The organism is Mesorhizobium sp. WSM3873 (assembly GCF_001672445.1).
GTDB lineage: Bacteria > Pseudomonadota > Alphaproteobacteria > Rhizobiales > Rhizobiaceae > Mesorhizobium.
Genome location: NZ_LYTM01000056.1, coordinates 56,708 through 113,431 on the forward strand (window position 1 = coordinate 56,708; position 56,724 = coordinate 113,431).

Sequence of the window (56,724 nt, forward strand, 5' to 3'; positions counted from 1 at the left end):
TGGCGCCGACCATCGTCATCACCGTCATGCTGCGCACCATCTGGATCGCGACCTTCGCCGACTTGATCTTCGTCATGACCGAGGGCGGACCGGCAGGCTCGACCAGCACGGTGCCGGTCTACATCTATGTCAGCGCCTTCAAGTCGCTGGACAAAGGCTATGCGTCCGCAGTCGCGGTGCTGCTGCTGGTGCTGCTCATTGCCTATGCGGTTGGCCTGATAGCCATCCGCCGCACACTTGTGAGGCATGTCTGATGATCGCCGGCCGTTCCACCTCTTCGCGCATCGCCGGCGGCATCGGCCTCTACGCCGCGATCGCCGCCTATGTCGTCTTCGCGCTGTTCCCGATCTTCTGGACGCTAAAGATCTCTGTGACGCCGGAGCGGCTGCTCTATTCCGAAGGCATAACCTTCTGGCCATCGGAAACGACGCTCAAGAACTTCGACACCGTGCTGGAGGCTTCCGACTTCCCGCGCTACTTCCTGAACAGCGTCATCGTCTCGGTGTCGACGGCGGCACTGGTCACGGTCATCGCCACGCTTGCCGGCTATGCGATGTCGCGCTTTACCTTCCGCGGCAAGGCGACTTTAGCGATCCTGCTTCTGCTGACCCAGACTTTCCCGCTGGTCATGGTCATCCCGCCGATCTACCGCATCATGGGCGATCTCGGCCTGACCAACAGCCTGACCGGGCTGATCATCATCTACACCGCCTTCAACACCGCCTTCGCCACCTTCCTCATGCAGTCCTTCTTCGACAGCATTCCAAAGGACTTGGAAGAGGCGGCGATGATCGACGGCTGCACGCGCGCCCAGGCCATGCGCCGGGTGATCGTGCCGCTCACCTTGCCCGGCATGGGGGCGACGCTCGGCTTCGTCTTCACCGCCGCTTGGAGCGAATTGCTGTTCGCGCTGATGCTGATCTCCAGCGACGAGCAGAAGACCTTTGCCGTCGGCCTGCTCACCTTCATCGGCAAGTTCGCCGTCGACTGGGGACAGATGATGGCGGCCTCCATCCTGGCGCTGATCCCGGTCTGCATCTTCTTCGCCTTCCTGCAACGCTATCTCGTCACCGGCCTTACCGCCGGCGCTGTCAAAGGATAATCGATGGCTTCCGTCACCCTCCAACATGTCGAGAAGGACTATGGCGCGCTGCGCATCCTGCACGGCGTCGATCTCGAGATCGCCGACGGCGAGTTCGTCGTGCTGGTCGGCCCGTCCGGCTGTGGCAAGTCAACGCTGCTGCGCATGATCGCCGGCCTGGAGGAGGTCACCGGCGGCGAGATCCGCATCGGCGAGCGGCTGGTCAACGATGTGGCGCCGAAGGACCGCGACATCGCCATGGTGTTTCAGTCCTATGCGCTCTACCCGCATATGGACGTCTCCTCGAACATGGGCTTCAGCCTGATGCTGAAGAAGGCCGAGAAGAAGACGATCGACGGCAGGGTGGGCGCCGCCGCCAAGCGCCTCGGTCTGGAGACGTTTCTCGGCCGCCTGCCGCGCCAGCTTTCCGGCGGTCAGCGCCAGCGCGTCGCCATGGGCCGCGCCATCGTGCGCGATCCCAAAGTCTTCCTGTTCGACGAGCCGCTGTCGAACCTCGACGCCAAGCTGCGCGTACACATGCGCGCCGAGATCAAGGCGCTGCACCAGCAGCTGAAGACGACCTCGGTCTATGTCACGCACGACCAGGTCGAGGCGATGACCATGGCCGACCGCATCGTCGTCATGCATGACGGCTATGTGCAGCAGGTCGGTCATCCGCTGGAGCTCTACGATCGTCCCGCCAACACTTTCGTCGCCGGGTTCATCGGCTCGCCCGGCATGAATTTTTTGCCGGCAAAGGTCGCCAAGGGCGGCAAGGTCGATGCCATGCTGGCCGACGGCCAGAAGCTGAGGCTGCCGGACGGATTGCCGCTGAAGGATGGCGATGCGCTGACCGTCGGGCTGCGGCCGGAACACATCCGGCTGGCCGACGACGGCCCGCTGAAAGGTCAGGTCGAGGTCGTCGAGCCGCTCGGCCTGTCGACGCAATTCTATGTCAGGCTGGCCAACCAGCAGATCTGCGTCTTCGTCATGGGCCGCAGCAATGTCAAACCGGGCGACGCGATCCGGCTCGCCGCCGACCCAGCGGCGCTGCATCTGTTCGATCCGGCAAGCGGCGCTCGCATCGGATAGGTCAGCGCCGGCGGAAGGCGTCCAGAGTGTAATCGGGCCACGCGCCAGGCTCTTGGAACAGTCCGGTCAGGTCACCTGATAGTCGGCCAATATCCCGGACAAGACCAGCCCGGTCGCCACGCCTGCACCGACCCCTGCCTGGGATGTCGTGCTCGACGCGAATCCTTCTCCTCCGAGATCGTCGGCGAGAACCTGTCGAAGAAGACGGCGATCTGGCGAATCTGTGGACCGACAACATGGAATTGGCCCGCCATGCGCGCCGCTTCATCGACGTCGGCCGGGAGACGGCCCGGCGCAAGGCCGAACTCGTCTCGGCCTCGCAGAAGCCCTGACGCTTCGATACTGCCGCGAGGTGAATTGCGGTTTTCTGCGGCCGCGCTCTGCTAGACTCCCGTGATTCGTCTCGACAGGGAACGGCATGAGCAAGGCTCTCGGCACATTCGCATTGGTCACGGTTCTGAGCGCCTTGCTGATGGCGCTGTCGCTGGCGGTCGCCAGGCACGGCTACCCCCAGGGCGCCTTCGGCGTTAAGCGTCTCGACGGCATTGCCGACGCGGGTTCGTTCCTTGCCATCGCCGCCATTTATTTCTTCAGCGCGCTGTTGATGATGATCCTGCCCATCCGCGCCGCCGGGGTTGTGCTTACGCATGCCGCCGACGCGATCTTCTGGGCGACGATCGTGCTGTTCGCCGCCATTGTCGGTTCGCTTCTCGCCCGATGGGCGCTCGGCCAGCGCGAGGTGCCTTGGACAATTCTCAACTGGCGCTTCCTGTTCGTCCCGGCGATCGTCGGCGCGCATCTCGCCATGAATGAGCTTCGCCGCAACATCCTGCTCAGAAGCCTGTTCTTCGTCATCTTCGCCGCGGCAACGCTCGCCTGCCTGTTCTGGTCGTTCTCTCTCTGAAGGAGGCCGTCAGGCCTTTGTCGTGAAGGACGAAGCCGGTGGACTTCCACCGCCGCGCGCCTACCTTTATCGAAAGCTCTCGGGTAGACGTTTGCGCCGACCATGGCTATATCATTTGTCTGACAAATGATCGGCGCTTTGCCACGCCAGCCAATCTCGAACACACTTGCCAATCTCGAAGGAATGAAGATGACCGTGCTCCGCAAGAACCTGATCGACGGCGAGTGGCTGGGCGAGGCCGGCTCGCGCAACATCAACCCGTCGAACACCAACGATGTGGTCGGCGAATACGCCTCGGCCGGGCCGGAGGAGGCCAAGCAGGCCATCGCGGCCGCCAAGGCGGCCTTCCCGGCCTGGTCGCGCTCCGGCCCGCTGGCGCGCCATGCCGTGCTGAAGAAGACTTCCGACGAGATCATGGCGCGCAAGGACGAGATCGGCCGGTCTCTCGCTCGCGAAGAAGGCAAGACCCTGGCCGAAGGCGTCGGCGAAACTATCCGCGCCGCGCAGATCTTCGACTTCTTCGCCGGCGAGACGCTGCGGCTGTCGGGTGAGATGGTGCCGAGCGTCAGGCCCGGCGTCGGCGTCGAGATGACTCGCGAAGGCGTGGGCGTCGTCGGCATCATCACGCCGTGGAACTTCCCGATCGCCATTCCCGCCTGGAAGATTGCGCCGGCGCTGGCCTACGGCAACACCATCGTCTTCAAGCCGGCGGAACTGGTTCCCGAAAGCGCCTGGACCATCGTCGACATCCTGCATCGTGCCGGGCTGCCGAAGGGCGTGCTCAACCTCGTCATGGGCAAGGGCTCTGTCGTCGGCCAGGCCATGCTCGACAGCCCGGACGTCAACGCCATCTCCTTCACCGGCTCGGTCGGCACGGGAAAACGCGTCGCGGCGGCAAGTGTGGAGCATATGCGCAAGTTCCAGCTCGAGATGGGCGGCAAGAACCCGCTCGTCGTGCTCGACGACGCGGACCTTGCGGTCGCGGTCGATTGCGCCGTCAACGGCGCCTATTTCTCGACCGGCCAGCGTTGCACCGCGTCCTCGCGCCTCATCGTCACCGCAGGCATCCACGACCGCTTCGTCGACGCCATGAAGGAGCGCCTGGACAAGCTGGTCATCGGCGACGCGCTGGACGCCAAGACCCAGATCGGCCCGGTCGTCGACCAGACCCAGCTCAAGCAGGATGAGGACTATATCGCCATCGGCCGCCAGGAAGGCGCCGAGCTCGCCTTCGGCGGCGAGCGGCTGGAGCGCGAGACTCCCGGCTTCTATCTCAGGCCGGCGCTGTTTACCGGCGCCACCAATGCCATGCGCATCTCGCGCGAAGAAATCTTCGGCCCGGTCGCCAATGTCATCCGCGTCAAGGATTATGATGAGGCGCTGACTGTGGCCAACGACACGCCGTTCGGCTTGACCTCCGGCATCTGCACGACAAGCCTGAAGCACGCGACGCATTTCAAGCGCAACTCCGAAGCCGGCATGGTAATGGTCAACCTGCCGACGGCGGGCGTCGACTTCCATGTGCCGTTCGGCGGCCGCAAGGGCTCGAGCTACGGCCCGCGCGAGCAGGGCCGCTACGCCATGGAGTTCTACACTACCGTCAAGACTGCCTATACGTTCGCCGGCTGACGGGCAGGCTTCATGACCTCTGACTTTGCCGGAATGGCCTGGCTCAACCCGCCGCCGCACCATGTGTTCGGCGACGGGACGCTGCATGTCCGCACCGGCAAGGAGACCGACTTCTGGCGCGAGACTTTCTACGGCTTCCGCCGCGACAACGGTCATTTCCTCTATCGTCCCGCGGCGGGCGACTTCAGCGCCGAGGTCAGCGTCAAGGGCAATTACGAGGTACTCTACGATCAGGCCGGGCTGATGCTGCGGCTCAGCGAAACGCACTGGATCAAGGCCGGCATCGAATACACGGACGGCCTCGCCTATTTTTCCGTTGTCGTCACCAACGACACCTCCGACTGGTCGCTGGTCAGCATTCCGACAGACCCCGACGGCGTACGGATCCGTCTGACCCGCCACGCCGAAGCCATTCGCGTTCAGTACCTCGAAGCCGCGGACGGCCGCTGGAAACCGGTGCGGCTGGCCCATTTCCCGGTCTCGCGGAGCGTCGACGTCGGCATGATGTGCTGCTCGCCGCAGCGCGAAGGCTTCGAGGTGATGTTCTCGGGCTTCAGCGTTGGCCCGCCAATCGCGAGAGAGTTGCACGATTGATGGTGGCGCGCGGCGCTGCCCGCGCGCACCTGCGACGCTGCCCTTCGCGGCCGGCTGTTTCTGGAGGGAAACTGGGAAAGGCGGGGCCTCACCAGGGGACGTGCTGTATCTCCAGCCGCGGCAGTCCGATCGGCCTGATGCCGAGATCGTTCGCCAGGGCGCCGAAACCCTCGGTCTCGATCAGGTCGCGATAGGGGATCTCCGGAAAGCGAAGGCCGCCGCGATGCAAGGCGGCATCGACCAAGAGCATGGTGCCGCCGACACCATCCAGGCCGATGCTGTCGAGGTGGCGGACGTCGCTCATATGCAGCCTTGCATGTGTGTGCCGCGGAGGCTGATAGAGACCGTCGTGAACATGGCGGAAGTAGTTATGATCTCTGTTGTGCCGCACCGTGACGAAACTGTTGAGGTCGAAGCTGTCGCCGCCTGGGACTTTCACGCAGTGCGGCGCGACGATGCGGTGCCCCCTTGCAATCAGCCGGGTCACGACGTCCGCTGGAAAACGCCAGACATCGATGTCGATCCACAGCGCCCAGTCGTCCTCGTCTCTCAGCCCATGATCGATCAGATGGTTACGCACCTTGGCGATGCCGCTGCGCCTGACGCGTTGCAGCTGCCGGTTCGCTCGCTTGTCGCGGTCAAGCTCGGTGCCGAGTTTTTTCCGCAGCAGCACGACTTCGCGATAGTCCTTGCCCAGGGCCGCAGTGGCGCCTTGCAACCGCTCCCAGCTGCCATCTGAACTGTCGCCTTCGCAAAAGACGAGCTTCATCTTGTCCTTTGGGAAGTCGAGCTGCCGCAACGCGGCGAGGAATGGCTCTATGTGTTGGGCCGCATCGCGCAGCGGCACCAGCACGGCGAGGTTGGATCCTAATGGCGGCGGCGCCGCGATGGCCGCTTGGCTGACGCTTTGCCGGGCGGCTTGCTCATCGGAAACAGTCCCGCGCGTCAGGCGGTTCCGGGCCTGGTAGATCAACTTGCGCAGCCTATGCCGCAACCGGGTGGGCCTCTCCGGCGTCCACCATGTGCCCGCCCAGTGGTGGATCGACAACGTCATGCCGCCGCTGCCCGCCCGCTTTCCCGACGAATCGAGAGGCGAGTACAATTCGGCCGGATGGATCGCAAACGCCGTCTGGTCAGGATAGCCGAGTTGCGCGGAGGTAAGCACGCACGGCCCGGTGGCGTCGATCGCCTGTTTTGCGCGGACGAGCCCGGGCAGGAACGACAGCAAATGAAGCCAGAACGGGTGTCCCGGCGGGCTGGCCATAGTCCCGTTGAACAGAAGGTAAGGCAATCCGCGAAAGTCCGCCTGCACGCGTGCGTGGGCGTCCGGCTCCGTGCAGAACACGATCCGATCCTCGCACAGGAGCGGATCGAACGGCGCCACGCATTCGCAATCGATATCGGCATAGACGCCGCCGAAATGGTGGAGAAGCAGATAGCGACCCGCGTCGGCGCGCAGGATACCATACTCGTAGCTGCAAAATGTCGGCAGGAAGCTGGGATAGTGTGCGGCCACGAACTCGAGCAAAGTCCGATCGTTCCAGAACATCATCGTCCAGTCCGGATGATGCCGCTTCCAGCTGTCGACATAGCCTTGGAAACGGGGTGGGACGATGTCGGTCTTCCACGTCTGGTGCAGGATTCTCGGGATCATCCGCGGCTCACGGCTTGAACTTGGTCACAGTCGGCGTCGACGCGGGTGCCATCCAGGCCCAGGCCCTGACCGACGGCCTCGCGGATCGCTTGCGGCCCGAACCGCGACCATGCGGCGTCATGGGCCCGGACGCGAAGGCTGGCCATGCGCGCATCGTCGGAACAAAGTCTGACCGCCATGTCGGCCAATCCCTCGTCGGTGTCCGACAGAAGCACCTCGTCGCCCTCAATCAGGTCGAGACCCTCGGCTGCCAGCGGCGTTGCAATGACCGGGACCCCGCAGGCCATTGCTTCGAGGATCTTGATCCGCGTGCCGCCGCCCATGGCGAGCGGGACGATGCTGAGATGGGCAACGGACAACAGAGGTCTGATATCGTCCGGATCCTCGACCAGACTGACCCCATCCAGTCCTGCCAGGGCGCGAACGCGCGACTCGGGCGAACGGCCGGCAAGAACGAGCTTCGCGGTCGGCAGCGTCTGGCGAATGCGGGGCAAGATGGTGTGCCCCAGCCGCTCGGCGGCGTCGACGTTCGGCTGATAGCCCAGATGCCCAACATAGAGGATAAGGGGAAACGCATCCGAGACGGCTCGCTGCAGCGGCAGTAGCCGCGGCAGCTCGTCCGCTCGCGGGATGCCGTTTGGCACGATGTGGACGGAGACTTGCGGCCGGACAAACGCCTCCAGCCGCTGGCGGTCCCGTTGCGAGCACACCCAGATCCGGTCGACGATGGCTGCCGCCTTTCTCTCGAGCGCCCTGAGGTCTGAGGAAAACGGCCGCCAACGCTTCTTGCGCGGCAACTGACCGGCGAGATCCGATTCGACATTGTGCATGTCCAGAACGAGTTGCCGGACCATCGGCCGCAACGGAGCGAGAAATCTGAACAGACCAACGCCTTCGACGACGATAGTATCCGGGCGAAAATCCGCTACGAGCGCCTTGAGCCGCGCCAGCGCCGGGAGCGGTATCCGGCTCTCGCCCTTGGCCCTCCAGCGGGCGAGCGAAGGCGCTCGCGGTTCGGACTTGTTCATGAGCTCAGTCACGCGAATGTCCAGCCCGGCAGGTTGGACGTCGCTGCTTGGCGGCAGGAGCGAGGCCAGGCAGACCGGGCCGAACGCGGCTGCCGCCGTGGCGTTGCCGAAATTCCGGAGATCGGCGCCGGACCTCGGCGGAAACGGCGGGTCGTGGCATATGATCAGCGTGCGGCGCGACGTCGCTGAATTGGGCATTGGCGACATCCTAGCCTCGGTCTCGGTCAGTCGCCCGATTCGGATCCTGGCCAGATATCGCATCGCCTTCCAACTGCGGCCCAGCTCCGTATGCGCTCGGACCGCGCGCATCATGCCGCCAGCATCGGCGAACTTGCGGTGCCTGATCAGCTGTCGGGCGATCCGCTGAGCTATCCAGGCCTTGCGCCACTGCACCGCCTCCCGTTCGACGCCGGCGGCAGCCAGCCCGTTCAGTTCCAGCGCTATGGCAAGGAAGGTCCTGCGCGGTGCCGTGATGAAGCGGCGCGCCATGCGTTCCTCGTCATGGTGGTAGAGCAGCACCGGGGTCTCGACGGTAACCACGTCGGCACGGGCCAGCACGGCGGTCCAGTAGCAGGTGTCCTCATCGAGGCCGATCGTTTCGGGAAAGCGGAGGTTTGCGGTCGCCCAGTCGGCGACCAGGGCGCTTCCCATCGCGATTGGCCACACTTCGTTGCGAAGGTAGCGCCGCACATTCTCTCGCCGGTCCGCGCCGTAGCCTTGCGGTGCCTTGAGCTTGTCCGGCCGGCTTTTTGTCCGCCGTATGCTGGCCCCGACGGCAAGGCCGGCGCGAGGCGGGCCTGCCAGCGCCGCGCTCAGCCGCGACAGGCTGCCGGGCATCACCTCGTCGTCGGCATCGAGAAAGAATATGGATGTGCCGCTTGCCCGCTCGAGTCCGACATTGCGCGCGGCGCCCGCTTTGCCCAGTCGAACGCCCACCACGTCCAGCGGCAAGCCGTGACGGTGCGCGCTTTGCCTCGCCATCGCAGCTGTCTGGTCGTTCGACCCGTCGTCGATCACGAGAATCTCGCGGATGACCGCTCTGTCGGAAGCCAGACTGCCGAGTGCCGCTTCGATGGTTGCAGCCGCGTTTCTTGCCGGGATAACGACGGTGATGTCAGCCGCCACAGGTGAGCCGCTCATTGCTGTTCGAAGAAGCCACGCTTGAGCAGCCGGTCATAGCAATGCTTGAGCATCGACACCGGGCGCAGCGAAAGACTGTCAAGATTGCCCACCACCTGAGGTTCCATGTCGAATGGCGACTGGCCTTCGATCCAGCTGTAGGAGGAGCCGTCCTTCAGCTCCGACGGGCAGCCCACGACATAACCGCCCAGCGCCTTCGCGTGACCCACCCGGCGCAAGCCGAAATGGAGGCTGGAAGAGACCACCGGTTCCCGCGTTCTTAGATAGACATGAAATCCGCTCGGCGATTTTGCTATTGGTGTGCCGTTCGCAATTGCCTTGTGACTGGACCGCCAGGCACGATAGCCGGCGTCGTCATCGAAATCGAGGATCATCAGGTTCGCAAATCCCCCCAATATGCCGACATTGCCGGCAAAGTCGCCAAACCAGCGTGCGACGTCGCTGCGGCCCGGCGGCTTCTGCGCCAGTTGGAAGGTGATGGAGGTGAACGCCAGTTCCTTCAAGTCCTTGCGCAACGTCCGCAGATGCAACGGATCATACTCCATGGCCGCGAGGTCGAGATGCTTGCCGCCGGCACGAAGCGGCAGGCAGATATAGCCGCGCTCGAACAGCCTTATGGCATAGTCGGTCAGTGCCCCAGCCTGCATCCGCCAAATGTTCCGGGATCGAGACGTTCCCGACAATCTGTTGGGCCGAACGGTCCGTTCGTCAAGCGCCGGCGCCTTCGCCGCGACCGCCCGCACTGTCGTCAGACATTCTTGATCGACTTCCAGTGACTTAGCCGTTCTGCGATCAACTCCACGCGCCGCTGATTGTCGTTCCCGTCCAGGATGGTTAAGTCCTGCGGATCGGCGCGCAGATAGACGCCGGACGTTCGTGCATTCACCTCCGGATTCGTGTCCGAACGTGTCGTAAAATATCCGGACGCGCGCCCGGCGGATTCCAGCCGGATTTCGCCTGTCCCGTGCAGCTGCGGCGCGTTGGCGTCCAACGGCCGTTCCCCGTTCCAGTAGTAGAAGATGCCCGAAGACTCTCCTTTCTCCTTCGACGCCTCGCTCCAGTATCTGGCTGACAGGCTGCCATTCTCCTGCCATGAGCGGCCGTTCAGTTCCAGCGCGCCGTTGCGGTCCCGCGAGATCCTGAGCAGACTGACCGCGGAAGGCTCCCTTGCTGTGCGCTCTGACAGGGAGAACTGCCACCAAAACCCCTCTATGCGGGCGACTCGCCCCTCATTTTCAATGGCATTCCGCAGTTTTTGATTGATCGCTCTGGTCTCCGCGGCGGTCGCTGCCTCGCCGTAGCGTACCGACGTCAGGCCGAGCAGATCGCTGGGAAGCTTGGCACCATTCGCATGCAGGATGAAGGTCCGGCGCATGCCGAGAACCCCGCCGAACAGGCCGGCCTCGAAAACCACATTGTCTCGCGGAGAAGCCTGGGCGGGAACTGTGGTCGATTCCGGCTGGCTCGCGCTCGTCCAGTCGTCCTGGGCGAACACGAAAGCGGCGAAGTCGACCTCGCGCGTCAGCTCGAGGAGACGCCCCAGCGTTGTCGTCCCGGGATTGAAGGATGTCGTCCAGGGTTCGACATTGGCAATATCTTCAAGGCCACGCTGCAGCGCCTGCAGCAGCTTCTTCTGTTTTCCTGACGAGCCCAGGAAGATTCGCGGCTTGGCCATTCGTTTTTCTCCGGCGCGATAAGAGTCCTCACAGCGTAGGCGGTTGTCCTATCTCATTGCAACGACTGCATTACCATGACACGCCTGCCGCTACACCTCGGCGCGGTGCTGGAAAAACTGCATGAACAGCTCGCGCTCGGTGGTGATGTCGAGCTTTTGCCACCTCCCGGTCGTCATCGACTGCACCGTACTCAGGACAACACTTCAAGATTGCAAAGTCGGCGACGACGCCGAAGAACAAAGGCCAACGCTCCTCCGCTCGGAAGAACGCGGCGGACGCTGGGCATCTTGCTCGGGGACCTGTTCTCGCATGAGCCGATAATCGAAATCGATTTTCGGAAGGGATCATCCGGCAACGAGCAACAGGCCGCCCCATTCCGGCCTTTTCGCTGTGTGATATGCCTGTGATAACGCCTCTTTGCCCGTGGCGACATTTCCGGTTGAGCGATCGGCGATAGGGCGATAGATTATGCTGCAGTGCACAATGAACCCGGTAGGGCCGAACGTCGGCTCGTGCCGGCTATCAGACACTGAACCGCGCTAACTGTTGTTTACGCAATTCCCGACGGAAGACGGTCACACACTTTTCCTGGAATTGCTCCAAGGCTGAACGGACGAAAAATCCGGCATGAAGATTCCAAAATCCATTCTGCTCGATCCGGAGGCAAACAAGGCCTATGGCGCCTTTGCCGTCGCGGTTTCCGTTCTTGCCTTTGCCTATTCCAGCAATTTCGGTCAGGTCCTAATCCTCGCCTATTACGCGGTCTGGCTGCCGCTGTTCTTCGTCGACTACCGGCGTTTCACCTGGAAGCTCTCGAACGCTTGGCTGCCGATACTCTTCGCGACTTATGTCTGCCTGTCGGTCTTCTGGTCGCAGGCTGCCGGCATCAGCGCGCGTGCGGCGGTGCAATATTCCTCGCATATCGTCTGTGCCTATATCGCGGCCCGCACCATCAGCGTGCGGACGCTGGTCCTGGGCTCGCTGATCGGGATATTCGTCGTTCTGCTCTACTCGCTGAAAGTCAACGCTTACGCGCTGGACATAATGGACGGCACCTTCAATTTCGTCGGCGCCTTCGCCTCCAAGAACCAGGTCGGGTTCTTCTCGTCGTTCGGCATCTTTTTGTCTTTCGTCTTCCTGATGTTTTACCGGCGCAACTGGCTGAGCTTCTTCTGGACCGCGCCGATCATCCTGATGTCGGCATACATGCTGGCAATCTCCCACTCGGCGACATCCGTCGCCTCGCTGCCGGCGGTGCTCGGCATCGTCATCTTGCTCACCATGAGCAGGGTCCTGTCGCGGCGCTACCGCCGCGTGCTGTTCGTGGTCGGCGGCGGCGCGTTGGTGGCCGGCGTTGTGGCCGCGCTGAACCTCGGCCTGCTGGACGTCGTGCTCGGCATCTTCGGCAAGGATTCGACGCTGACCGGCCGCACCTATCTCTGGCAGCAGGGCTGGGAGGCGGCGCAGCTGCACCCGCTGCTCGGCTACGGCTATGCCGCCTACTGGGTGCAAGGGTTCGCCGATCCGGAACGGTTGTGGGCCGAGTTCTACATCACGACCCGCACCGGCTTCCATTTCCACAACACCTATATCGAGACCCTGGTCGAGATCGGCTTCGTCGGCGTCACCATGCTGGCGCTGATCATCCTGCGCGCCTTCTACGGCCATATCTCGAAGGTGGTGTTCGGGGTCTGGAGCGCCGATTCGGTGGTGCTCGCCGGCGCCGTCGGGCTGATGCTGATCCGCTCCTTCTTCGAGGTCGAGATCCTCGGCCCTTACTTCATGGCCTCCTTCATCGTCTATTATGGCCTGTTCAAGCTGACCCCGCTGCCGGTTGCCCGGCGACGGCGGGTTGCCATTCCTGTCCAGGATGAAAAGCCTGCCAACGGCCACATGCCGGCGCCGGTCTGATCGCGCTTTTCGCCTCGGTCGCGTCGAGGAGTTAAAGCATGTCCCCCGAAAGCGAGAACCGGTTTCGGGTCAAAGACATGCGTAAGACCAAAAGCCTAAAGAGCACGGAGTAAATCTGAAGGATTGCGACGCGCTTTAGGCCACGGCTCGCGAGCGCTGCATTTGCCGCTGCAGGAAGCGGCGCACCGGCTCGTCATAGATGCGGGTGGCAATGTCGGCGATGACGATGACCGCAGCGGCCATCACGATTCCGAACCAGGGATGATGCGCGAACGGGTCGACCGACGCCGCCTTGCCGGCCCCGGCAATGATCATCAGCATCGGCGTGTGGATGATGTAGATCGGATAGGAAACCCGCCCCAGCCAACCATAGAAGCTAGCCAGTCGCGGCGCCGTCGGTGCCACCGCGCCGGTCACCACCATCAGCGGGAACACGACGGCGATAGAGGCGAGGTCGTAGGCGACACGCCCGGCAGCGCCCGCAGGCGCGATGGCGAAGACGATCAGCGTAAGCAGGATCGCGGCCTCGACCCACCAGCCGCGCCGCAGAAAGCCGAGGCCATCCTGGTAGCGCGCCATCGACCGGCAGAGCAGCACGCCGAGGAAGAAGGAGAACGACACGCGCGGCAGCCCGCTAATGATGGTCTTGCCGGTCATGCCGAAATCGAGCGTGCCGGCAAGTGCCGAGGCGACGATCAGCAGCACCAGGCTGACAGCCACCAGCACCGTCAGCACACGTTTCGACAGCAGGAAGAAGACGGCGGCATAGGCGATGTTGACGATCAGCTCGAAGAACAGCGACCACGAAGCGGGATTGAGCGGAAAGATCGTATGGTAGGCATCGCCGACCAGCGGAATGAAGAGTATGCCTGTCGTGAGCTGCGTGCCGATCTCCGACAACGGCATGTATTCCGTCGCAATCAGCCTGTTCTTGATCAGCAGATAGAAGCAGCCGAGCAACGTGCCGGCGAGGTAGAGCGGGTAGAGGCGTATCAGGCGGATGGCCAGGAAGGTGCCGAAGCCCATGCCGTTCTCGATCTTGCGGTCGTAAGCGTGGGCGATAACGAAGCCGCTGAGCAGGAAGAACAGGTCTACCGCAAGATAGCTCGACGGCAGCACTTTGCCATCGGCCAGAAAGGGCGAGAAGTGATAGAGCATCACGCTGATCGCCGCCACGCCGCGGATGGCGTCGAGGTTGAGGTAGACGTGACGCGGAGCGGCAGGCTGCATTCTATGCCTTCAAGCGGTCCAAACAGATTGCTCGCCCGCACCTTGGCGCGAACGAGCCTGACTTGTTCCTCCCGCAGACCGCGCTGAGCGAGGCCCGGGCGCCTGGCTACTGGCTGGCCATAGGTGGGCCGCCGGCACTCGGCGCCAGCTTCACCTTGATGACGTCGCCCGGCAGCACCGGCGTGTCTTCCTTGGCGTCGATCTCGCTGGTCTTGCCGTCGGCAACACGCACCAGCGAATACAGCAGGGCCGGTTCCTGGCCGCCTGTTATCGCAGCCGCCATTGCGGGATCCGAGGCCGCGGCGATCAGGCCCTTCTGCATGGCAGTCCTCAGCGTCGCCTCGTTCAGGTCGGCCTCGGCCTGCTGCCGGCTCGCGGCCAGGTTGGAATTGAGCGTGTTGCGGGCATCGATGGCGTCCTGATCAGCTTTGCTGATCGACTGCTTGGCGGTGAGGATGGCCGTCTCATAATCCAGGATCTTGCCCTGCAGGTCCGCCACCGACTGTTTCGAATCGAGCAGTCGCGCATTGGCGACAAGGCCCTTCTGGGCCAGCGGACCGATGCTGGTGAGCTGCTGCTGCGCCAGATCCACTTGCTGCTGCTGATTGGCGATTTTCTTCTGCAGCGATTCAATCTCGCCTTCGAGCACGCCTTTCAGGTCATCGAGCGCGTCCAGCTTCAGCTTCAGCGCCTTCTGGTCGGCCGTGAGGATCTGCATCTCGTCGGCAACGATGGCCTGCGTTCTCGGGTCGTCCGCAGCCTCCTTCGGAATCTCGAAGCTCGTCTTGCCGGCAAGGTCTGCGTCGATGCGGGCACGCTTTATGATCAGCCGCAGCCGCTGGTCGTCATAGATATCGAAACTGCCCTTGGCGGTGACCAGGTCCTTGCCGAGCTGAGGGCCGTAATCGGCGTTGCGCCGAATGCCGCCGGCGATGCTCACCGCCTTCAGTACCGTAAGGTCCGGCACGTAGGGGAACTGGCCAGGGTTCTGCACTTCGCCCGAAATGTAGAATGGCCGGAACTGCGCCATCTCGACCGAGGCTTCAGGCTTGTCGGGCAGTGCCAGCTTGCGCTGCAGCGCGAGACCGATCGCGGCAGCGATCTCCGAGGTCGTCTTGCCGGCCGCCTGCATCTCGCCGACGAACGGTACCGAGAGCGTGCCGGCGGGGCCGACCGAATAGTCGCCGTTGATGGATGACCAGTCGCGGAACGTGCCGTCGACCGTCTGCCACTCGGCGATGCGGATGTTGAGTTTGTCCTGCGGCCCGAGACGATAGTCTCCAGCCACCGCCATGGTGGGGATCGCAAGAGACAGGGCAAGCGCCACGGCCGCAAACCGGCTGGGCGCCTTGGAAAGGAGTCCGAGGGGGTGGTTTTTCAATGAGCGTTTCCGATCCGCGTTAGCCCCATCCGCCCGATGAGATTACTGCCGGACGCCTGTCCCGAGGTTGGCGGGACAGGCCTGGCGGTCAATAGCTGCCGCGCGCCATCCACACGGCAGGCACGGTTTTGACGATAATGCGAATGTCCTCGACCATCGACCAGTTCTCGACATAGTGGCGATCAAAGGCGACGCGCGTGTCGTAGGACACGTCGTTGCGCCCGCTCACTTGCCACAGCCCGGTGAGGCCTGGGCGCGACTTCAGATAATAGACTGCGGCGCTGCCGTAGATCTCGAGCTCGTCGCGTACGACAGGGCGGGGCCCGACCAGGCTCATGTCGCCCTGCAGGATGTTGATGATTTGCGGCAGCTCGTCAAGGCTGAGCTTCCGCAGCACCGCGCCGACACGCGTCACGCGCGGATCGTCCTTCAGCTTGCGCGTCGCCGCCCATTCGGCGGCGGCATCCGGATTGGCCGCCAGATGCGCGGCGAGCACCTTCTCGCCATCCTGCACCATGGTGCGGAATTTGAGGCAGGCAAAAATCCTTCCGCCGCGACCGATCCGCTTGTGGCCGTAGAAGATCGGGCCGCGGTCGGAAAGCTTGACCAGCAGGGCGACCATCAGGAAAAGCGGGCTGAGCAGGACCAGACCCGCCAGGGAACCGACGATATCGAAACTGCGTTTGAGCAGACCGCCGATGGGGGGTGGAAAATCAATGCCGGCCTGCGAAAAACCCGCATTAGCCGGCTTGGCGACGTCCCTCATGCAAAAGCTCCATACGTTGAACGGATGGTTTACGGCACGATACCAAAAAAATGCTGCAGCGCAACACACAATTTCCCATTCGCGTGAAATGTTCCCGTCATGAATTGATCAAATAATAAACCTGCCCTGCCCAAATTTTGGCCTTTGTGGCATGTTTATGACAAGGTGAGAGGCTTTTTGGGAGATGTAGTACAGCTTTCAGGCTGATTTTGGGCAATGCATTCTTTGCTGCAGACGAACGACGGTTGCACGTCGTAGGAATCACTCGCGCAGGTAAGTTCTTCGCATTAAATACTGGTTAATGTTTCGGGTTCTACTGTCGAGGATTTCGCTATAGTGAATAGGTGGCGATGCAGGGGTGTGCGCCGCAGCATGGCAGAGTCGATGCCGCGAAACCCTTGACTTGATGTGCATTTGGCCTTGCCGCAAAGGTCTCGCCTTAATAGAGTGGCAAACTGTTGCTGTCATAGTCTGGATGGGTCGGAAAGGCCGGAAGCAACCGGTCGGATTGGGCAGCCAGAAATAGCTCTCTGGCGGAACGGGGAGTTACGCGGGTGGGTAAGCCACAGCCTTTGCATGCGCGTGCCGGTTGACGGGCCGACGAGCATGTCTTTGCCAAAGTTCATCGTCGGGATGATATTCACGCTCGCTGTTGTAGTCGGCTGGTCCTGGCTCGACGGCGAATCGCTTGGCACCATCATCATGCGCGCCGTGATTTGCGCTGTCGTCATTCAGGTGGGGTACTTCGTTCTGGTGTTCGCCATGATCGCCAGGAGCGGGCCGATACCCGCCGACAAGGCGCGGCAGGCCGACCGTGGCATCAAGGTGCCCGATGGCGAAAAGCTAACCGCGCGGCGCGGCAGCCTCCGCTGATCGTTCAGCCGGCGCAGGGGGCGGCGCATTGTCGGCCCATGTTGCGGTTTCCCGTTCGGCCCGTTCGCCGGAGAGCATCCTGGCCAGCCGGCTGCCCGACTTTGCTTTCAGCCGCTGATATTGCCCGACCTCGACGATGCGGCCGCCCTCGATGGCCACGACCCAGTCGGCAAAGGCGATCATCGACGGCCGATGCGCGATGGTGAGGATAGTCATCTTGCCGCGCAGTTCCTCGATCGATTGAGCGATCAGCGACTGATTCTGCCAGTCGAGCGCGCTCGTCGCCTCGTCGAGGATGAGCAGCGAGGGTTCGCGCAGCAGCGCCCGTGCCAGCGCGATGCGCTGACGTTCGCCGCCGGAAAGCCTGACGCCGCGATCGCCCACCACCGTTTCGAGCCTCCGGTCGAGCCGCTCGACGAAGTCGGCCGCATGAGCCTTGCGCAGCGCAGCCCAAAGCTCCTCGTCGCCGGCCTGCGGCGCCGCCAGGCGCAGATTGGCGCCGATTGTGTCGTGCAGCAGAAACACGTCCTGCGGCACATAGGCCACCTGGCCGCGCCAGGCCCTGCGGTTTTGCGCGGTGATCTCGACACCGTCCGCCAGGATCCCGCCCTGGCTCGGCTCGAGCAGCCCAAGCAGCATGTCGGCGATCGTGCTCTTGCCCGAACCGGACGGGCCGATCAGCGCCGTCACCTCGCCAGCGGGAAGGCCGAAGCTAATGCCGCTCACCACCGGCCTTCCATCGCCGTCGCCATAGGCGAACGAGACGTCGCGGATATCCAGGCCCCTGTCGAGCGACAGCCTTGCGTTCGGCGCGGCATCGCCGGGCTCCATCTCGCGCTCGGCATCGAAGCGCGCCTGCAGGGCCTGCATGGCGGTGTAGGCCGGCAGGTTGATCAGCATCTGCTGCGCCTGCACCTGCATGTCCATGAAGCGGGGCGCGACCCGCATGAAGACCAGGAGCAACACGACGATTTCCGCAAGGGAGAGATGGAAGCGGACCAGCGCGATATAGATGAACAGGCTGAGCCCGATCACGCTCGCGACCTGGAACAGCGCGGTGCCGATGGTGCTGTTGCGGACATAGGCGACATTGTCCGTCTTCATCTTGTCCAGCGTCGCGCGGAGCTGCGCGAAATAGCTCGTCTCGACATTCAGGCTCTTGGCCACCTTGATGCCGCCGAGGAACTCCGAGACCGTGCGGTATTGGTCCTGGCGGCTGCCGGTCAGCACGCGACCGTAGGCGGTGGCGCGCGCACGGAAGGGCTGCAGCGCGATGAACAAGAGCACGCCGATCAGGATCGCGAAGCACGTCATCACCGGCGAGATGAACACCGACACCACGAGATAGCCGGCAAGCAGCAGCGCCGTCTGGGCGAGCATCAGCAGCGAGAAGGCTGCGGCCTGAACGCGGTCGATGTCGCCGGTCAGCGCGTGGTCGAGATCGGAGCTGCGCATGCGGGTGAAGACACCCCAGCGCGCCTTGCCGATGCTCTCGAACAGGTTCATGCGCACCCGGTTGACGAAGTCGTAGAGCAGCCGCGCCATGTAGAGCGACTTGAAGCGGTTGAACATCGCCTGCAGCGCCACCAGCGCGACGAGCAGGCAGAGCACCGTCGCCAGCGAGAGCGTCCCGTCCGGCACCAGCCAGCGCAAGGCGCCCGGTACGCGCACGGCGAAATCCTGGTCGGCACTGCCGATCAGATGCAAGAGCGGGATCAAAAGCAGGATCGAAAGGCCCTCGGTCAGACTCCCGAGGACCAGGAAAGCAAGCGCCGTCAGCGTGCGCTGCCCGCCGATATGCGCCATGACACCACCGAAGCCGGCCACGTCCCGCAAAAGTGTCAGGCGAAGTTTCGAGGACCAGGCCATGCCGCTGCTCACCTTGCCCGGGCCAGATCGCGTTCGATCGCGGCGACGGCATCATCGATCCGCTCCAGGCCTGCCGGCACGTCGAGCCGGCTGACGCCGATCCGGCCGGCAAGCTGCGCGCATTGTTCGAGATGGGTGGACGCGAAATCGCCGACCAGCGCCTGCCGGCCGAACCGCGTGACATAGGAAAATTTGATGATCGCCGGCAGGGCGGCGGCGCCCTTTAGCGGCGTGATCGCCGCCTGCCCGTCGCGCTCCAGCACATAGATCCGGGCCGCCGGCACGGCCTCGCCGGAGAATCCGTCTCGCAGGCGATGCTGCGCCTTCTCGATCTGCGGATGCACCTGCGGCCGCACTTCCGCTCGGCCGATCCTGATGGCCTTCGCGGCATCCGCTGCAAGCTTGAGCTGCGGAAAGCCGGGCAGGATCATCGGCCGTGAAGGATCGGACAGGTCCAGCGCCACGACATCGTCGGTAAGCAGAAGGTGACCGGCGCGGATCATCGCGCCCGCCGTGGTCGACTTGCCGGCACCCTTGTCGCCCATGAAGATCACGCTTTGCCCGCCAACGGCGATCGCGCTGGCGTGCAGGACGAGCAGACCGCGCTGATGCAGCGTGAGCGCCAGCACCGGACCCAAAAGTGGGAAGGCAAGCAGCGGATCATCGACGCCCGGCGCCGGATCGACATCGATCCGGGAGGCATCGCTGATCAGGAAAGTGCCGACGGCTTGCCAGGACAGGTACTGGCGTGTCGGCTCGAAGCGAAAGGCCGCGGCGTTCGCCAATGCAGCCTCCGGAAAATCGATCGGCCCAACAGCGATCTCGATGTCCGGTGTTGCCGGCGCGGTCGGTTCCAGTTCCGGCAAAGCCACCTCCGACCCGATCGTCAGGCCGTACGCCTTGTAGAACCGACGGGCACGCCCGTTTCGAGGGGCCGCTTCGATGGCGGAGCCGGGCCTCGCGGCAAGAGAAGCGGCTGGAGAGTTCATGCAGGGCTTCCATGCTGTTGGACCTGCCGCAGCCATAGCGACAGTGAGGCCGAACGCCAGATATGCTGGACGTCGGGCAGCGTCGCCTGCTCGGGCCGCTGCAGCATGCGCGCATAGACCGCGTTCACCTCGGGCAGATTGACATAGGGGGCGATCAAGTCGTTGTCCGACACCAGCAGCCGGTCCAGCAGATCGCGATGGTTGACGATCATGCCTTTGACCAGGCTGGCGGTGAAATCGATCTTGTCGCGCCGCCACTGCACCGCCGGCGGCAGCACGCCTTCCATCGCCCGGCGCAGCACATGGCGGCCGAAGCCGTTGCGCAGCTTTTCCTCGCCCGGCAATGCCAAGCAGAATTCGACCAGCGGCTTGTCCCAGAACGGATAGCGCGGTTCGACGCCGAAATTGGCGGCGGCCTTGTCGAGAACCTCGAAAGCATGGGGCACCAGCCCGGTGGACAAAAGCCAGCGATGGGTGAGCGCTTCGCTGGTGCTGACATTGGCGGGCATATAGGCCGCGCAATGGAAACGTTCGGCGAGATCGGTACGCCTGGCAAGCTCCGGATTGACCAGTCCTGCCCACGCCGCGCGCGGTGCATGGGAGGGTCTGCGCCGCAGTTTTCCGAGAAGGCGCCTGGCCTTCGCCCTCATCCTGGCAATCCGCCAGGCCGGCCCGTAGGCGGCGAGGAACTTGAAGTACAGAGGCAGCATCCCGTCGCCATAGGTGTTGGCGGCACTGTGCAGCTCGCGCCACAGCTCCAGCCACCTGCCGCGATGGGCGAGCTCATGCAGATACCCATGACCTTGCGATACGACCTCGTCACCGCCGTGGCCGTCGAGAAGCACTGTGACGCCCTTAGCGCTCGCGGTGCGATAGACGCTGCGGGTCAAGGACAGACCGGGCGCCAGGAAGGTCCCTTCCTGTTCCTCCAGAATGCGATCAAACTCGGCGAAGGGCGCATAGTTGCCGACCGCGATCAGCGTGCCGTCGAGCCCATATTGCTCCAGCACTGCATCGATGAAGGGCCGCTCGTCCATCGAAGACCCCCTCTCGAAGACCAGCGAGAAAGTTTTGAGCTTCGGCTTCTGCGTCGCCGCAGCTTGAAGTCCGGCCATGCAGGCGATCGAGGACGAATCGAGCCCACCACTCAGCATGGCACCGACGGACGGATTGCCCCGCATCCGGTTTTCAACCGATCGCGCGAAAAGATGCAGGAACTCGTCCGCTGCATCCGAACGCAGCGGCCTTTGTGACGGCTCAATCTCCCAGTAGCGGCTCAGCACGACCTGATTGTTGGTCACCGTCATGCTGTGCCGAGCGGGCAAGCGAAAGATCTCCGCATAGAGCGTGGATTGCGGATCGTCCGGCAGGCCGGCGAGGAAGCCGGAAATCTGATGCTCGCTGAGCGCCCTGCCGACACCGTCCAGCGCCAGAAGTGGGCCGATCTCCGATGCGAAGGCAAAGCGCCTGTCGGCGCAGTGGTAGTAGAAAGGTTTGACGCCGAAATGGTCACGCGCGCAAAAAAGCGCCCGGCGCTCGGCGTCCCAGATCGCGAAGGCGAAATCGCCTTGCAGGTAGGTCGGACAGGCCTCGCCCCATTTGAGATAGGCGTGCATCAGCAGCATGGCGTCGGCGGCCGATCGGTCGCGCACACCGAGCCGCGCCAGAAGCTCCTCGCGGTTGTCCAGCCGGCAATCGGCCGTAATGGCGAGCTTGCCGCCGGCCATTGTCAGCGGGCCTGAGCCCTGCTCGCCGGTCGTGTTGAGCCAGGCATGGCCTAGTGCTGCGTGTTTGTCCGTCCACCATGAGCTGCCGTCGCGCGCCCGGTGGCGCATGCGCGCCAGCATCTGCTGGATGTCGGCCGCCGCCGCTGGGCTGCCATCCTGTCTCAGCAGAATTCCGGCGACGCCGCTCATCGCCTAGTGTCCGTGATCGACAAGATGGGCAAAGCCGTTGATGGAGCCGCCAAGCACGATGTGGTCGCCGCTGATCAGCCAGGCATGCGCCTTGAGATCGGCGCCGGGGTCGCGCGCGATGCCGATGCTGATCGTGGAGGCCTTGCCCTGGCGGGCAAGCAGATACTGTCCGGCGAGCGCCTGGGTAAGGCAGCTGGCACCCGGCACGTATCGCGCAGCAGCGGCAACGCCCCATGCGACGCGCCGCAGATCGGCGATGGCAGCGTCATTCCTCGCTTCCAGTCGAGTCACCAGAGCGCGCATGCGATTATAGGACGAAAGCGTAAGCCCCAACCGCACGAGGCTGACCACTGCCAGGCAGCGCGCCAGAAACAGCGCCTCCGGCCCGCTAAGCGAGAGGACCCTAGGCCAGTTCCTCATGGTGGAACCTCGCAAGCCCGGCTTCGATCAGTCCCTTGAGCAAGCCCTCGACATCGGCCTTGCAGCGTTCTGTATCGACATCATAGCGGGCGAGCACCGCGCTTGTTATGTCGGGGATCGGTCGTGGCTCCTGGATCAGCTCCCAAATGTAGGCGCCGACGCCGTTCAGGCTGTAGTAGATGTTGGATTTAAGATGGAGCAGCGCCAGTCCGTTGCCGAATTCACAAGCCACGGCATCGCCGCTCGCGACCACGCGGTCATGGTTCGATGGGTTCCAGTGCATCCTAAAACCTCATTGTTGAACGCTTGCGTGACCTCGACCGGGATCGGTTGCCTGCGATCCTTAGGGAGTCCAGGTAGCCCGGGCAGGAGGCCCCGGCTCAGTGTTCGAGGAAAGGGAACGCCCGGAGCCCCAACTGTGACAACTCCGGGCGCTACAAGCTCAGGAGAAGGTGAGCTCACCGACCGGTGTGTGCGCGGGAAATGCCGCGTCAAGCGCCGTCGTCCCGGAGGCACCCTGCGTGATCGTTTCGATCGAACCGTGAACCGTCAGGCTTGGGGTCTCGTACTCTTGCTTTTCAACATTCTGTTCCATTCTATTCTCCAATTAAGACTGGAAGCGGCGTCGGAATGCCGCCAGCATATTGCTATGCTGCATCGCAATTGCTGCACGGCAACATTTATGAGTCAAGCCTGATTTACCAGGCAGTAATCAATTCTTGGTTGCGCAGGCCCGCGTCAGTGATGACGCCGCCGGCTTTTGCATCTCGGGCGAACACCGCTCGAACGTTCAACATCGCCTTTTTGCCGTCTAAGTAAGCGTATGATTTGATTGGGATAAGTCCGTAAGCTTAAGTGGCTATGTGGGAATCGCGAAGAAAATACTTCAGAAAATAGCGAATGCCGGCTCGCCTCGCCGCCACCGGATTTGTCTTCAAAAGTGATCGGCCATGAGCGAATATGAACGCTCAGGTTGCAGGCGCGAGGCGGCTTGGGAAGGCGCTGGATGGCGCTCCTGATTTTTTGGCGATGCTTTTCTTCGCAGTTGCGGTATAAACGCCGCCGCGGGCGGTTTTGCGGAGAGACGACAACGGGCATGACCGTGCAGGATGCTTCTTACGACAGGCTGCGTGCGACCGGCAGTGCCGACGAAGTCGCCTATGTGCAGGCCTGTCTGCGGCTGTTCTTCAATCCGACAGCGCGCGCGGTCGACCATGGCGGTATGCCGGCTCCGGCAATCTGCGTGGCCGACATTACCGACATTGCGAGGTTGAACAAGGTCGCCGTCTTTATGCTCAAGGCTCTCTCGCATGGGGCCACCGGCGCGACGCCTCCCGAATTGCTCGCATGGCTCGATGGTTATCGCCGGCGTACCATGTCGATGAATGCCGCCTGCATCGGCGATTCGATCGCCATCCATCAGGTGTTGCAGGACAGGCAGATCGACTTCGTCTTCCTGAAGGGACCGCTCCAGCAGCAATTGCTCTACGGCGACCATTTCATGAAGCCGTCCGGCGACGTCGATATTCTGGTTTGCCCGTCCGGCTTCGCTGCCGCCCGCGAAGCCCTTCGCTCGGCCGGCTACGAGGTCGCCGGCAAGTCCCGGTCGGTCTGGTGGGTGCGTTTCCTCGGCGAGCAGCACATGGTCCGCGACGATGGCGTGCGGGCCGCAACGGTCGATCTCCATTATCGGCTGCAGCAGCCGGGCTCGCCGAGCCCGCGCGACATCGATGGCTTCCTGCGCCGCAAGCGCGAGGTCAAGGTTGCGGGCGCCTCCATGCCCCTGATATCGGCGTCCGACACGTTGCTCTTGTCATGCATCAGCGTCGCCAAAGCCTTCTTCAACCGCGAGCCCTGCGCCGGCTATGTCTGCGACGTCAGAGCCGCGGCCGGCCGGCTGAACGAAGCCGAGCAGCAGAAACTGCTCGACCATGCCGCTGAGCAGGGCCTCGCCGACACGCTGCTACTTGCTTTGCGCGCGGCCGATGTTCTGCTTGGCGGTACCGGCACGCTGCTTTCGGACCGCGCCACCCGGATCCTGGCGCGCATCGACAATGCCGACCTCTTCCACATGGTGATCGCGCCCTGGCTGTCCTCGTTGCGCTGGCCGCAGCGGCGAACGGTGCTGTGGGAGCTCTGCGGTCGCGAGCCGGTGCGCTATCTGGCGGAGGCCGGCTGGGCGGCTTCCGCCGATCTCAGCCGGCGGATCTTCGAGCGGCCGGCCGCGGCCGCGCCGGTGCGGGGCAACGCATGAAGATCGGTTTTGCATTCATAGGTGGGCTGTCACTCACGCAATCGAAAGGTGAATCATGGCCGTGACGACCCCAAGGGTCTGCGTCATCATCGCCGCCCGCAACGCGGCGCAGACCATACCGGTCGCCATCGCTTCGGCTCTGCGCGAGGCGGAGGTGGCGGAAGTCGTCGTGGTCGACGACGCCTCCACCGACGACACACAGAACGTGGCGCGCGCCGCCGATGATGGCAGCGGTCGGCTCAAGGTGATGCGTCTCGACGTCAACCATGGTCCGTCCTTTGCGCGCAACGCCGCCATCAAAGCCTCCGTTTCGCCTTTCATCAGCATCCTCGACGCCGACGATTTCTTCCTCGAAGGGCGTTTCCGCCGGCTGTTCGCCAACGCCGACTGGGATTTCGCGGCGGACAACATCATGCTGATCAGGGACGATGCCGCGACCGACCCCACCAAGGTCGCGGCTCCGTCCTTCGCGCCAGAACCGCAATTCCTCGACTTCGAGCGTTTCATCGAAGGCAACATTTCTCGCCGCCGCGTGCTGCGCGGCGAACTGGGCTTCCTCAAGCCGGTGATCAGCCGGGCGTTCCTCGATCGTCACGGGCTGAGCTACGATGAAAAGCTGCGGCTCGGCGAGGACTACGAGCTCTATGCGCGCGCGGTCGCCTACGGCGCGCGTTTCAAGATCATCAAGTCCTGCGGCTATGGCGCGATCGTTCGCGCCGACTCGCTGAGCGGCCGCCACAGGACACAGGACCTGAAGCGGCTTGCCGATGCCGATCTGGCCTTGCTGGCGCTGGGCAACCTGCCGGAGGGCTCGAAGGCCGCGTTGCGGCGCCACGAGCGCCATGTGCGCGACAAATACCGGCTGCGGAATTTCCTTGACGTGAAGGCGGAGCGCGGCCTGGCATCGGCCGCCGCCTATGCCTTGGCCAGCCAGTCCAATCTGATCCCGATCGTTCGCGGCGTGGCGGCCGACAAGCTGGACGCCTTGCTCCGCCGCGCCGGCATTGCTGCGAAGCAGCAGGTGCCGCCGATGCGCTTCCTGTTGCCGGCAACAAGTGCCGCAACGGAATGATCCGACAAAAGCGGTCAGCGCGGGCGCCGTTCCCAAAAAAATCCGCTTTCCGAAACTACGAGGTTGCCTACTTGCCCCGAGAATGGCAAGCTATGCTGCGGTGCAGCAATTTCGAAAGGCCGATCGAATGGCTTCGATTTTTGGCTTCAGATCCAGGGATCCGGCTCGTGACCGGCAGACCGATCTCCAGCGGCTCGACCGTCTGGCGAAGCTGTTCGACCAGATCTCTGCCGAGATCGAAGCGGAAAAGACCGGGCTGGAGAACCGCTATCGGTCGACGGCGACCAACGCCGCTTTCCTGGTCGAGGCAATGGAGAACGGCTCAGCGTCGACAGACAAGTCGTCGGATGTCAACACGATGACCGGCGCGATCCTGAATTACGAGCGGCGCATCGCCGAACTCACGCGCCAGAAAGGTCTGATGAAGGAACTGCGTCATTCGCTCGACGCGATTGTCGACGAAAGTGTCGGGCAACCCGGTTCGCAGGGCGCACAGGCAAGGTCTGCGGGCAGAGGCTGACAGCACGTCCAGGCGCGGTCATAGCTGCAAAACATTAGAGGAGTAAGAGGCGGAGGATCAGAAGCGGCTCTCTGGAGGCGGGCCAGGAATGACTTTGGGTTGGGGCGGACAGCACAAAGGTAAGTTTGTCATGAACGCATATCCGAACGACACCTCCACCGCGGCTGCTTGCAGCATGCCGCGCGCGAATTCGAACAGGTCGAAGACGCTTAAGCTCCGGCTCGCCGGCGCATTGCTTGCGGCCGCGGCCGCTATTGTGGCACCGCCCCATAAGGCGCATGCCGAGGAGATGCAGAGCGCGCCGTCCTTCGTCGACAATTTTTCGAATTTCGACCGTTCGCGCTGGTTCGTCTCCGACGGCTGGAGCAACGGCAATCATCAGAACTGCACATGGTCGAAGGACCTTGTCCGGCTTTCGGACGGCGTGCTGTCGCTGAGCTTCGAAAAGCGCAAGCTGAAGGATCGCGAGTTCGCCTGCGCCGAGGTCCAGACCAAGCAGCGCTATGGCTACGGCGTCTATGAGGCCCGGATGAAGACCGATACCGGATCCGGCCTCAATGCCGCCTTTTTCACCTATATCGGACCGCAGGACAAAAAGCCCTGGGACGAGATCGACTTCGAGGTCCTCACCAAGGACCCGACCAAAGTCCAGGTGAACAGCTACATCCAAGGCAAGCCGAAGAACGGCAAGCTGGTCGACGTCGAAGGCGGCGCCGATAAGGGCTTCAACGACTATGGGTTCGTCTGGGAGAAGGACCGGCTGCGCTGGTATGTCAACGGCAAGCTGGTCAACGAGGTGACCAACCCGGACGAATTGCCGACCAATCCGCAAAAAATATTCTTCAGCTTGTGGGGCAGCGACAAACTGACCAACTGGATGGGCGCCTTCGCCGATCCCGGCCGCAAGGTGACCATGCAGGTCAAGCGCATCGCTTTCACAGCGCTCGGCCAGCCGTGCCAGTTCCCGGAGTCGCTGGCATGCACCATAACCAACAGCAACTAGGCATGTCCCCCAAAGTAGGAACTGGTTTTGGGATGCGGATCATGCCGAATATCTAGGCCTCATGGGCCTGGGGGACATCTTAACTGGCCGGGCCGTTTTTGCGGCCCGGCCTTAAACAGGAATAGAACCAAATGAATTTGACGGTGTTTGGAATTGGCTATGTCGGTCTCGTCCAGGCCGCAGTGCTTGCGGAAGTCGGGCACGAGGTGGTGTGCGTCGACATCGACGAAGCGAAGGTGGACCGGCTCAACCAGGGTTTCATCCCGATTTTCGAGCCAGGACTGGAAGCTCTCGTCAAGGAGAACCACGCCGCCGGCCGCATCCGCTTCACCACCGACGCGGCCGCGGCGGTCAAGCATGGCCAGATCCAGATGATCGCGGTCGGCACGCCCCCTGGCGAGGATGGCTCGGCCGACCTGAAGTACGTGCTTGCCGTCGCCGAGGCCATCGGCCGCGAGATGGACGCGCCCAAGATTGTCGTCGGCAAGTCCACCGTGCCGGTCGGCACCTGCGAGAAGATCAAGGAAAGGGTCGCCCAGACGCTGAAGGCGCGCGGCCGCGAGGACCTGACCTTCGACGTCGCTTCGAATCCGGAATTCCTCAAGGAAGGCTCGGCAGTCGCCGACTGCATGAAGCCGGACCGCATCATCGTCGGGACGTCGAGCGAGGCCACCGAGGCGGTGATGCGCGAGCTTTACGCGCCGTTCAACCGCAACCACGAGAAGATGATCGTGATGGATGTCCGCAGCGCCGAGTTCACAAAGTATGCGGCCAACTGCATGCTGGCGACCAAGATCAGCTTCATGAACGAGATGGCGAACCTCGCCGAACAATTGGGCGCCGACATAGAGGAGGTGCGCAAGGGCATCGGCAGCGATCCGCGCATCGGCTACCACTTCATCTATCCCGGCCTCGGCTATGGCGGCTCCTGCTTCCCCAAGGATGTGCGTGCGCTGATCAAGACCGCCGAGGGCGTCAAGTTCGACGCCAAGCTGCTGCGCGCCGTCGAAGAGCGCAACAACGCGCAGAAATCGGTGCTGTTCGACAAGGTCAACCGCTATTTCCAGGGCGCCCTCAAGGGCAAGACGTTTGCGCTGTGGGGCCTGGCCTTCAAGCCGAACACCGACGACATGCGCGAGGCTCCGTCGCGCACGCTGATGGAGGCGCTTTGGGCCGCCGGCGCCAAGGTGCAGGCTTACGATCCGGAGGCCATGCAGGAGTGCCAGGCCATCTACGGCCAGCGCGAGGACCTTCTCTTGTGCGGGACCAAGGAAGCGGCCCTGCGCGGCGCCGACGCGCTTCTCATCTGTACCGAATGGAAGAGCTTCAGGGCTCCCTCCTTCGACGCGCTCAAGGACGCGCTGTCGACACCGGTCATCTTCGACGGCCGCAACCTCTACGACCCGAAGGTCATCGCCCGCTACGGCATCGAATACCACTCGATCGGCAGGATGGCGGCATGACAGTGTCCGCCGCCAGCTTCCCGCCGCATGGCTCCGGCGAACGACAGTGGGACCGACAATGATGGAGGGTCGATAATGATCGTGCGCGTTTCGGGAGATTCGATCTGATGGTGATGGACGTTCAGCCCGAACAAATCGCCAACGAGCATTTCGACCTCGTCGTCATCGGTTCCGGGTTCGGTTCAGCCTTTTTCCTGCATGAGTTCCTGAAGCGGCGCAAAGCCCGGGTCTTGGTGCTGGAATGGGGCCGCCACAACACGCATGAATGGCAGCTTGACCAGAACGCCAACACCGACATAGACGACGAGAGCACTTATAAGACCGACAATGCCGACAAGCCGTGGAACTACACGATCGGCCTCGGCGGTGGCACCAACTGCTGGTTCGCGCAAACGCCGCGTTTCCATCCCAACGACTTCAGGCTGAAGAGCACATACGGCGTCGGCAACGACTGGCCGATCAGCTATGACGAGCTGGAGCCGTTCTACTGCGACGCCGAGGAGGTCATGTCGATCTCCGGCGACCCCGACATGGCCCGGATGCTGCCGCGTTCGCGGCCGTTTCCGCAGCCGCCGCACCGCATGTCGACGCCGGACCGCATGATGAAGGCGGCGCAGCCGGAGCAGCATTTCGTCATGCCGACCGCCCGCGCCCGCGTCGCGACGGCGCAGCGCAACTCATGCTGCGCCAACCTCAGATGCTGGCTGTGCCCGGCCGACGCCAAGTTCACCGCCAACAATGGTTTGATGCACGTCTTCCAGCACGCGGATGTATCGGTATGCCTGGGCGCCGAAGTGCGCCGGCTCGATCATTCAGCCGGCTCGGTGCGTTCGGTTGCCTTCGTGCGCGACGGCAAGGAATATTCGGTCAGCGGCGATCTCGTCATCCTTGGCGCCAACGCCATCCAGAGTCCGGCGATCATGCTACGCTCGGGGCTCGGCGGCGAATTCGTCGGGCTCGGCCTGCATGAATCCTATGGCTGGAACTACGAGGTCTATCTCGACGGCGTCGACAATTTCGACGGCAGCACCATCACCACCGGTTTGAATTTCGGCCTCTATGACGGCCCGCATCGCGCCGAGCACGCGGCGGCGCTGGTCTATTTCGAGAACCGCTGGCAGCACGGCATGCGAGCCGAGAAGGGGCGGCTGCGGCAGGCGCTGCCGCTGGTCATCGTCACCGAAAACCTGCTCGACCCGGAAAACCGGGTGATCCTCGACAAGAACGAGAACGCCTTCGTCAGCTTCAAGGGTGCCTCCGACTATGCAACCAAGGGCATGGCCAAGGCGCTCGAGAGGCTGCCGGCGCTGCTCAAGCCTCTTCCGGTCGAGCAGATATTCGATCGCGGCATAAGGCCGACCGAATCGCATGTGCAGGGCACCTTGCGGATGGGCACCGGCCCGGCCGACTCGGTGGTCGACCGCGACATGATCCACCACCAGCTCCGGAACCTCGTCGTCGTCGGTACCAGCACCTATCCGAGCTGTTCCTGCGCCAACCCAAGCCTGACCGCCGCGGCGCTTTCGCTGCGGGCGGCGAGCCGGCTGGCATGAAGGAGGGGTCGATGAAGATCACGCGACGCACCGCATTGGCCGTTGTTGCCGGCGGCATTGCTTCGACCGGCATCGCCGCTGCGGCCGTATCGTCCTTCTCGGATGAAGATCTGGTCCGCATCACGCTCGAGAAATACTTCGGCCCGCTCAACATGCGCATCGAGCACCTGCAGCAATTCGTGCTCGAATTCCGCAACCGCAACCCGTGGATATTCCCGAGCGAAAAGCTGGCGGACGCGGTGACGCTTTTGGAGACCGTGAGGCTCGACAGGGCGCGCGAATTGCTGCCCAGGCGCAAGCAGCAGGATGTCGGGAATTTCGAGCGCTGGGTCATCGCCGAGTTCCACATGCTGACCGATTATGCCTGGCGCAGCTCGCCCAATGATCCGATCCGCTTCACCGGCTGGCATCCATGCACCAATCCTTTCGCCAACCTCGAGCAGCAGACTGCCTGAACACTGCCCGCCGGCATGTTTGCCGGCAAGCCAGGAAAACTGGCCAAGAAAAATGTGACAAGGAGCCGAACATGAAAGTTCTCTTCGCAGGCGGAAACGGCTATCCGCCGCAATTCAGCGGCGGCGTCCAGTCGAGCACCCATCATCTGGCGGAACAGTTGATCGAACACGGTCATGAGGCATCGGTGCTTGCGGCCTTGTTCGGCCAGGGCATGTTCGGATACAAGGCGCGCGCCAAGATGAAGCTCCTCGGTCAGCGCGCCGTCATCGACAATTTCCCCGGCTATCCGGTGGTGCGCGCCTGGTTCCCCTGGGAAGCGGCCGCCTTTGCCGTCAAGAAGCTTCAGCCGGACGTAGCGGTGGTGCAGTGTCACAAATCGGTTCCGCTCGGCAAGGCGCTGGAGGCCGAGGGCGTGCCGCTGGTGGTCTATCTCAGGAATGTGGAATTCCATGAACTCGGGGGCGATCTGCGCGAGCTGAACTCGGCGTCTTACATCGCCAATTCCGAGTTCACGGCGCGCACTTACAAGCGCGAGTTCGGCATCGATTCCACGGTGATCCCGCCGACCATCGATCCGGCCTCTTACAGCACGCCGACGACGGGCGAGTACGTCACCTTTATCAATCCCTACGAGGAAAAGGGTTTCGAGCTGGCGGTGCGGATCGCGGCCGCCTGCCCGGAGATCCCTTTCCTGTTTGTCGAAAGCTGGAAGCTGGATGACGATCACCGCGCCCGCGTCGCGGAAACGATCGCGCCGTTCTCCAATATCAAGCTCGAAAACCGCACCGACGACATGAAAACTCTCTACGGCCGCACCAGGATCCTGCTAGCGCCGAGCAAATGGGAAGAGGCGTGGGGTCGCGTTGCCTCGGAGGCCCATTGCAGCGGTATTCCCGTCGTCGGCTCGCGGCGCGGCGGCCTGCCCGAAGCGATCGGCTCGGGCGGCGTCGTGCTGGACTATGACGCGCCGCTCGAGGACTGGGTCACGGCGCTCAGGCGGCTGTGGAACGATCGCGAGGAATATGAGCGAGTCTCGGAAGCCGCGCTCACGTTCTCGCAGCGCCCTGAACTCGATCCCGAGCGCCAGTTCGCCACCTTCTTCGCCTTGCTGGACAGGGCTGCCCGGCAGCGCGCCCGGCGCGCTGCTTAATGCATTTCGCCCAGAAATCTGCAGCGGTTCTGGGCGCGACAGGCATCAAACAACGACTCAAACGTCGACTGAATTCGATTCGGCGCGAGGCACCTTAAATCCGCGTAAGGTTTTGCTTACGCTGGCCTTTTGACCCGGCTCTTCAGCATTTCATAGGCGCGTTCGCCGAGCAGGGCGCGGGCGGCGGTCTTGATGACCTTCTTGCGCCCCTCGGGCGAATTGATCTGCCTGAGCCGTGCCGGCAGGTTGCGGGCCGCCTGCTCCAGCGCCGGCAAGGAAAACGCGTCGGGAAAGCTCACGATGTTGGTTTCGACGCACAGCACGGGCTTGCCCGATAGCTTGGCGATCTTGAGCGCCTGCTCGTGCTCGCTCTCGATGAACAGGATGGCGTCCGACTTGCGATAGAACTCGGCCTTGAAGCTGCCATGCGCGCCAAGCCGCTGCCGCTCGGCCTTGCTCGGCAAGTCGAGCATGACGAGATGGTCATATTTGATCTCGTGCTTGGCCAGCCAGGCTTCAGTCAGCTTGCGGTACTTTTCCAGCCGGCTGGTCACCAGCCAGCCGATCTTGCGCGTCGGCCCGAGAAGCGGCCGCGCCTCGGTGAGGAATTTCTCGTAGGCCGGGCCGTCGTCATTCTCGTCCGCCGTCGGATCGAGGCAAAGCACGCCGTCTATGTCGACGCAGCATTGCTCGAGGAAGACGTGGTGCATGAAGTTCCACTGGAACATCCTGGGATGCGGCACGACCTCGAAGACGATGTCGGTTTCCTTGTGCTGCGAAATCAGGCCGAACACGGCCGCGTAGACGAAATGGCCCGGGATGCCGGCAGCCGCGATTTTGCTGCGCGCGTCGCGCATGGCGTTGCCGCCGCTGACGCTGTCGTCGATCACCAGGATCTTGCGCATTTCGGAATGCTGCCGATCGAGCGCCGCGCGTCGCTTGGTGACCCCCGAGGTGTAGATCTTGCCGGCGAGAAAGCTGTCGAGATCGGTCATCGGGATATTCGCCGTCAGGCTGACCAGCGTCGCGGCGAGGATCCCGCTTCGCGGCACGCCGACCACCAGGTCGATGTCGCGCGGCAGCCGGTGCAGGTTCCGCGCGATCGCGTCGTTCATGTCTGAGATCGATCGGTAATTCATGCTGTTGCCTAACCCTCAAAAATCAGCAGTTTTGGGCTGCCCGGCCGCGGCCGGAATGCCTGGCGGTTTGCGCCGGCAAGGTCATTTCGCCTCGCTGGGCGCGGGGGAAAACTTGCGCGCCGGGATCAGCCGCAGGGCCTCCCGAAGCGCCTCGCGGCCGGCGCCGAAGGCGAGCGCGACGATGATGGTGACGACATAGGACAGCACCGCGCCGCCTGCGAGAGCGATGATGGGCTGCGCCGGCAGCATCGGCTTGGCGACCCAGACCAGGGCCAGCGCCAGATGCGCGCCCAGCACGAAGGGGGCGGCTGCGTGCAGCACATGGCTCGCCCGCAGCGGCCCGGCCTTGCCGACATAGAGCCACAGGAAAGGCGTCCGCAAATATTCGCTGACCGCATAGGCGACCGCGACGCCGAGCGCGCCATAAGGCAGGCCGATGGCGAAGGCCAGCACCGAGGTGACGGCAGTGATGATGCCCCAGCGCATGAAATCGCCCGAACGGCCCTGGCTGACGAACAGCCATCCGGCTGGATTGTTGAGCGGCTGCAGCAGGCCGGCGAAGCCCAGCGCGAGGAAAATGTTGGCGCTCTCCCGCCATTGCGGGCCGAGCACGAAAGGAATGAGCGTATCCGACATGGCGGTGGCGAAGGCCACGCCCGGCAACGCCACCAGGAGGATCAGCGGCATGACGCGCAGATAGGCGCTGCGATAACGGTCCGGCTCGTCCTTCAGCCGCGAAAGTGCCGGCACCATCACCTTCGACAGCGGGTTGGTGATCTGGCTGAGCGGGAAAAGCAGCAGCTTGTAGGCGCGGTCGTAGAGGCCGAGCTGCGCCTCGCCCCAATATTTGCCGATCAGCACATTGTCGAGATTGCGGGCGAAGAAATTGGCGAAGTTGAAGCCGGTGATGCCGGCACCGAAATTGATCAGCTGGCTGATGCCTTCGACCTTGCGCGGCAGCCCCGGACGCCAGCGCGATGACGCCCAGTAGCAAAGCGTCGGCAACACGGCGCCGGTCAGCGTGCCGGCAAAAAGCGCCCAATAGGAGCGGTCGATGAAGGTCCAGGCGATCGAGACCACGAGGCCCGAAACGGCGCTTGCGACGTCGATGACGGCGAGCCGGCTGAATTCCATGCGGCGCGTCAGCAACGCCAGATGCTGGGCGCCGAGACCATAGGCCATGATCTGCAGGCCGAAGGCGGCAACCAGCCCGGTGACGCGCGGCTCGCCGTAGAAGGCGGCGACCAGAGGAGCCGCCGCGGCAAGCACGCAGGCCAGAATCGCGCTCACCGCCGTGTTGATCCAGAAGAGGTAGTTGACCTCCTCGTGCCGGATGCCGGTTTTCTGGATCGTCGCCTGGGTCAGGCCGAAATCCTGGAACAGCGCGATGAAGGCGAGCACCGGCGCGCACATCGCCACGACGCCGAAATCCTGCGGCAACAAAAGCCGCGACAGCACGATGACCGACACGATTTGGGTGGCGACCCGCACGCCCTGCGCCATCGCGGTGACGACGGCGCCGCGCCCGACCGATCTGCGCAGGGAGCCCTCGGGCGGATCGAATGCACTGGTTTCCAAATTCTGGATTCCTGATTTTGCGCCAGTCATCATCGCGACCGGCGCCCGCCGCCATGCACAAACTACCGCAAGAGGTTTTTGCAGCGCAACAAAAAATGTGCGCTGATTGCTACGCTGCACCAAAAATGTTGCGATGCAGCAAAAGCTGTACTAGCATCCCCTCTTGGGTGGCGGGCCCAAAAGCGGTCGAGTTTCATGCTGCATGTCTTGTACCTTGTGCATGACATATCCGACCCGGCGGTGTGCCGGAGGATAAAAATGCTCAGGGCAGGCGGCGCCGGGATAACCCTGGCGGGCTTCCGTCGCACCTCCAATCCGATCGCCGAGATCGAAGGCATCAAGCCCGTCGACCTCGGACCGACGCGCGATGGCCGATTCGCCCAGCGCATCGGCGCAGTTGCCAAGGCCGCCATGTCGATCGGCGCCAAATTCGCGGGCCTGGCGCGACCCGACCTGATCATCGCGCGCAATCTCGAGATGCTGGCGCTTGCCAGCCGCGCCAGGCGCGCTTTCGGCGCCGGCGTGCCGATCGTCTACGAGTGCCTGGACATCCATCGGCTGGTGTTGCGCAACGACCTGATCGGCAAGACGTTGCGCGGCGCCGAACGCCATCTGGCCCGCGACGTGAAGCTTCTGGTGACCAGCTCTCCGGCCTTCGTCGCCAATTATTTCAAGCCGTTCGGGCAAATCGCGGCACCGGTCGAGCTGATCGAGAACAAATATTTCGACACCATGCCCGTGCCGGGGGATCATCGCCGCGAGGACGACAGTCCGGCGGCGCCGCCTTGGCGCATCGGCTGGTTCGGCGCGCTGCGCTGCCGGCGCTCGCTGGAACTCCTGGCCGAGTTCACCCGCCGGCAAGATGGACGCTTCGAAGTGGTGCTCAGGGGGCGTCCCGCGCTCTCCGAATTCCCGGATTTTCATGCCTTTGTCGAAGCCGAGCCCTGGCTTTCTTTCCGCGGTCCCTACCGCAATCCGGAGGACATGGCGACGATCTACCGCGAGGTGCATTTCTCCTGGGCGATCGATTTCTTCGAACAGGGCCAGAATTCCGAATGGCTGCTTCCCAACCGCCTCTACGAAGGCTGCCGCTTCGGCGCCGTGCCGATCTCGATGGCGAGCACCGAAACCGGCCGGTTCCTCAAGCAGCAGGACATCGGTGTGCTTCTGTCCGAGGCCACGTCCGAAGGACTCGACACCGCGCTCGGCCGAATGGGTCAGGAACACTACGGCAAGCTGAAGTCGCGGGTGCTGGCACGCAATCCGCGGACCTGGAGCTACGACCGCAGTGATTGCCTGGCTTTCGTAGACAAGCTGCGCGGCCTGACCGCCGGTCGCGGGAGCTTTGCGACCGAGGCGCTGGCATAGGATGGCTAAGAATGGACAAAACCCGATGACGCGCACGACGGCATCGAGCCTGATCGTCATCCCGTGCCTCAACGAGGCCGCTCATATCGGCGGGCTGCTCCAGCGGCTGCGGCCGGCCTCGGCGCGGCTCGGCGCGCGCATCGTCGTGGCCGACGGCGGCAGCACCGATGGCACACAAGGCATCGTCGAAGAACTCGCTGCGGAGGATCCACGCGTCATCCTGATCGCCAATCCGAAGCGCATCCAGAGCGCGGCGATCAACCTTGCGGTGGCGACCTTCGGCGACGACGCCGACTATCTCATCCGCATCGATGCCCATGGCGGGTATCCGGCCGATTATTGCGACAGGCTGGTCGAGGAAGCGCAAGCCACGGGTGCGGATTCGGTCGTCGTCTCGATGCTGACCAGCGGCACGGGCGCGGTGCAGAAGGCCGTGGCGGCGGCGCAGAATTCCAGGCTCGGTACCGGCGGCTCCAAGCACCGCCACATGTCGGCCGGCGAGTGGGTCGATCACGGCCACCATGCGCTGATGCGCATTGCCGCGTTCCGCGCGGTGGGCGGCTATGACGAGAGCTTCAGCCACAACGAGGACGCCGAGCTCGATCACCGCCTCCGTCTGGCCGGCTACCGCATCTGGATGAGCGGCAAGACGCAGATGGTTTATTATCCGCGCTCTACCTTGAAGAGCCTGTTTTTCCAATATCTCGGCTATGGCCGCGGCCGCGCCAGGAACGTGCTCAAGCATCGCATGATGCCCAAGTTGCGGCAAATGATCCCGCTGCTGGTGTTTCCGGTGGTCCTGATGGCGCTCTTGTCTCCGATCTTTGTGCTGGCGGCCGTGCCGTTTCTGGTGTGGGCGGGTGTCTGCCTCGGTTACGGCATCCGGACCGCGATCAGCCAGCGCAACCCCGCCATCGCGTTGGCCGGCGTGTCGGTGATGGTCATGCATCTGGGCTGGTCCATGGGCTTTTGGCTGCAACTTTTCGGCCCGCAGCCGTCGCGTGAGGCGGCGTGATGGCTGCGAAGAAGAGCGGCAGCATCGACATCTGCATCTGCACTTTCCGCAGGCCGGCGCTTGCCGACACACTGCGCTCCATCGCCGCGCTGGAGAACCCCGCCGGTTTCGAGATCGGCATCGTCGTCGCCGACAATGACGACGAGCCGAGCGCGCAGCCGCTGGTGAAGGCGCTGGCGCAGGAACTTAAGCTGCCGATCCGCTATCGCCACGCGCCGGCGCGCAACATCTCGATCGCTCGCAACGCCTGCCTCGATGCCAGCGTCTCGGACCTCGTGGCCTTCATCGACGACGACGAGACGGCTTCGCCGGGCTGGCTCGTCGAACTCGTGGCGACCGCGGAGGCGACCGGCGCGACGGCCGTGCTCGGGCCGGTCCGCGCGATATATCGCCAGGACGCACCGGACTGGATGCGCAAAGGCGATTTCCACTCGACCTTGCCCGTCTGGGTGCGCGGCGAGATCCGCACCGGCTACACCTGCAATGTCCTGCTCAGGATGACCGAGCAAAGCCTGCGCAACCGGCGCTTCAGCCTGGCGCGTGGCCAGACCGGCGGCGAGGACACCGAATTCTTCGATTCAGTGGTCAAGTCCGGCGGGCGCATCGCCTTTGCTCCTCAGGCCTTTGTCGACGAGGTGGTGCCGAGCTCGAGGGCCGCCTTCGGCTGGCTGCGCCGCCGCCGCTTCCGCTTTGGGCAGACGCACGGCCATCTCATCGGGCGCAACACCGGCGGCCTGCGCCGCGTCTGCCAGGTCGGTCTCGCCTCGGCGAAGGCGGGCTACTGCTTCGCTATGGCGCTTTTGGCCGCAGTCAGCCCGGTGCGACGGAACCGCAGCATGCTGCGCGGCATTATGCATCTCGGCGTCGTCAGCGGTTTGGTCGGAGTCCGCGAAATCCGCCAGTACGGCATCACTCCGCAGGAAGGGGAAAAGCGTGCAGCCTGACGTCAGCTTCGTCATCGCCGCTTACAACGCCGAGGCAACTCTCGACCGGGCGATCGCCAGCGCGATGGCGCAGCGCGATGTCGCGATCGAAGTCATCGTCGTCGACGACCGGTCGAGCGACCGCACCCTCGATGTCGCGCGCGCTTATCCTCAGGACATCGTCAGGGTGGTCGCTCTTCCCGCCAACCGCGGCCCCGGCGGCGCCAGGAATGCCGGGCTCGATCTGGCCCGCGGCCGCTGGGTCGCCGTGCTCGATTCCGACGATGCCCTCCTGCCCGGCAGGCTGGCGGCCATGATCGCGCGGGCCGAGAAGGCGGGTGCCGAGATTGCGGTCGACAATGTCCAGGTCGTGCGCGAGGACGGCACGCCCGAAGACATCATGTTCCCGACCGGGTATCTCGAAGAACTCGGCGAAATCTCGCTGACCGACTATATCGCCGGCAACATCGTTTTCGAGTCGCGCTTCAACCTCGGCTACCTGAAGCCGATCTTCCAGCGCCGTTTCCTGGACGAAAATCAGCTCCGCTACGACGAGAAGCTGCGCATCGGCGAAGACTACATTCTTCTGGCGAGCGCGCTGGCCAAAGGCGGCCGCTGCGTGGTCGAGCCGACCGTCGGCTATGTCTACCATATCCGCACCGGCTCGATCTCGCGCGTGCTCGAGTTGCATCATGTCGAGGCGATGGCCGAGGCCGATGCCGCCTTCGCGGCCGAGCATTTCATGGACGACGGCGCCAAGGCGGCTTTCGCCAGACGCGGCCGCAGCCTGCGCAAGGCGGCCTCGTTCCTGTCATTGGTGCACCACATCAAGGCGCGTGCGCCGCTGAAGGCGATACGCACGGCGCTCAGCGATCCGGCCGCGGTCCGGCATATGTCGATGCCGATCGCGGTTCGGCTGAGAAGGGTTGCGGCACAGTTTGCCGTGGGCACGGGGAGGTGAAGCAGGCGCATGGAATGCGGTTTCATAGCCAGCGATAGGTAAAAAAAGCGATATCCTCAGAAGGAATAAGCGATGCAGAAAGTCAGGAAGGCAGTCATACCGGTGGCGGGGCTCGGAACGCGGTTCCTGCCGGCGACCAAGTCGATGCCGAAGGAAATGCTGCCCGTCGTGGACAAGCCGGTCGTGCAATATGCCGTGGACGAGGCGTTCGAGGCCGGCATCGAGCACATCGTCTTCGTCACCGGCCGGAACAAGGCGGTCATCGAAGACTATTTCGACCTGCACCCTGAACTGATCGGGACGCTCGAGCAGACCGGCAAGAAGGCGCAGCTCCAATCGCTGGAAAGCTTGCTGCCGGTGGCCGGCGCCACCTCCTTCATCCGCCAGCAGTCGCCGCACGGTCTCGGCCATGCCGTATGGTGCGCACGCGACGTGATCGGCAACGAGCCCTTCGCGCTGCTGCTCCCCGACATGGTGTCCTTCGGCGCGCCGGGCTGCCTGGCGGAAACCGTCGACCTCTATCAGCGGACCGGCGGCAACGTCATCGCCGTCGAGCGCTGCGATCCTTCGGAAACCAGCAAATACGGCATCGTCGGCCGCGGCGCCGAGGTGGCCTCGGGCTTCGAAGTAACCGCCATGGTCGAGAAGCCGGCCCCTGCCAACGCGCCGTCGAACTTCTACATCAACGGCCGCTATATCCTGCAGCCGGAGATCTTCGCCCTGCTCGGCACCCAGCAACGCGGCGCCGGCAACGAGATCCAACTTACCGACGCCATGGTTCGACTGGCTGAAAGCCAGCCTTTCTTTGCCCAGCCCTTCAACGGCCGCATGTTCGACTGCGGCTCCAAGGAGGGCTTCATCGAGGCCACCATCGCCTTTGCTCTGGCGCGCGACGACATGAAAGGACCTGTCTTCGAAATGCTGCAGCAATTCGTCCGGTCGCACGAGCGCCGGGAAGTAGCCGCATAATGCCCAAATTTTGGGTGCATATGCGAAATCGCGATGGCGCGACAGCCGCGCAAGCGCTTGGACTTCTAGGCCAGGCGCTCCGTGGCACGAATGTTGCGTGGCCTTTTCTGGTAACGACGACCCTCTTCGAAGGCCGGTAGCGCCTGCAACCTGGAATTGGACCGACGATGAATTATGCCAACTTTCCTCTCGACAAGAGGATGCCATTGCCCAGCACCGAACCGGAAAAGGGTGAAGACTTCATCGACATCGAGCGTCTGCTTGGCATGGCCGCCCGGCAGGCCAAGGTGGTGGCGGTCTGCGCCGTCATCGGTCTGTTCCTGGGTGTGATTTATCTCCAGACGACGCCCAAGCAATACACCTCCCTTGCGAGCGTGCTGATCGACGACGGCCTGAACAAGGTCGTGGACGACATTTCGGCTGTCAGTGCCACGCAGCAGACGGACGCGACGATCCTCAGCCAGATCGAGATACTCAACTCGGCGCGGCTGGCATCGGAGGTGGTCAACAAGCTGAAGCTGGACCAGAACCAGGAATTCATGAACCCGCCGCAATCGGCTCTGGCCAAGGGAATCGGATTCTTGCGCGGCATCGTCGGCTATTTCCGCAGCGGCGGCGGCAACGAAATCCCCGGGATCGAGAATGTCGATGCCGCAACGCGCGAAGCCATGATGAAGGCGGCGACCCATGACTACGCGGTTCTCGTGCTGCAGACCGGATTGATGGCGGATCGCAACGGCCGCAGCAATGTCATCAGCATCGGCTATCAGTCGACCAATCCGGCTTTGGCCACGGCCATCACCAAGGCCTATGCGGACGCCTACCTTGCCGACCAGCTCAACGCCAGCTTCGACGCCACCGAGCGCGCGGCCGTTTGGCTGCAGGGCAGGTTGACCGAACTGCGCGAAAGCTCGCAGGCAGCTGCGCTGGCGGTCGAGAAGTTCAGGGCCGAGCACGGGCTTTCCGCAAACAGCGACGGCCAGTTGCTCAGCGACAAGCAACTCGCCGACCTGAACGCCCAGCTCATCGTCGCGCAGGCCGATACAGCCCGCGCCAGCGCCCGCTACCAGCAGTACAAGGCGATCGTCGACAGCGGCTCCGAAAGCGCCTTCAACGATTCGGCGATAGCGGCCGATCAGCCGAGCAGCTCGGTCATCATCGCGCTGAAAACCCGCTATCTCGCGATCGCCAAGCGGTTGCAGGACGTCGAGAACAACTTCGGCAAGGATCACCCGCAGGCGGTTGCGCTGGCCAAGGAGAAGGCCGACGTCTCGGCGCAGATCTTCGGACAGTTGAAACAGATCACCGAAAGCTATCGAAACGACTATCAGGTGGCGCAGGCGCGCGAGACCGCCCTTAGGGAGAAGATCGCCACCCAGGCAGGCAAGAGCTCGATCGACAACCAGTCGCAGGTCAGGCTGAAGGAACTTGATCAGCAGGCGCAGGCGCTGACCACGCTCTATCAGACTTTCCTTAGCCGTTACGAGGAAGCGTCGCAGCAGCAGTCATTCCCGGTCGGCAAGGTCCGCATCATCTCTGACGCGTCGATGCCTCTCACCGCCTCGGCTCCGCGCACCTTGCGTGTGCTGGCGCTCTCGCTGGTGCTTGGCCTCATGCTCGGCGCCGGCTGCGGAGGCCTGAACGAATTCAACGAGCGCTTCTTCCGGACAGGCGAGGACATTCGCGACCGTGTCGGCCTGAAATTCCTCGGCTATCTGCCGACGATCGGCGGCGGCAAGGCCAAGGAGTCGAAGCCGGACGACTTGCCGGCCGACGGCAAGGTCACCAGCCTGTCGGCCGCCGAGAAACGGGCGCGCATGCGGGTGAGCCTCGATGCGCCGGCCTCGATGTTCGCCGAGACGCTCCGCAACGCCAAGATCGCTTTCGACGTGGTGATGGAAGACAAGGGCAGCCGGGTGATCGGCGTCATCTCCGTCCTGCCCGGCGAAGGCAAGTCGACGGTTGCGGCGAACCTCGCCGGTCTGCTCGCCGCCAACGGCGCCAAGACTTTGCTGATCGATGGCGACCTGCGCAATCCGGGCCTCAGCCGCAGCCTCGGCATGGAGTCGGAGCACGGGCTGATGGAGGCGGTGGTCAATGGACAGACCTGGCAGTCGGTCGGCAAGGTCGACCGCCAGACCAAGCTGGCGATCATCCCGGCCGTGGTGCGCGGCCAGTTCTCGCACACCAGCGAGCTTCTCGGCTCCGCCGGCATGCGGCGTTTCATCGAGAACGCCAAGGAGACATTCGAATACATCATCGTCGACCTACCGCCGCTCGGCCCGGTGGTCGACGCCAAGGCCTTCGCGCCGTTGGTCGACGGCTTCGTGCTCGTCACCGAGTGGGGCCGCACGCCACGCGCCATGGTGCGCTCGATGCTGGAGTCCGAACCCTACATCGCCGAAAAGATCACCGGCGCGGTGCTCAACAAGGTCGAGCTGAAGAAGCTGGCGAAATACGGCTCTCTCGGCGGTTCGGAAAAGTTCTTCGACCGCTATTCGAGTTACTACCTCGAGAAGTCGGAATCGCGCGCCAAGCAGGCCGCCTAAAGCAGTTCATCCGACGAAAAGCCGCGGCGGTTATTCTCCGGTCGACAGCAGCCGCCCATATTTGCCGACGATCCTGAGGGCGGTCAGCCGGCCGCTCTGGAAGGCGCCGGTGTCGATGCCGAGCCGGCGCCCGTCGAGCGTCGGAACGTCCACGATCGTATGCCCGTGCACGACCCAGCGATCGAGGCGGTGCGCCGCCGCCAGGAACTCGGATCGTATGTTGAGCAGGTCGGCCTCGTCCTGCGCTTCGAGCGCGATGCCGGGCCGGATGCCGGCATGGACGAAAAGGAACCGCTCCGAACAGATCATCACCGGCAGCGTGCGCATGAAGGCGACGTGGGTGGCCGGAATGGCCTCGCGGATACGCTCGTCTACCTCTTCGCTCGATCCATACAAATCGGCCAGGCGGTCGGGATCGATACCGTAGGAGAACAGCGTTTCCCGTCCGCCGACGCGGAGCCACGGCTCCAGTGACAGATGGCCGTCGAGATAGGCGAGCATCGCCACTTCGTGGTTCCCGGCAAGGCACACACGCATGAAACCTTCTGGCGGCGGCGCCATCAGATGCTCGACCACGCGCCGCGAATTGGGCCCGCGGTCGACATAGTCGCCGAGCATGATGATGATCTTGCGGCCGCGGAACTGCAGCGCGTCGAGCTCGATCTTCTGCTCCAGCGTGCGCAGCTCGTCGTAGCAGCCATGCACGTCGCCGATCGCGTAGACCACCGTGTCGCGCATATCCATCATCAGCCGTTCGCGCGGCAAGGGCCGGGGTCGTCTCGATCGTTGGAACAGGCTCACGGATTGAGGCTCGGTCTCAAACTAGGGTCATGCCACGGAGCGTGGACCAGCCTCGATATCATGTCGAATGCAAACATTTCCACACCGGGCTGCTCGATGCACATCGCCAAAAAGGCGCAGCGGTCTTGGCAAAACGACGTGCATCAATACCCCGAAAAGCGTCGCCTGACTCCGTTTCAGCGCGATGCGCTTTAGGCTGCTTTGAGCCGATAGCGGAAAAGCGTGCGGTCGAGCAGCATGCGGACGCGCGGCTCGGCCTCGGCCGCCACCAGCCAGCTTGCCGCGACCATGGCGGTGCCGACGATCGGGATCGAAACCAGATATGGCACGCCGGCGCGGATCAGGACGCCGAGCAGCGCCGCGCCGACGACATCGTGGATGAGGTAGAGGGGATAGGTCATCAGTCCGATCCGGCGCCAGCCGCCCCAGGAAAGGTTGAGGCGCAGCGACCAAGCCATCAGCGCCACCGCGGCCAGGAAGATGATGATCGGCGGCGCATAGGGCATCGCCGCTTCCACCTTGATGCTGTGCACGTCGACCGAGCTTACGATCTGCAGCGCTCCGCCGGCGAGAAACAGCGCCGAGAAGCAGAGTCGTGCCGCTGTCACCGCCTTGAACCGCATCAGCCAGATGAGCACGCCGACCGCGAAGAACGCGCCGTGATGCACCAGGGTGAGCTGCAGCCAGCGCGCCTCCGCGAGATCGGTCCAGCCGAAGGCGAAATAGAGACACCAGAACAGCGTGCTGACCAGGCCGATGATGACGGCGACAGCTTCCATCAGGTCGAATCGGCCGAACCGCAGCAGGGTCCAGACGATGGCGTAGAAGGCGATCTCGATGCCGAGCGTCCAGTAGACACTGTCGACCCATGGCTCGAGCGGCACGAACAGCGCCGTGCGGGCAAGTCGCACTGCGGCATCGGTCGGCCAGGAAAGACCGACCATGAGCAGCACGACCGCGGAGATGGGCGCGCAGACCCAGACCGCCGGCGCCAGCCGTCTGACACGGGCTTCGAAGAACTTCAGCGGCGTCGAATTGTCGGCGCTGAATGCGATGACGAAGCCGCTGATGACGAAGAACACCTGAACGCCGACCCAGCCGGAGCCGACAAACGCCATTTCGGGATGGGCAGCGATGCCGCCGGTCGAGCGCGCCGACACGCCGTCGGGAAACGCCCATACCCAGAAGCCGTAGTGATAGAACATCACCATGACGGCGGCGAGGAAACGCAAAATGTCGACGCCGCCGAATGTGGTCTTGTGCTGAGCCATGCCGTGCCTTCGGAACGGCCCCCCGGGCAGACTTCTAGGGGGTGCTGCTGCATTGCACAACAGTCGATTGCAGCGCAGGATGAATTCGCTAGGCTGCCTCGCGTTGCGATCCCGCGAGACGGCTAGATCCCGATGCCGCGCCCCTTGAGCGCCGCCGTGATCTCGTCGAGGATCGCGGGATCGTCGATGGTCGCCGGCATCGTCCATTCCTCCTTGTCGGCGATCTTCTGCATCGTGCCGCGCAGGATCTTGCCGGAGCGCGTCTTCGGCAGCCGCTTGATCGTCACCACCGTCTTGAAGGCTGCGACCGGTCCGATCCGCTCGCGCACCAGGCCCACCACCTCGCTTTCGATGGCGCCGGTGTCGCGCGCCACACCGGCGTTGAGCACGACGAAGCCGAGCGGCACCTGGCCTTTCATCGCGTCGGCGACGCCGATCACGGCGCATTCGGCGACGTCCGGATGCGCGGCCAGCACCTCCTCCATCGCGCCCGTCGAGAGGCGGTGCCCGGCGACGTTGATGATGTCGTCGGTGCGGGCCATGACGTAGAGATAGCCGTCCTCGTCCATCATGCCGGCGTCGGCCGTCTTGTAGAAACCGGGGAACTCCTCGAGATAGGCTTGGCGGAAGCGGGCGTCGGCGTTCCAGAGCGTCGGCAGGCAGCCCGCCGGCAGCGGCAGCTTGACCACGACATTGCCGAGCGTGCCGCGCGGCACCTCGTGGCCGGCATCGTCGAGAATGCGAATATCGTAGCCCGGCATCGGCACGCCCGGCGAGCCGTATTTCACCGGCAAAAGCCCGAGCCCGGCCGGGTTGATGGTCATTGGCGAGCCGGTCTCGGTCTGCCACCAATGGTCGATCACCGGACGGTTGAGCTTCTGCTCCGCCCATTTGATGGTCTCGGGGTCGGCGCGCTCGCCGGCGAGGAACAGCGTGCGGAATTTCGACAGATCGTATTTCGGCACGAACTCGCCGCGCGGATCCTGCCCCTTGATGGCGCGAAAGGCGGTCGGCGCCGTGAACAGCGCCACCACACCGTGTTCCGAGATCACCCGCCAGTAGGTGCCGGCGTCCGGCGTGCCGATCGGCTTGCCTTCGAAGAGCACGCTGGTGCAGCCATGCAGAAGCGGCCCATAGACGATGTAGGAATGGCCGACCACCCAACCGACGTCCGAGGCCGCCCAGAACACCTCGCCGGGGTTGACGCCGAACTCGTTGTCCATCGTCCATTTCAGCGCGACCATGTGACCGCCATTGTCGCGCACGATGCCCTTCGGCTGCCCGGTCGTGCCGGAGGTGTAGATGATGTAGAGCGGGTCGGTGGCCAAGACCGGAACGCAGTCGACATTGGCGCCGGCGGCGCGCTCGCGGGCGACCGCATCGGCATAGTCGATGTCGTAATTGTCCTTCATCTCACAGTGCAATTGCTCGCGCTGCAGGATCAGGCAGGCATCGGGCTTGTGCTTCGACATCTCGATCGCCTTGTCGAGCAGCGGCTTGTAGGCGACGACGCGTCCCGGCTCCAGGCCGCAGGAGGCGGTGATGATCAGCTTCGGCCTGGCGTCGTCGATGCGGGTCGCGAGCTCATGCGAGGCGAAGCCGCCGAACACCACCGAATGCACGGCGCCGATGCGGGCCGAGGCGAGCATGGCGATCGCCGCTTCCGCCACCATCGGCATATAGATGATCACGCGATCGCCCTTGCCGATGTCACGGTTCTTGAGGACAGAGGCGAGCGCGACCACCTCGCGCTTCAGTTCGGCATAGGTGAATTTCCGGATCGTGCCGGTGATCGCGCTGTCATGGATCAGCGCCAGCTGGTCGGCGCGCCCCCCCGCCACGTGGCGGTCGATGGCATTGAAGCAGGTGTTGCAGGTGGCGCCGGTGAACCAGCGGCCATAGACGCCCGCCGCCGGATCGAAGACTTTTTCGGCTGGCGAATACCAGTCGATCGCTTTGGCCGCTTCGGCCCAGAACGCTATGGGGTCGCGTTTCCAGCCCTCATAGACTTCGTGGTAGCGTGAGGCCATCGACTTTTCCTCCCCAGGAACATTCCGTCGTATGGCAATAGCCTAAGCCGCTTTGGCCGGCCATGTCTCCTCGCATTTTGGTCGGCGTTGCCGGCAAACGGATCCAGCCGCTCCCGGATCGGAGCGCGCTATGACGTCAGCAAGTGAATTCGGCTTAGAGCGGCAGTGCTGCCAGCATCAGCCCGACACCGCCGGCTATTAGAATGGCGGCCGCCAATGCCTTCCGATGGCGTTCGAATGCCGTCGGAGCGCGATCCCAGTTGTAACGCATACTGTCCACTCCCCAAAAAGCCGGCAGACTCTTAGCTTACTTATGGGAAAGATGGCAACCCTGGCGCGAACGGCGGCTTGATAGTGGTTCCAGCCCACCATCATTCTCGCGCGAGTTGGATAGTCTTTCCGGGGAAGTTTTGACGAAAAGAACTTACGAAAAACCGGTTCCGGTCAGGCGCGGGAAGCTGTCGAGCATCGTTGCGGGCCCGAGTGGCCCGATAGGCCCGGCCGTCTGACACGCAGCGTTGCCCGCTTGGCAATGGACAGCGACGGCATGCCGCGCTAATTGCAGTTCGGCATAGGGAGCGGGCGTATGGCTGAAATCGCCTTTGAAACGGTTCTGCGGATGGCGGACGACGCCTCCGTGCAGCATGTCGGCGACGGCGCCGTGGTGCGCAGCGGCCAGCTTTACACCTGCAACGGCACCACCGAAGCGTTCCTCGACAAGGTCGACGGCGCCCGCAGCCTCGACCACATCGTCGATCTGCTGTCGGAAGAGTTCGAGGTCGACAAGGCGACGCTCGGCGACGACATGACGGCGCTGGCCGCCGAGCTGGTGGCCGAAGGCATCCTTGCCGACCCGGGCGCGTGATGGGCGACGGACCGTTCCTGCGCGCCCTGTTCCGCACTCATCTGTGGCTCAGCGCCCGGCTGATACCGGTACTGGTCGCCCGGCGCGATTTCGAAAGCGTGCTGAAATTGGCGCCGCTGCAATTGCCCACACCCTATCGTGGCCTGCCATGGAGCTACGTCGTCAGCCGCGTCAACCGCACGGTTCGGCATCCCTGGGTGATGCGTGATCGCAGATGCCTGAGGGAAGGGCTGCTCGGTTTCCGCTTCCTGCGGATGGCGGGTTTCAACCCCGACCTCCATTTCGGTGTCGATGCCAAATCGATGCATGAGCCGCGCCTTTCGGCGCATTGCTGGGTTTGCCTCGACGGCAAGCCGGTGGTCAGCGACAGCCTTCCCGACATGGTTGAAATCTATCGCCACCCCGGCGGCAGCGTGAAGGCGCGCGCCGCTTGACCGGCGCCGCAGCCACCGTTTGCTATGACCTCAACGGCCAGGTCATCGGCATATCGGCAGAGCGCGCCGAGCTCTGGCCGAGCTTCGATCTGATGCTCGGCACATTGCGCGTCAATGAAGCGGTCGAACCCGGCTTTCGCATCGATATCCTCGAAACGTCGGCGCTGCCCGAAAACCCGGAGGGGAAGCTCGCCTTCGACGGCGAAGTGCCGCTGGACGGCCATTGCCGCATCATCGACGCCGGCGACGTCGTCCATCTGGTCTTTCCCGGCCTCCAGACGGCCTCGATCCGTGCCGACGAGGGCTTGGCCGAAATCCGCGTTCATCCCGACAGCAAGGTCAAATGGACGCTGCTGATGATGGTGCTGGATGCCGCGCTCGATTCCGGCGGGCAGCACATGCTCCATACCGCCGGTCTGACGCTGCCCGATAGCGGGGCGCTCGTGCTGATCCATGCGCCGAGCGGCACCGGCAAGTCGACAACTTCAATGGCGCTGGCATCGCAGGGCTTCGGCCTATGCTCGGACGATGTGATGATCCTCGGTGCAACATCTGAAGGCACCCTGGCCTGGGGCATGCCGCGCAAGGTGAAAATTCATCGCAACACCGCGGCGATGCTGCCCTTCCTCTCGCCCTGCCTTGGCGACAGATGGGACGCCGAGGGCGAGCAGGCCGTCTCGCTGGAGCGTCTCGCCGACATCATTCGCATCGAGGACGTCCGTCCCAGGCCGGTCGCGGCGCTGCTGCATCTGGCGCGCTCGACCGACGGCCAGACCCGGCTCACGCCCTTGGCCAGGACCGATGCGATGGTCGCGCTTGCCACCGACAATGTCAGGACCGGCCTGACCGGCCTGTTGCCGATGCAGAAACGGCGGATGGCGTCGATCGCGGCACTGGTCAGGGCCGTCCCCACTTTCACCCTGGAAGTCGGCTCGAGCCCGGCCGATGCAGCGGGGCTGATCCGCGGCGCGGTGGAGGAGTAGATCTCCAAACGGGCCTTCAGGCCGGATAGGGCCTTGGCCGGGCAAGCCGCTGGACCCATCGGAAGGCGTCGCGGCTAAGGCGCGAGCGCATCTTGTCGCGCGAATTGACTCTGAGCAGCACGTTGCCGGTGATCAGCCATTTGGCGAGCCGTATCGACAGATCGGGCTTGATGCGGTTGGCAAGGGCGATCGCGCGCGGCTCGTCGAACAGCCGCCCTGTCACGTTGAGCACGGTCGCCAGCTCGAGCTCGATGCCGGTCATACGCGCGGCTTCGAGAAGGCGCGCTTCGGCTTCCGGCGATTGCAGCGCGCGCACACCTTGCAGCACGTCGATACAGAGCTGCAGCCGGTGAAATTTGTGGCCTCCGGCGGCATGAACGATGGCGATGGTGAGCAGCGACGCCGGCGTGTCGGCCCCGCCGCCGTCAATGATCTGCAACTCGCGGAAGCCGAGCGACAGGCGCCGCCGCATGCCCGTGTCATGCACCAGATTGCCATGCAGCTCGATCAGCAGACTGGAGTTCTCCTTCTCCAGCCACTTGAACTCCTGCAACTCATGCGATTCGGCCTCGCCACTGGCAAGCTTGAAGCCGCATTCGGCGATCACGTTGTTGGCCTCGCCGATGCTGGCCGGATCGACAAGGATGTCGATGTCGGTGAACGGCCGATCGGCAGCATGGCGATAAAGCTTGCCCGCGAACACCGGGCCTTTGACGATGCGAGCCGCAACGCCTTTCGCGGCCAAGGCCTTCATAATGCGGTCGCCGTGATATTGCAGCAGCATCGACTGGCCGGTCGCCAGTGTAGCCTGATCGCGAAGCCCGGAGAGTTGTTGCCGCAGGGCGGCATCGTTCGGCAGATCGGCCTCGCCGATTTCCCGAAGCTTGCGCAGCATGATCGGCAGCACGCCGTGGAACTCGGCATTGGCGAGCAGCGCAATGAGGCTGCTTGCCGAGAGGGCCCCGCCCCGCTCGGACGGCGCCTCCGGATCGGCAAATTCGAGCAGCAGTTTTTCTTCGGCAGGGGAAAGCGGGGGCAGCATCAACCGGGCAATATCGCGAACAACAGGCGACCATGGTCGCAGAAAAGCCCGCGCGACGCTACATCCCCCAGCGCAGCGCCGCCGTGTGCACCGGGGCGTCCCAAAGCGCCGTCGTCTCATCCTCGAGTATCGTCAGCGTGATCGAGCAGCCTGCCATGTCGAGCGAGGTGACATAGGAGCCGACCAGCGAGCGGGTTACCGTCACGCCTCTCTTCTCGAAGATTTTTCGCGCGCTGTTGTACATCAGATAAAGCTCCATCGATGGCGTGCCGCCGAAGCCGTTGACGAAAAGCAGCGCCGGTCCCCAGGCGCGGTCACCAAGATCGCCGAGGATTGCCGTGCAGATCTCCTCGGCGATGGCGTCGGCACTCTTCAGCTCATCGCGCCGCCGGCCGGGCTCGCCATGGATGCCGACGCCGAATTCCATCTCGTTGTCGCCAATGTCGAAGGTCGGCCTGCCCGCAGCCGGCACCGTGCAACTGGTCAGCGCCACGCCCATCGAGCGCGTCGAGGCGTTGACGCGGTCGCCCAGCGCCTTGAGCTCGGGCAGTGGCATGCCTTGCTCGGCCGCGGCGCCGACGATCTTCTCCACCACCAGCGTGCCGGCCACGCCGCGCCGACCGGTGGTGTAGGACGAATTCTCGACCGCGACGTCGTCATTGGTCACCACCTGCAGAACGCCGTCCGACATTTCGGCGGCCATGTCGAAATTCATCACGTCGCCTTCATAGTTCTTGACGATGAACAGGCAGCCGGCGCCGGTGTCGACGGCTTGCGCGGCCGCGAGCATCTGGTCGGGCGTCGGCGAGGTGAAGACCTGGCCGGGGCAGGCGGCGTCCAGCATGCCATGGCCAACCAGCCCGCCATGCAGCGGCTCGTGGCCGGAGCCGCCACCCGAGATCAGCGCCACCTTGCCCGGTTTCAGCGTCTTGCGGCGAACGAATTTGTGCTCGTCGCCGAACGCGAGGATGTCGGAATGCGCGGCGACGAAGCCATCAAGGCTTTCGGTGAGGACCGTGTCCACCGAATTCAGAAACTTCTTCATGGCAGTCCTCCCGAATAGGTCCTCGCTCAGCCGCTGCCCCTGCCGGCGATGCTGGTGATCTTCTGGATGAATTCGTTGATCGCTCGGTCGAGCGCTGCGTTCTGCTTGTCGTCGCCGAAATCCGGCACGATGAGCGAGACGTGGCGCGTCTTGCGCTGACCCGAAGCCGCCGGCAGCTTGCCCGGGTGCGCCTGGTGATAGGTGGCCAGGAACTGGTCGCGCTCGGCCGGGCTGAAATGGCAAACGGAAAAGATAGCCGGCAAATGCTTCGACGGGATGGGGATCGAATAGGCCGGGCTGGAGATTTGCGTGACGAAACTGCGATGCTTGCCGAGCGCATCGGCAAGTCGCTGGCGCATGCCGGAAGGCCGCTGGTCGATGACTTGCGACAGGATGGTCTTATACGCGCGGATCGCGTCTTCCGCGCCGGCTTCTTGTATTTTGGCAGGCTTGGTCATGCTGTGCTTACACCGGAACGTCCGCTATGGCCGCCTTGGCCATGGCGAGTTGCGCCGGAGCCACCGATAGGTCGCGCAGGCCAGCCTCAATCAGCGCCGGAATGGCGGCCGGATCGCCGCCGGCATCGCCGCAGAGGCTGACCGGAATTCCTTTCTCGCGCCCGAAGGCCGCGACCGAAGTGATCAGCCGCATCACAGCCGGATGGCGGACAGCGTTGAGATGTGCAACGGCGGCGTTGTCACGCGCGGCTGCCATCACATATTGCGTCAGGTCGTTGGAGCCGATCGAGAAGAAGGCAACGTCGGCAAAAGCCTCCGGCGCGATGGCCACCGAAGGGACCTCGACCATGATGCCCAGCGGCGGCAGCTTGTGCGCAACACCGCGCGACGCGAGAGCGGCCTCCTCCTCCGCAAACAACGCGGCGGCCTGCCTGTGCTCTTCGGCCCTGGCGATCATCGGAAACATCACCTTCAGATTGCCGTGGGCGGCGGCGCGCAGCAATGCCCGGATTTGCACCCGGAAGATGTCGCTCCGCGCCAGCGACAGCCTGATACCGCGCAGGCCGAGAAACGGGTTGGTCTCCTCGACGGTGAAGTCGGGGATCGGTTTGTCGCCGCCGGCATCGATGGTGCGGATGGTCACCGGTTTTTCTCCGGCCCATTCCAGCACCTTGCGGTAGGCTTGGTACTGTGTCTCCTCGTCCGGCAGCGCCTTGCCGAACAGGAATTCGGTGCGCATGAGCCCGACGCCATCACAGGTCGCAATGTCGATGCCGTCGACATCGGAAGGGTAGGCAATGTTTACCTGCACCCGCACCGAAGTGCCGGCCTTGGTCGCCGCCGGCTGGGCGAGAAAAGTCTGCGCCTGGCCCTGTCGCGCCGCGAAGGAGGAGGATGATTGCCGGAACGCCTCGATCTCCTTCGGCGAGGGCGAGAGCACGATGCCGCCATGCTCGGCGTCGAGCAGCGCGTTTCCGGTGGGCTCATCCGCGAAGGCACCAAGCCCCACCACCATCGGCACGCCGCGCGAGCGTGCCAGCATGGCGACATGGCTGGCGGTGCTGCCGGCCTCGAGCGCAATGCCGCCGCCTCTGCTCCAGTCGGTTTCGAGGAAACGCGTCGGCGCGATGTCCAGGCCATAGAGGATGGCGCCGAGGGGCGCCGCGGTCTCGCTATCCTCGCTCAGCGCTCGCAGCACCTGGTCGCGGATGTCGCGCAAGTCCGCGGCGCGTGCCCGGAAATAGTCCTGGTCGGACGCCTCGTAGCCGGCGATCTCGGCATCCAGCGCCTGCCGCCAGGCGGCGTCGGCCGGCTCTCCGGAGCCGAGCGCCGCGAAGGCGGGCGCGCTCAGCGCGACGTCCTCCAGCATGGCGATGTGGAATTCGAGGATGCCGGCGGCATCGCGATCGGCCGTCTCGACAATCGAAGTCAGCCGGCTCACCGCCTTGCCGATGGCCGCCTTCAGCGCTGCTTTCTCCTCCGCCTCGCTCGCCTTGGTCACATAAGCAGCCGGTGGACGGTCGAGGTTGAACAGCGGCCCTTCGGCGTAGCCGGGAGAGGCAGGGATGCCCTCAATCCGCATAGCCCGCATTCCTTGCGGATTGAGAGGGCGGCAGACCCGGCTCAAGCGGAGCGGGCATGGTCAGCATCCTCGTCGAAGTCGCGCTGCACCAGGCCGACCAGCGCTTCGACCGCGTTGCTTGCGCCGTCGCCTCGCGCCCTTATGTGCAGCACGGTTCCTTTCGGCGCCTTGGCCGCCATGACCTTGACGATGCTCTTGGCATCGAACCAGGGGCCGTTGGCGGCGACTGCCACCTCCACCTCGGCCGCGAACGACTTGGCGAGCTTGGTGAACTTCACCGAAGGGCGCGCGTGCAGGCCCACCTCGTGGGTGATCAGAACCGTGGCTTCGGCGGATGCGGACATTCAGTCGATTCCCGTTCACTCACGACGGCGACAATTCATGCGCCGTCGCCACCACTTCCTTGAGCGATGCGCCGCCGGACGATTCCGTCGCCGCCATCACCGCCCCCTCGACGATCGGCGCATTGCAGACGACTATTCTGCGGGAGCGCGGCTCGCCGATCATTTCCACCGCCATCTCGCTGTTGGTCTCGGCGCCGCCGAGATCGACCAGGATGGCGACGCCCGCTTCCGACCAGGCCTTTTCGATCGCGCCCATGATCGCCTCGACGCTGGTGCCCAGCCCGCCATGGCCGTTTCCGCCGCACCATGCAAGCGGCACTTCGTCGCCCACCATCTGGCGCACCATGTCGGCCGTGCCTTCGGCGACCAGCGGCGAATGCGAGACGATGACGATACCGACATTGCTCATCAAGAACCCTCGATTGCTTCAGCGACTGCGCGCACCAAGAGCGCGGTCGACCGCGCCCCGGCGTCCATATGCCCGATCGAGCGCTCCCCCAGGAAAGAGGCGCGCCCACGCAAGGCCTTCATCGGCACGGTGGCCTCGGCCGCCCTGTCGGCGGCGTCTGCGATTGCGCCAGCCGTCTTGCCCTGCGCCAGTGCCTCATACACCGGCTGCAGCACGTCGAGCATCGTTTTTTGCCCCGGCTGCGATTTGCCGCGCGCCGAAACCGCCTCGATCGCCTTGCCCAGCGCCGCTGTCAGCGCGGCGCGGTCGGGCGTGGCGGACAGTTCCTTGCCGAGCGCCATGAACAGAGTACCGAACAAGGGGCCGGAGGCTCCACCGACGGTCATCACCAGCTTGGTGCCGACCGCGGTCAGCGCGTCCGGCAGCGGTTTTGCCGCGATTGCGGCCTTTTCGGCGCGGACCGCATCGAAGCCGCGCTTCATGTTCAGACCATGGTCGCCGTCGCCGATCGCCTGGTCGAGCGCGGTCAGCTCGTCGGCATGCGCCGCGATCGTATCCGCAGTCGCCGCGATCAATTGTGAGAAATCGGATGCGGCCATCGCCAGTCCTTCATGCCGGGGCGAACATGGCCACCACGGCCGCGAACGCCTCGGCAACTGCAAACGCGCCCGGATCCGCTATGTCAAGCTGGCGGCCGATATAGGCCGAGCGACCGGCCTTCGCCTTCTGCATCGCCGCCGTCGCCTGCGCGCCGCTCCGCGCGGCCGAAGCAGCCGCCTCCAGCCCGTTCGTGTCGAGCGCCTTCAGAGCCGGCTCCAGGGCGTCGACCATTGTGCGGTCGCCGAGCTTCGCGCCGCCGTAGAAGGTCATGCGGTCAAGGCCGGCGAGCAGCGCCTTGCTGAGCGGCGCGCCGCCGTTGAGCGACTGCGCGGCAGCCGTGAAGAAGATCGACAAAAGCACGCCGCTGGAACCGCCCATGGAAGTTCCCAATGTATCGCCGATTGTGGCGAGAGTTGCGGCCTTGTCCGCAAGCGGCAGCGTGTCGACGCGGTCGAGCACGCTGCGTGCGCCGGTCGCCACCGTCGATCCCGTGTCGCCGTCGCCGGCTTTGGCGTCGAGGCCATTCAGAGCCTCCTCGAGCGAGATCAGCTTCTCGCAGACCGCAGCAATCAGCCGCTCGGCGCCGGCGTCACGGCTGGCCGCTTTGGCGATGTCGCGACCTGCCGGCTGGGCTGTGGCCACCACGACCGGCGGGCGCACCGGGCTGGCCGGCAGCCAGGCATGCGGGCCGACCGGCGCCAGCAGCGCCGCCTCGCGCTCCGCCTCGAGCCTGATCAGCGACAGCGAAAAGCCGTTCATGTTGAGCGCGGTCATCAGATGTCCGGGACCGATCGTCAGCTTCACCGCCTTTGCCAGCGGCGAGGCCAGCACGGCATTGGCGATCAGCGACATTTCGAGCGGCGGTACCGATCCGAGATTGTTGATCAGCAAGGCATAGCGGCTGCCGGCATCGAGCCGGGCCGCGAGGCGGTCGGCCATGATGGCGACGAGCGCACTGGCGCTCTGCAGGGTTATGCGCTCCACGCCCGGCTCGCCATGGATGCCGAGGCCGAGCTCGCCATCGCCGGCGCCGAAGCGGTCCTCGTGGGTCTGGCCCGGGATCGAGCAGGAGGAGAGCGAGATGCCGAGCGAAACAATATCCTTCGCCGCCGCCCGCGCTGCCGCCGCGACCGAGGCCAGGTCATGGCCGGATTCGGCAAGATGTCCGGCGATCTTGTGCACGAACAGCGTGCCGGCGACGCCGCGCGGCTGCGCGATTTCGGGCAGCGCGATGTCGTCGCCGACAATCACCATGTCGACCGCGAAGCCCTCGGCGCGGGCCTTTTCTGCGGCGAGGCCGAAATTGAGGCGGTCGCCGGTGTAGTTCTTGACGATCAGCAGGCAGCCGGCCGGCCCGGTCGTCGCGCGGATCGCCGCCAGCACCGCCTCGACGCTCGGCGAAGCAAAGATCTCGCCGGAGACAGCCGCCGTCAGCATACCGGCGCCGACGAAGCCCGCATGCGACGGCTCGTGCCCCGCGCCACCGCCGGAAACGACGCTGACCTTCGCTTTGTCCCAGTCTGCGCGCAGCACGACCTTGATCTCGGGATAGCCGTCGAGCCGCGCCAGCGTGCCGGAGCCGGCAGTGGCCAGAAAACCGTCCAGCGCTTCGGTAACGATCGAGTCCTTGCGATTGAAAAAGTGCTTCATGGATTTCGTCCAGTCGTATCTGCGGTCGTCAAAAAAGTGCGGGTGCGCCGGCTACATCAATCTTTGCCCGTCCGACCCAAAATAAAGCGGCGAGCGATAGCGGATCGTCACTCTGTCCCCCTTTGCGAGCGACGTGTCGGGATCGGTCAGCGTTACCAGCTTCTTGGCGCCCACCGTGACATGCAGATGGTTCTGGTCGCCGAGATGCTCGACCCAGTCGACGACGCCGTCGGCATGGCCGTTCGCCGCCTTTTCGATCGCGAGATGTTCGGTGCGCGCGCCGATCGTCGTCGTGCCGGTGGGCGCGGCGCCGTCGGGCAGCAGCCCTGCCGGCAGAAGGTTGATCGCCGGCTGCCCGAGGCGGGCCGCGACATGAAGGTTTGCCGGCTCGGAATAGATCGCGCGCGGCGTGCCGATCTGCACCAGCACGCCCTCGGAGAGGATGCCGATGCGGTCGGCCATGGTCATCGCCTCGATCTGGTCATGCGTGACGTAGAGCATGGTGGCGCCGAGCTCGGACTGGATGCGCTTCAGCTCGAGCCTGAGATCGGCGCGCAGCTTGGCGTCGAGCGAGGACAGCGGCTCGTCCATCAGATAGATCGAGGGCTTTCGCACCAGCGCGCGGCCGATGGCGACGCGCTGCATCTCGCCGCCCGACAGCCTGGTCGAGCGGTTGTTGAGCTTGTGGTCGATGCGCACCATCCGCGCCACTTCTTCGACGCGGCGGCGGATTGCTTCCTCCGGAAAACGCCGCGCCGGCGAGCGCAGCGGGAAGGCGAGGTTGTCGAAGACGGAAAGATGCGGGTAGAGCGAATATTGCTGGAAGACGAAGGCCGTGTCGCGCTCGGCCGGCGACAGCCCCGTCGCATCGTGGCCGCCGATCTGGATCGTGCCGCTGTCCGGCCGCTCGAGCCCTGCGATCAGCCTGAGCGTCGTCGTCTTGCCGGCGCCGGTCGGGCCGAGCAGCACGACGAACTCGCCGTCCTTGATCTGCAGGTCGAGATCGCTGACCGCGACTGTCTCGCCGAAGCTCTTGGTCACACCCTGAATCTGCACGTCAGCCATGGCGCGCCTCCACTGCCTG

The 56,724-nt window shown here is 64.0% G+C and carries 53 protein-coding genes and 1 pseudogene (2 of these 54 only partly in view); 26 read left to right on the forward strand and 28 right to left on the reverse strand.

Features of this window, described 5'->3' with window-relative positions; genetic code table 11:
* The 7 genes and pseudogenes from A9K71_RS27630 to A9K71_RS27655 all read left to right on the forward strand — a co-directional run.
* Positions 1-254, forward strand: the 3' portion of a protein-coding gene (locus A9K71_RS27630) for a sugar ABC transporter permease (RefSeq protein ID WP_067003414.1). Its footprint begins 670 nt before the window's first position; only the last 254 of its 924 coding nucleotides appear in the window; its start codon lies beyond the left edge, outside the window; its stop codon occupies positions 252-254.
* Entirely contained in the window at positions 254-1,102 is an 849-nt protein-coding gene (locus tag A9K71_RS27635; RefSeq protein WP_067003416.1) for a carbohydrate ABC transporter permease, read from the forward strand. The genes A9K71_RS27630 and A9K71_RS27635 overlap by 1 nt, the downstream gene beginning before the upstream one ends.
* Before the next feature lie 3 nt (positions 1,103-1,105).
* On the forward strand, positions 1,106-2,173 hold the full coding sequence (ugpC, locus tag A9K71_RS27640) for a sn-glycerol-3-phosphate ABC transporter ATP-binding protein UgpC (protein WP_067003418.1): 1,068 nt from the start codon (positions 1,106-1,108) through the stop codon (positions 2,171-2,173).
* 159 nt (positions 2,174-2,332) lie between these two features.
* Positions 2,333-2,505: pseudogene (locus A9K71_RS30965) on the forward strand (sugar phosphate isomerase/epimerase); the annotation flags it as partial.
* A gap of 86 nt (positions 2,506-2,591) precedes the next feature.
* On the forward strand, positions 2,592-3,077 hold the full coding sequence (locus A9K71_RS27645) for a hypothetical protein (protein ID WP_067003420.1): 486 nt from the start codon (positions 2,592-2,594) through the stop codon (positions 3,075-3,077).
* A 189-nt stretch (positions 3,078-3,266) separates the two neighbouring features.
* Positions 3,267-4,706, forward strand: coding sequence for an aldehyde dehydrogenase family protein (locus A9K71_RS27650; protein WP_067003719.1), 1,440 nt, complete (start codon positions 3,267-3,269; stop codon positions 4,704-4,706).
* Between the two features lie 12 nt (positions 4,707-4,718).
* Positions 4,719-5,300: a DUF1349 domain-containing protein gene (locus A9K71_RS27655; protein ID WP_067003421.1), complete on the forward strand. Its 582-nt coding sequence runs from the start codon at positions 4,719-4,721 to the stop codon at positions 5,298-5,300.
* 88 nt (positions 5,301-5,388) lie between these two features.
* Here A9K71_RS27655 and A9K71_RS27660 read toward each other — a convergent pair whose 3' ends face one another.
* From A9K71_RS27660 to A9K71_RS27675, 4 genes are all read right to left on the reverse strand, one after another.
* Entirely contained in the window at positions 5,389-6,954 is a 1,566-nt protein-coding gene (locus A9K71_RS27660) for a glycosyltransferase (protein ID WP_067003422.1), read from the reverse strand.
* Complete coding sequence (locus A9K71_RS30970) at positions 6,951-9,122, reverse strand: glycosyltransferase (protein ID WP_082980742.1); 2,172 nt, start codon at positions 9,120-9,122, stop codon at positions 6,951-6,953. Before A9K71_RS30970 ends, A9K71_RS27660 begins: the two co-directional genes overlap by 4 nt.
* Positions 9,119-9,769, reverse strand: coding sequence for a bifunctional DNA primase/polymerase (locus tag A9K71_RS27670; protein ID WP_082980743.1), 651 nt, complete (start codon positions 9,767-9,769; stop codon positions 9,119-9,121). Before A9K71_RS27670 ends, A9K71_RS30970 begins: the two co-directional genes overlap by 4 nt.
* A 101-nt stretch (positions 9,770-9,870) precedes the next feature.
* Positions 9,871-10,797, reverse strand: coding sequence for a TIR domain-containing protein (locus A9K71_RS27675; RefSeq protein ID WP_067003423.1), 927 nt, complete (start codon positions 10,795-10,797; stop codon positions 9,871-9,873).
* A gap of 628 nt (positions 10,798-11,425) precedes the next feature.
* Between A9K71_RS27675 and A9K71_RS27680 the strand changes: the two genes are divergently transcribed.
* A complete protein-coding gene (locus A9K71_RS27680) occupies positions 11,426-12,709 on the forward strand; it encodes an O-antigen ligase (protein WP_067003426.1) in 1,284 nt (427 codons plus the stop codon).
* A 135-nt stretch (positions 12,710-12,844) separates the two neighbouring features.
* Here A9K71_RS27680 and A9K71_RS27685 read toward each other — a convergent pair whose 3' ends face one another.
* From A9K71_RS27685 to A9K71_RS27695, 3 genes are all read right to left on the reverse strand, one after another.
* Positions 12,845-13,939, reverse strand: coding sequence for an acyltransferase (locus A9K71_RS27685; protein ID WP_067003428.1), 1,095 nt, complete (start codon positions 13,937-13,939; stop codon positions 12,845-12,847).
* Positions 13,940-14,045: 106 nt separating this feature from the next.
* Entirely contained in the window at positions 14,046-15,233 is a 1,188-nt protein-coding gene (locus tag A9K71_RS27690; protein WP_095777021.1) for a polysaccharide biosynthesis/export family protein, read from the reverse strand.
* A gap of 175 nt (positions 15,234-15,408) precedes the next feature.
* Positions 15,409-16,086: a sugar transferase gene (locus tag A9K71_RS27695; RefSeq protein WP_067003431.1), complete on the reverse strand. Its 678-nt coding sequence runs from the start codon at positions 16,084-16,086 to the stop codon at positions 15,409-15,411.
* A 606-nt stretch (positions 16,087-16,692) separates the two neighbouring features.
* Here A9K71_RS27695 and A9K71_RS27700 point away from each other — a divergent pair.
* Complete coding sequence (locus A9K71_RS27700) at positions 16,693-16,959, forward strand: exopolysaccharide production repressor exox (RefSeq protein WP_067003432.1); 267 nt, start codon at positions 16,693-16,695, stop codon at positions 16,957-16,959.
* Here the strand turns inward: A9K71_RS27700 and A9K71_RS27705 are convergent.
* The 6 genes from A9K71_RS27705 to A9K71_RS30975 form a co-directional block, all read right to left on the reverse strand.
* Positions 16,930-18,828, reverse strand: a complete 1,899-nt coding sequence (locus A9K71_RS27705; protein WP_082980754.1) for an ABC transporter ATP-binding protein — start codon at positions 18,826-18,828, stop codon at positions 16,930-16,932. The genes A9K71_RS27700 and A9K71_RS27705 overlap by 30 nt on opposite strands.
* A gap of 8 nt (positions 18,829-18,836) precedes the next feature.
* Positions 18,837-19,817, reverse strand: a complete 981-nt coding sequence (locus A9K71_RS27710; RefSeq protein WP_082980744.1) for a serine kinase — start codon at positions 19,815-19,817, stop codon at positions 18,837-18,839.
* A complete protein-coding gene (locus A9K71_RS27715) occupies positions 19,814-21,733 on the reverse strand; it encodes a lasso peptide isopeptide bond-forming cyclase (protein ID WP_067003433.1) in 1,920 nt (639 codons plus the stop codon). The genes A9K71_RS27710 and A9K71_RS27715 overlap by 4 nt, the downstream gene beginning before the upstream one ends.
* A gap of 3 nt (positions 21,734-21,736) precedes the next feature.
* Entirely contained in the window at positions 21,737-22,153 is a 417-nt protein-coding gene (locus tag A9K71_RS27720; protein WP_067003435.1) for a lasso peptide biosynthesis B2 protein, read from the reverse strand.
* On the reverse strand, positions 22,137-22,436 hold the full coding sequence (locus tag A9K71_RS27725; protein ID WP_067003437.1) for a PqqD family protein: 300 nt from the start codon (positions 22,434-22,436) through the stop codon (positions 22,137-22,139). Before A9K71_RS27725 ends, A9K71_RS27720 begins: the two co-directional genes overlap by 17 nt.
* 159 nt (positions 22,437-22,595) lie before the next feature.
* Positions 22,596-22,748, reverse strand: a complete 153-nt coding sequence (locus A9K71_RS30975) for a lasso peptide (RefSeq protein ID WP_082953851.1) — start codon at positions 22,746-22,748, stop codon at positions 22,596-22,598.
* Between the two features lie 501 nt (positions 22,749-23,249).
* On the opposite strand from A9K71_RS30975, the gene A9K71_RS27730 reads away from it, so the two are divergent.
* The 8 genes from A9K71_RS27730 (at position 23,250) to A9K71_RS27765 (ending at position 31,624) form a co-directional block, all read left to right on the forward strand.
* Positions 23,250-24,407 carry a nucleotidyltransferase family protein gene (locus tag A9K71_RS27730; RefSeq protein WP_067003439.1) on the forward strand — a complete coding sequence of 386 codons (1,158 nt, stop codon included), beginning with the start codon at positions 23,250-23,252 and terminating at the stop codon, positions 24,405-24,407.
* Positions 24,408-24,462: 55 nt separating this feature from the next.
* A complete protein-coding gene (locus A9K71_RS27735) occupies positions 24,463-25,479 on the forward strand; it encodes a glycosyltransferase (RefSeq protein WP_067003442.1) in 1,017 nt (338 codons plus the stop codon).
* Between the two features lie 127 nt (positions 25,480-25,606).
* Positions 25,607-25,999, forward strand: coding sequence for a hypothetical protein (locus A9K71_RS27740; protein WP_067003728.1), 393 nt, complete (start codon positions 25,607-25,609; stop codon positions 25,997-25,999).
* Between the two features lie 130 nt (positions 26,000-26,129).
* Entirely contained in the window at positions 26,130-27,002 is an 873-nt protein-coding gene (locus tag A9K71_RS27745) for a glycoside hydrolase family 16 protein (RefSeq protein WP_067003444.1), read from the forward strand.
* 131 nt (positions 27,003-27,133) lie between these two features.
* Entirely contained in the window at positions 27,134-28,465 is a 1,332-nt protein-coding gene (locus A9K71_RS27750; RefSeq protein WP_067003446.1) for a UDP-glucose/GDP-mannose dehydrogenase family protein, read from the forward strand.
* A 107-nt stretch (positions 28,466-28,572) separates the two neighbouring features.
* Positions 28,573-30,018 carry a GMC family oxidoreductase gene (locus A9K71_RS27755; RefSeq protein WP_067003448.1) on the forward strand — a complete coding sequence of 482 codons (1,446 nt, stop codon included), beginning with the start codon at positions 28,573-28,575 and terminating at the stop codon, positions 30,016-30,018.
* 11 nt (positions 30,019-30,029) lie between these two features.
* A complete protein-coding gene (locus A9K71_RS27760; RefSeq protein WP_067003730.1) occupies positions 30,030-30,473 on the forward strand; it encodes a hypothetical protein in 444 nt (147 codons plus the stop codon).
* 71 nt (positions 30,474-30,544) lie between these two features.
* Complete coding sequence (locus A9K71_RS27765; protein ID WP_067003450.1) at positions 30,545-31,624, forward strand: glycosyltransferase; 1,080 nt, start codon at positions 30,545-30,547, stop codon at positions 31,622-31,624.
* Positions 31,625-31,740: 116 nt separating this feature from the next.
* Here A9K71_RS27765 and A9K71_RS27770 read toward each other — a convergent pair whose 3' ends face one another.
* Both A9K71_RS27770 and A9K71_RS27775 read right to left on the reverse strand, forming a co-directional pair.
* Positions 31,741-32,763, reverse strand: coding sequence for a phosphoribosyltransferase (locus tag A9K71_RS27770; RefSeq protein WP_067003452.1), 1,023 nt, complete (start codon positions 32,761-32,763; stop codon positions 31,741-31,743).
* A gap of 81 nt (positions 32,764-32,844) precedes the next feature.
* Positions 32,845-34,341, reverse strand: a complete 1,497-nt coding sequence (locus A9K71_RS27775) for a lipopolysaccharide biosynthesis protein (protein ID WP_067003731.1) — start codon at positions 34,339-34,341, stop codon at positions 32,845-32,847.
* Positions 34,342-34,536: 195 nt separating this feature from the next.
* Here A9K71_RS27775 and A9K71_RS27780 point away from each other — a divergent pair, with 195 nt between their 5' ends.
* The 6 genes from A9K71_RS27780 (at position 34,537) to A9K71_RS27805 (ending at position 42,126) form a co-directional block, all read left to right on the forward strand.
* Positions 34,537-35,709 (forward strand): glycosyl transferase family 1, encoded by a 1,173-nt coding sequence (locus tag A9K71_RS27780; protein WP_067003454.1) that lies wholly within the window; start codon positions 34,537-34,539, stop codon positions 35,707-35,709.
* 25 nt (positions 35,710-35,734) lie between these two features.
* Positions 35,735-36,724, forward strand: a complete 990-nt coding sequence (locus tag A9K71_RS27785; protein WP_067003733.1) for a glycosyltransferase family 2 protein — start codon at positions 35,735-35,737, stop codon at positions 36,722-36,724.
* On the forward strand, positions 36,721-37,668 hold the full coding sequence (locus tag A9K71_RS27790; RefSeq protein WP_280940581.1) for a glycosyltransferase family 2 protein: 948 nt from the start codon (positions 36,721-36,723) through the stop codon (positions 37,666-37,668). The genes A9K71_RS27785 and A9K71_RS27790 overlap by 4 nt, the downstream gene beginning before the upstream one ends.
* Positions 37,658-38,608: a glycosyltransferase family 2 protein gene (locus tag A9K71_RS27795; protein ID WP_067003458.1), complete on the forward strand. Its 951-nt coding sequence runs from the start codon at positions 37,658-37,660 to the stop codon at positions 38,606-38,608. The genes A9K71_RS27790 and A9K71_RS27795 overlap by 11 nt, the downstream gene beginning before the upstream one ends.
* A gap of 72 nt (positions 38,609-38,680) precedes the next feature.
* Positions 38,681-39,577 carry a UTP--glucose-1-phosphate uridylyltransferase GalU gene (gene galU, locus A9K71_RS27800; RefSeq protein WP_067003460.1) on the forward strand — a complete coding sequence of 299 codons (897 nt, stop codon included), beginning with the start codon at positions 38,681-38,683 and terminating at the stop codon, positions 39,575-39,577.
* A 167-nt stretch (positions 39,578-39,744) separates the two neighbouring features.
* The gene (locus A9K71_RS27805; RefSeq protein WP_067003462.1) at positions 39,745-42,126 is read left to right on the forward strand and encodes a polysaccharide biosynthesis tyrosine autokinase; all 2,382 of its coding nucleotides are present in this window, start codon (positions 39,745-39,747) and stop codon (positions 42,124-42,126) included.
* A 30-nt stretch (positions 42,127-42,156) separates the two neighbouring features.
* Here A9K71_RS27805 and A9K71_RS27810 read toward each other — a convergent pair whose 3' ends face one another.
* The 3 genes from A9K71_RS27810 to A9K71_RS27820 all read right to left on the reverse strand — a co-directional run bounded on the left by A9K71_RS27810 (position 42,157) and on the right by A9K71_RS27820 (position 46,228).
* A complete protein-coding gene (locus A9K71_RS27810; RefSeq protein ID WP_164747572.1) occupies positions 42,157-42,873 on the reverse strand; it encodes a metallophosphoesterase family protein in 717 nt (238 codons plus the stop codon).
* A 245-nt stretch (positions 42,874-43,118) separates the two neighbouring features.
* Entirely contained in the window at positions 43,119-44,198 is a 1,080-nt protein-coding gene (locus tag A9K71_RS27815; RefSeq protein ID WP_067003466.1) for an acyltransferase, read from the reverse strand.
* Positions 44,199-44,320: 122 nt separating this feature from the next.
* A complete protein-coding gene (locus A9K71_RS27820) occupies positions 44,321-46,228 on the reverse strand; it encodes a propionyl-CoA synthetase (RefSeq protein ID WP_067003469.1) in 1,908 nt (635 codons plus the stop codon).
* Positions 46,229-46,814: 586 nt separating this feature from the next.
* Here A9K71_RS27820 and A9K71_RS27825 point away from each other — a divergent pair.
* Genes A9K71_RS27825 through A9K71_RS27835 form a run of 3 tightly spaced genes read left to right on the forward strand, consistent with a single transcriptional unit; the run spans position 46,815 to position 48,510 of the window.
* A complete protein-coding gene (locus A9K71_RS27825; protein WP_067003471.1) occupies positions 46,815-47,093 on the forward strand; it encodes a PqqD family protein in 279 nt (92 codons plus the stop codon).
* The gene (locus tag A9K71_RS27830) at positions 47,093-47,527 is read left to right on the forward strand and encodes a lasso peptide biosynthesis B2 protein (RefSeq protein ID WP_067003472.1); all 435 of its coding nucleotides are present in this window, start codon (positions 47,093-47,095) and stop codon (positions 47,525-47,527) included. The genes A9K71_RS27825 and A9K71_RS27830 overlap by 1 nt, the downstream gene beginning before the upstream one ends.
* A complete protein-coding gene (locus A9K71_RS27835; protein WP_067003474.1) occupies positions 47,524-48,510 on the forward strand; it encodes a serine kinase in 987 nt (328 codons plus the stop codon). The genes A9K71_RS27830 and A9K71_RS27835 overlap by 4 nt, the downstream gene beginning before the upstream one ends.
* 16 nt (positions 48,511-48,526) lie before the next feature.
* Here the strand turns inward: A9K71_RS27835 and A9K71_RS27840 are convergent, their stop codons facing one another.
* The 10 genes in view from A9K71_RS27840 to A9K71_RS27885 are tightly spaced (at most 58 nt apart) and all read right to left on the reverse strand, a layout consistent with a single transcriptional unit that may run on beyond the window.
* Complete coding sequence (locus tag A9K71_RS27840) at positions 48,527-49,552, reverse strand: nucleotidyltransferase family protein (RefSeq protein ID WP_067003476.1); 1,026 nt, start codon at positions 49,550-49,552, stop codon at positions 48,527-48,529.
* A gap of 58 nt (positions 49,553-49,610) precedes the next feature.
* A complete protein-coding gene (gene dhaK, locus A9K71_RS27845; RefSeq protein WP_067003481.1) occupies positions 49,611-50,597 on the reverse strand; it encodes a dihydroxyacetone kinase subunit DhaK in 987 nt (328 codons plus the stop codon).
* A 26-nt stretch (positions 50,598-50,623) separates the two neighbouring features.
* The gene (locus tag A9K71_RS27850) at positions 50,624-51,055 is read right to left on the reverse strand and encodes a hypothetical protein (RefSeq protein ID WP_067003482.1); all 432 of its coding nucleotides are present in this window, start codon (positions 51,053-51,055) and stop codon (positions 50,624-50,626) included.
* A 7-nt stretch (positions 51,056-51,062) separates the two neighbouring features.
* Positions 51,063-52,637: a phosphoenolpyruvate--protein phosphotransferase gene (gene ptsP / locus A9K71_RS27855; RefSeq protein ID WP_067003485.1), complete on the reverse strand. Its 1,575-nt coding sequence runs from the start codon at positions 52,635-52,637 to the stop codon at positions 51,063-51,065.
* Positions 52,638-52,678: 41 nt separating this feature from the next.
* A complete protein-coding gene (locus A9K71_RS27860; protein ID WP_067003487.1) occupies positions 52,679-52,981 on the reverse strand; it encodes an HPr family phosphocarrier protein in 303 nt (100 codons plus the stop codon).
* A gap of 19 nt (positions 52,982-53,000) precedes the next feature.
* Positions 53,001-53,390, reverse strand: coding sequence for a dihydroxyacetone kinase phosphoryl donor subunit DhaM (dhaM, locus tag A9K71_RS27865; RefSeq protein ID WP_067003489.1), 390 nt, complete (start codon positions 53,388-53,390; stop codon positions 53,001-53,003).
* Positions 53,390-53,989, reverse strand: a complete 600-nt coding sequence (dhaL, locus tag A9K71_RS27870; protein WP_067003491.1) for a dihydroxyacetone kinase subunit DhaL — start codon at positions 53,987-53,989, stop codon at positions 53,390-53,392. Before dhaL ends, dhaM begins: the two co-directional genes overlap by 1 nt.
* 10 nt (positions 53,990-53,999) lie before the next feature.
* Entirely contained in the window at positions 54,000-55,640 is a 1,641-nt protein-coding gene (locus A9K71_RS27875; RefSeq protein ID WP_067003493.1) for a dihydroxyacetone kinase subunit DhaK, read from the reverse strand.
* A gap of 51 nt (positions 55,641-55,691) precedes the next feature.
* Positions 55,692-56,705 (reverse strand): ABC transporter ATP-binding protein, encoded by a 1,014-nt coding sequence (locus tag A9K71_RS27880; protein ID WP_067003495.1) that lies wholly within the window; start codon positions 56,703-56,705, stop codon positions 55,692-55,694.
* A protein-coding gene (locus tag A9K71_RS27885; RefSeq protein WP_067003497.1) for an ABC transporter ATP-binding protein crosses the window boundary here: on the reverse strand, positions 56,698-56,724 show its end. The gene runs 1,080 nt beyond the window's last position; 27 of the gene's 1,107 nt are visible here — the last part of the coding sequence; its start codon lies off the right edge, out of view; the stop codon is at positions 56,698-56,700. Before A9K71_RS27885 ends, A9K71_RS27880 begins: the two co-directional genes overlap by 8 nt.

Coding starts and splice junctions, on each gene's coding strand:
- A9K71_RS27770 (WP_067003452.1), bottom strand. CDS start 32,763: ATGAATTACCGATCGATCTCAGACATGAACGACGCGATCGCGCGGAAC.
- A9K71_RS27815 (WP_067003466.1), bottom strand. CDS start 44,198: ATGGCTCAGCACAAGACCACATTCGGCGGCGTCGACATTTTGCGTTTC.
- A9K71_RS27670 (WP_082980743.1), bottom strand. CDS start 9,769: ATGCAGGCTGGGGCACTGACCGACTATGCCATAAGGCTGTTCGAGCGC.
- A9K71_RS27730 (WP_067003439.1), top strand. CDS start 23,250: ATGACCGTGCAGGATGCTTCTTACGACAGGCTGCGTGCGACCGGCAGT.
- A9K71_RS27875 (WP_067003493.1), bottom strand. CDS start 55,640: ATGAAGCACTTTTTCAATCGCAAGGACTCGATCGTTACCGAAGCGCTG.
- A9K71_RS27860 (WP_067003487.1), bottom strand. CDS start 52,981: ATGTCCGCATCCGCCGAAGCCACGGTTCTGATCACCCACGAGGTGGGC.
- A9K71_RS27850 (WP_067003482.1), bottom strand. CDS start 51,055: ATGACCAAGCCTGCCAAAATACAAGAAGCCGGCGCGGAAGACGCGATC.
- A9K71_RS27675 (WP_067003423.1), bottom strand. CDS start 10,797: ATGGCCAAGCCGCGAATCTTCCTGGGCTCGTCAGGAAAACAGAAGAAG.
- dhaK (WP_067003481.1), bottom strand. CDS start 50,597: ATGAAGAAGTTTCTGAATTCGGTGGACACGGTCCTCACCGAAAGCCTT.
- A9K71_RS27745 (WP_067003444.1), top strand. CDS start 26,130: ATGAACGCATATCCGAACGACACCTCCACCGCGGCTGCTTGCAGCATG.
- galU (WP_067003460.1), top strand. CDS start 38,681: ATGCAGAAAGTCAGGAAGGCAGTCATACCGGTGGCGGGGCTCGGAACG.
- dhaM (WP_067003489.1), bottom strand. CDS start 53,390: ATGAGCAATGTCGGTATCGTCATCGTCTCGCATTCGCCGCTGGTCGCC.
- A9K71_RS27695 (WP_067003431.1), bottom strand. CDS start 16,086: ATGAGGGACGTCGCCAAGCCGGCTAATGCGGGTTTTTCGCAGGCCGGC.
- A9K71_RS27685 (WP_067003428.1), bottom strand. CDS start 13,939: ATGCAGCCTGCCGCTCCGCGTCACGTCTACCTCAACCTCGACGCCATC.
- A9K71_RS27755 (WP_067003448.1), top strand. CDS start 28,573: ATGGTGATGGACGTTCAGCCCGAACAAATCGCCAACGAGCATTTCGAC.
- A9K71_RS27880 (WP_067003495.1), bottom strand. CDS start 56,705: ATGGCTGACGTGCAGATTCAGGGTGTGACCAAGAGCTTCGGCGAGACA.
- A9K71_RS27700 (WP_067003432.1), top strand. CDS start 16,693: ATGTCTTTGCCAAAGTTCATCGTCGGGATGATATTCACGCTCGCTGTT.
- A9K71_RS27805 (WP_067003462.1), top strand. CDS start 39,745: ATGAATTATGCCAACTTTCCTCTCGACAAGAGGATGCCATTGCCCAGC.
- A9K71_RS27655 (WP_067003421.1), top strand. CDS start 4,719: ATGACCTCTGACTTTGCCGGAATGGCCTGGCTCAACCCGCCGCCGCAC.
- A9K71_RS30970 (WP_082980742.1), bottom strand. CDS start 9,122: ATGAGCGGCTCACCTGTGGCGGCTGACATCACCGTCGTTATCCCGGCA.
- ptsP (WP_067003485.1), bottom strand. CDS start 52,637: ATGCGGATTGAGGGCATCCCTGCCTCTCCCGGCTACGCCGAAGGGCCG.
- ugpC (WP_067003418.1), top strand. CDS start 1,106: ATGGCTTCCGTCACCCTCCAACATGTCGAGAAGGACTATGGCGCGCTG.
- A9K71_RS27720 (WP_067003435.1), bottom strand. CDS start 22,153: ATGAGGAACTGGCCTAGGGTCCTCTCGCTTAGCGGGCCGGAGGCGCTG.
- A9K71_RS27725 (WP_067003437.1), bottom strand. CDS start 22,436: ATGCACTGGAACCCATCGAACCATGACCGCGTGGTCGCGAGCGGCGAT.
- A9K71_RS27820 (WP_067003469.1), bottom strand. CDS start 46,228: ATGGCCTCACGCTACCACGAAGTCTATGAGGGCTGGAAACGCGACCCC.
- A9K71_RS27710 (WP_082980744.1), bottom strand. CDS start 19,817: ATGAACTCTCCAGCCGCTTCTCTTGCCGCGAGGCCCGGCTCCGCCATC.
- A9K71_RS27840 (WP_067003476.1), bottom strand. CDS start 49,552: ATGCTGCCCCCGCTTTCCCCTGCCGAAGAAAAACTGCTGCTCGAATTT.
- A9K71_RS27750 (WP_067003446.1), top strand. CDS start 27,134: ATGAATTTGACGGTGTTTGGAATTGGCTATGTCGGTCTCGTCCAGGCC.
- A9K71_RS27785 (WP_067003733.1), top strand. CDS start 35,735: ATGACGCGCACGACGGCATCGAGCCTGATCGTCATCCCGTGCCTCAAC.
- A9K71_RS27735 (WP_067003442.1), top strand. CDS start 24,463: ATGGCCGTGACGACCCCAAGGGTCTGCGTCATCATCGCCGCCCGCAAC.
- A9K71_RS27660 (WP_067003422.1), bottom strand. CDS start 6,954: ATGATCCCGAGAATCCTGCACCAGACGTGGAAGACCGACATCGTCCCA.
- A9K71_RS27705 (WP_082980754.1), bottom strand. CDS start 18,828: ATGGCCTGGTCCTCGAAACTTCGCCTGACACTTTTGCGGGACGTGGCC.
- A9K71_RS27780 (WP_067003454.1), top strand. CDS start 34,537: ATGCTGCATGTCTTGTACCTTGTGCATGACATATCCGACCCGGCGGTG.
- dhaL (WP_067003491.1), bottom strand. CDS start 53,989: ATGGCCGCATCCGATTTCTCACAATTGATCGCGGCGACTGCGGATACG.
- A9K71_RS27650 (WP_067003719.1), top strand. CDS start 3,267: ATGACCGTGCTCCGCAAGAACCTGATCGACGGCGAGTGGCTGGGCGAG.
- A9K71_RS27765 (WP_067003450.1), top strand. CDS start 30,545: ATGAAAGTTCTCTTCGCAGGCGGAAACGGCTATCCGCCGCAATTCAGC.
- A9K71_RS27825 (WP_067003471.1), top strand. CDS start 46,815: ATGGCTGAAATCGCCTTTGAAACGGTTCTGCGGATGGCGGACGACGCC.
- A9K71_RS27715 (WP_067003433.1), bottom strand. CDS start 21,733: ATGAGCGGCGTCGCCGGAATTCTGCTGAGACAGGATGGCAGCCCAGCG.
- A9K71_RS27690 (WP_095777021.1), bottom strand. CDS start 15,233: ATGGCGGTGGCTGGAGACTATCGTCTCGGGCCGCAGGACAAACTCAAC.
- A9K71_RS27740 (WP_067003728.1), top strand. CDS start 25,607: ATGGCTTCGATTTTTGGCTTCAGATCCAGGGATCCGGCTCGTGACCGG.
- A9K71_RS27645 (WP_067003420.1), top strand. CDS start 2,592: ATGAGCAAGGCTCTCGGCACATTCGCATTGGTCACGGTTCTGAGCGCC.
- A9K71_RS27830 (WP_067003472.1), top strand. CDS start 47,093: ATGGGCGACGGACCGTTCCTGCGCGCCCTGTTCCGCACTCATCTGTGG.
- A9K71_RS27810 (WP_164747572.1), bottom strand. CDS start 42,873: ATGATGGATATGCGCGACACGGTGGTCTACGCGATCGGCGACGTGCAT.
- A9K71_RS30975 (WP_082953851.1), bottom strand. CDS start 22,748: ATGGAACAGAATGTTGAAAAGCAAGAGTACGAGACCCCAAGCCTGACG.
- A9K71_RS27635 (WP_067003416.1), top strand. CDS start 254: ATGATCGCCGGCCGTTCCACCTCTTCGCGCATCGCCGGCGGCATCGGC.
- A9K71_RS27760 (WP_067003730.1), top strand. CDS start 30,030: ATGAAGATCACGCGACGCACCGCATTGGCCGTTGTTGCCGGCGGCATT.
- A9K71_RS27680 (WP_067003426.1), top strand. CDS start 11,426: ATGAAGATTCCAAAATCCATTCTGCTCGATCCGGAGGCAAACAAGGCC.